This is a genomic window from Brucella anthropi (assembly GCF_046630315.1).
GTDB lineage: Bacteria > Pseudomonadota > Alphaproteobacteria > Rhizobiales > Rhizobiaceae > Brucella > Brucella anthropi_A.
The window spans coordinates 1-56,328 of sequence record NZ_LQBD01000018.1; the positions used below are offsets into that span (position 1 = coordinate 1).

A 56,328-nucleotide genomic window follows, 5' to 3' on the forward strand; every position below is an offset into this window, starting at 1 on the left:
CGACTACATCGAGATGTTCTACAACCCCAAGCGCAAGCACGTCAGGAACGGGATGCTGTCACCCGTCGAGTTCGAACGGCAGCAGGAAATGTAACCCGAGGGCGTCCACGAAACTCGGGGCTATTCAAACTTCATTTCCTGTTCTTGGCCTGCTAAGGACTGCATGATCGTTTTCGGCGGTGCTATGAGGTTGAGTTTATGGAGGGTGGGGTCCAATGAACGCTGTCGAGATTGAAGAGGCTATAACTGCGCTCGCTGAGCAGCCGTTCGACGCGACAGAGTTTCCCTTCGCCTTTCTTGAAGCATTCGGCAACAAAGCAACAACCATCCGGAAGTTGCGAGCAGGAGCATCGAACAGCTCAGACGTTGGCGGAGTGCTGCAACGTAACCATATTCACATCGCCACTGCCAACGTCGGCAGTACGACGGAAATCCTGTCGTGCCTCGCGAATGGTTCCTTGTGCCACGTTTCATCGTGGACGACGCAGTAGAGCGGATCAAGGACGGCACGATCACAGATTACAGCTACGACCCGGCAGCGGCGCGGCTGGTGCGAATGGGGAATTTGGCATGACATTTTTCGCTATTCGGGGAAGCCGACAGCTAACGTCCGAGGAATTCTTGTCCCACCTAGCCCTTGCGATCCGGCTCGAAAATGTCGGCGTTTTGCTCGGTGCTGGTGCTTCTAAAGGCGTCGGCGGCATGGTGACGGCCGATGTCTGGGCGCTCGTAGAGAATGAATATCCCGATCAGGTTCAATTTCTTCGAGATAATAAGTTTCTCCCGGATGGTGAACAGGGCAATGTCGAGTTGTTGCTCGATAAGCTAGAAATCGCCTGTGTGGACGGCGAACGGATTGGCATTGATCTTGCTGGCCTCAAGGCAGCGCGGCACGCCTTGCGAAAGGCTGTTTTGCGAGCGGCCATTCTTGACGAAAAGTTATGGTCGGAACCGGATCAAGCGATTCTGCATCCCAAGCTGTCGAGCCACATAAGGCTTGTCTCTCGCCTTGCCGGGAATCGTCAGCCGGGACAGGCTGCGCCGTGGGCATTTACGACCAACTATGATCTTGCGCTGGAATGGTCGGCAGAGGCGCTTGGCCTTCATTGTGTCAACGGGTTCTCAGGAACGCATGATCGCGCCTTTCGTCCAAGCAGCTTTGACCTCGGCCTTCGTAACGTGCAGGCGCGCGGTGAAGCGCGTTTCGGCACATACAATCTCTATCTCGGGAAACTGCACGGCTCGATTTCCTGGGCGGCGAGCAAGTCGGGCAGCGTGTGTGAATTACCCAGCGCCACGATAAAGCCGTTAGTGGATCAGTTTATCGCGTCGGACAAACCTGACGATTGGCCGGGTTTTATGATTTTCCCGGGCGCGTCGAAATTCGTTCAGACAACTGCGTTTGTCTATGGCGAGATCATCCGCCGTTTCACCGAATTTCTTTCGCGTCCGAACGCCTGCCTCATCGTCAACGGCTATGGTTTCACGGACGACCATATTAATCGTCTTGTCATTTCGGCGCTACAGAACCCCACGCTGCAACTTATCATCTACCTTCCCGAGATTGATCGCTTGGGCGTCTATGACTCGCTCGCTGCTACGGGTGATCCTATCAAACCTAACGAGCAGCTTAAGCGCCTGCTTCTGGCTCAACTTCCACAGGTGACGGTGCGTGGTTTTGGGCCGGGTGGCTTTTTCGATGCGTTAGCGAACGATCTGCCCGAACCCGCCATGCTGGACGAAGTTTCGGAGCGTGCGCGTCAGCTTGAAGTGTTGCTCAAGCAGGCAACGAACATTCAGGTGTCGAAAAATCCCACAGCAGCGGCGGACGTCGAAGAAATGATGGCCGCTCCCGAAGCTGCGCCCGCGCCCGGTGATGGTTTCGAGGATTTGCTTGGATGAGTTCGCGCCGCCCAATTGGATATGTGGTCGAGATTGACGGGCCGCAGCTTTTAGTCAATCTTTTTGAGGATTCCCGTGGCCACGTCGCGGGCCACCGTGACGGCCTATCGACCGTGGAGCAGCCGGGCGACTTGGTCGGGATTGACGCCGGAGCCGAAACGATCATCTTTCGGATCATGACGGTTGCCTTCGCCGAACCGCGCGAAGTCCATGCGGCTGGACGCGGTCGACCGTCGACTATCCTGCAGGAGCCATTGCGACAGCTTCGCGGTCGGGTTGTCGGTTTTCTTGTCAAGCGTGACGGCAAACTGGCCTTTTCGCCGCAGGAATGGCGATTGCCCGTTCTTGGAGCGAGTGTATACCCGCTTTCCTGCATCGACCCGGGCAGCGCGTTCTTCCTGTGACTTCACGAGCGAATAGAACAGGCTGAGGCCAAGTCCGACATATTTGTCGGCTGGTAATCTGGAGCGGGCGTCACGAATTGTTTTTTCGAGCTGTTCCGCGCCCGTGTCGTAACAGCACAGAATAATGCCATCGCAAGCGCGGACAGCTTCTTCCATATCGACACCGCCCAGCCAGCCATCCTTCAAATCAATCAGTACAATTCTGCTGGCCGGATCTGCCGCCGCATGAATTTCACCGATCAGGCTGGTTACGGGTTCGGTTCGCCATCGCAGGAAAGCATGGAGCGACGGCCATCTGGCAAAGGCGGAAATTCCTGCTTGCGGAAAATCCGCGAACTGCTTTTGCGGCACCTCCCGTTCGCAAGCTTGCGCGATGAACTGTTTCACGACCGCCTGAGCATTATCGATATCGACACCGGCCGCCTTTGCCCGCGCCCTGCAATGATCGCAGAAACACAGGGACATGAAGAAATCATCTTCGTCAGTAAGGCCGACGCCATCCTTCTCGTGATGATGCTCATGCGCAAACCCCATGAAATTGACGCTTTCCAGCTCGACCATATCCGGCTGATAGCGCGACGTGATATCCGCAACCAGCGTCACGACATAATCACGCGCTGCCGGGCTCGAAGGACAGAGATTATAATAATTCGCATTGCCGAAAGCATTGCGGGTAACATGGCCGGGATGGAGTTCTCCAAGGCGGCTATTGTGCAGCCCTACCGTCCAGCACGATACCCGCAATCCGTGTTCTCTTCGACGCTCGATCAGCTGCTGGAGCATGTCGCCGCGCTCGATGCAATTCTTTGCAACAAGCGGTCGTATTTCTTTTCCGCTCCACAGGGTTTCGTCCGGTAGGTAGTAGATGGTTCCGTCTTGCGGAAAATAGGCCTTCTGCTGAGGACTGCGCGGTTGGAAGAACCGTCCGGCATGATAGGACGTCGCAAGGCTGATCGTATTACCGCCCGCCTTCTCGCGCAGCTCGTGGCAAACCATATCCAGCCCCAGATCCCGTATGTCCCATGGATAAGTCCACATCGATAGTTGCATCTTTACTCCCTCTCTCCCTGAAGCGCTTTGTCATAGGCACGAACGAAGCCAATCAGGCTGAGCTGCAAGCCACCAACGCGCTGAAATTCATCGGAAACCGTTTCTGCCCACGAATGCCAGAATGACTCAAAGCAACCAGAATATGAACAGACCTGGAATCGTCCTACTCTAATCCTGATAAGCCAGGCTGTCGCTGAAATTGCTGGTGAAGTTAAGCCCTGCTTCGCGCGCGACATTGGCGACGAGGCTAATGAGCCGCGTAGCCCCGCTTTCCAGATAAACGGCGCTGTAGCCTGTCGCCGGGAAAGCTGCATTGGCATTCAGAACCTGCAACTCGCCGGTCCGAAGTTCTTTCTGGATCACCACCGGCGGAATGACGGAAATACCAACACCTGCCGAAATCATGTTGATCGTGGTGGTAAGCGAGTTGGAATAGTGCACGGTGGCATCCTTCAGCCGCTCTTCAGTGAAATAATTGATGATCTGCTGGTAATTATAAGAGCCACTTTCATAGGAAATGAGATTGCAGCCGAGCAGGTCATCGCGTGACAGCATGTCTTCTGCCCCGCCCGGAAACTGATTGCTGCGGGATATCCAGAACATGCCGAAAGTACATATATCCACGATACGCAGATTGGGCGTCGGCTCCGGTCGGATAGCGAAGACGATATCAAGCTCGCGCTGTTCCAGTTTCTGGATGACCGCTTTGGACGACGAGGTTGTGATCGAGATGCGGATCTTCGGATATCGTTGCCGGACGATATCAAGAATGCCCGGCAGAATGGTCATGGCCAGGCTCGGCACGATGCCGATCTTCAAGGTGCCTTCGAGCCCGTTATGCGGGCTCAGGCTTTCAACCAGATCGTGATAGCGGCGCACGACATCGCGCGCGCCCTCGACAAAAGCTTCGCCTTCCGCCGTCAAATTGACATCGCGGGCATCCCGATCGAAGAGCCGGAAACCCAATTCCTGCTCCATTGCCCCGATCCGATTGGATATCGCCGCCGGCGTCATGTTGAGGCGAGCCGCCGTCGCCCGGAAATTACGCAGTTCCGACAACCAGATCACCGTTTCCAGAAAACGGATATTCATGGACGGGCGTGTTCCTTCCCATTGCGATCACCCGCGCGCCTGTGTTTCTTGAAGTCCCTTTATTGCGCCTCGGACAACCAGATTCGTCCTTTCCTTTTAAGACACTTGCGGGATGAAAATAAGCAAATAGTCATATTCCATCTCACAAATGATTGGGCCGGTCGAAACCGGCCCGCATCGCATCAGTTTCCCGCATGGGCGAGAATTTTCTTGGTGGCGCCAGACACGTCACCGAGCTTGAGGCCGGTCTTCACCGAAGCCTCACGCACCTTGCCCTTGTCCTGTATGTCGAGCGCGCGCGAGGCAACCTCGTTCACCTCATCACGCGGCAGGACCAGAACCCCGCTCTCATCGGCCAGAATAGCATCGCCGGGATTGACGACGACGCCGCCGCAGGAAACCGGAATGTTGATGCCGCCGCCAAGATCATAGAGACGCGTCGTAATTGGCGAGATACCCTTCGCCCACATCGGAAAATCGGAATCCTCGATTTCCGTCAGGTCCGTGCAGGGACCATCCACAATGCCTGCGACTGCACCGGAAGCCTTCGCTGCAATGGTCACACCGCCGCCCCAGCACGCATAACGGTCGTCGCCCATCCGGTCCACCACGAGAATGTCGCCGGGGCGGAGCATTCCGGTTACGTGGTGAAGCAGGGTGGAATCCGGGCCCGGTATGGAGATGGTAACGGCGGTGCCGACCACGCGGCGCTTCGGGAGGAGCGGCTGGATGGAACGGTGCATGAAGCCGAAGAACCGCCAATGTCCGACGGTGGCCGTCTCGACGCCCGCCAGAAGCTTGAGATCGCTTTCAGACACCTGATCCGGCATGGGATTGATCTTGTACATGGGCATCTCCTATGCGCAGGCCCGCAACTGCCTGCCGATGCGGCGATGGCTGACCATGGGGATAAGCGCGCGCACGCGCTCGATCTGCGCCCGCTCGATGCGCGCCGTCACAAAGCCCACCCCGTCGGATGCACGCGCCACGACATGGCCCCACGGATCGCAGACCAGCGAATGGCCGTAGGTATGGCGGCGCTCGCCGTTCGATACCGTGCTTCCTGTCTGGCCGCAGGCGGCAAAATAGGTCTGGGTTTCGATGGCGCGGGCACGCGCCAGCACCTCCCAATGATCCTTGCCCGTTTGCAGCGTAAAGGCGGCGGGCAGAACGATAATATCGGCTCCGGCTTTTTCCAGTTCCAGGAAAAGCTCGGCAAAGCGGATGTCGTAGCAGATGGCGCAGCCGATCTTGAACCCGTCGAGGTCATAGACCACGATATTCTCGCCCGGCTTGACGGTAGCGGATTCCTTATAGGCTGTTCCGTCCGGCCCGACGATATCGAACATATGGATCTTGCGATAATGCGCGATCTCCTTGCCTTCGCGGTTGAAGACGAAGGTGGAGTTGTAGATGCGCTTTTCGTTCGGAACCTTTTCCATCAGGGTTCCCGCATGAACGAAGACCTTGTGCTCGCGAGCGAAATCCTGCGCCATCTTGTAGGCGGGACCGTCGGGAACGCTCTCCGCCGCCGCAAGCTTTTCTTCCGGAGTACCGCCGTAATATTCGAAATATTCGGGCAGCACGATCAGGTCTGGTGAATCCGTGCGCACGGCATCTTCCATCAATCCCCGCGTCATGCGCAGGTTCTCCGCCTTGTCGGTCTGCGGACTTGTTTGGATCAGGCTAATTTTCATCGTTTCCTCCAGCGGATGAATGGGTATTCAGTTCAATCAGGCAACCAGCGCTTCGCTTTTCAGCATGTTCACGGTCGAAACCATGCCTTGGCGAAGCGTCATATTCTGGGTGGCGACGACCAGCATCGCGGCCCCCTCTTCCTGTGCGAAGCGCCGTTCGGCCTCCGTCCAGGCGGGCATGATCCACGGCTTTCCGGCAGCGCGCGCTGCCGCCGCACAGCGGCGGAGGTCCGCCTTGTCGTCATCATTGAAAGCATAGGCTCCGCGACCACGTGCAAGCGCCAGATCCGATGGGCCGGGAAACAGACCGTCAACCGTATCGAGCGCTATGATCTTCTCGACATCGGCAAGGCTTTCCGCCGTCTCGATCATGGCGAAGCATCTGGTGCGCCTGTTCTCTTTTTCGAAGGCATCGGTCGCCGGACGGGCATAGCCGAAAATACGGCCGCCCGTATAAGAGCGCGTGCCGACCAGCGGATATTTTGCGGCTTTTGTCACCTGACGCGCATGGTCCACGCCAAGAATATGCGGAACGATGACACCATCCGATCCGAAGTCCAGCGCCTGCTGGATGGCCTCCGGCGTCGGGGCCAGAACCTTGGTCAGGGTGGCGAGACCCTGCGCCTTGGTGAAAGCCAGAAACTGGTCCAGCGTCGACAGGTCGAAGGTGCCGTGTTCGAGTTCGAGAACGAAGGATGAGAAGCCGCAGGTCCGGGCAATTTCCAGATAGCTGAAATGCGGTTGCGACATCCAGAGGGCGATATTTTCCATGCTTGCAGTCACTTTCAGTTGGGAGGTTATTTACCGATTGTGCGCGACAATCCGAGCGTGCGTTCGATGACGAAAATGATGAGGAGCGTCGCCGCGATCAGCACGACCGAGATGGAAGCCGTCATCGGGTCGGTGCGGCTTTCGACATAGTTGAAGATTTCCACCGGCAGCGTCGTCATGCGCGGTCCGGTGATGAAAAGCGAGATCACCACCTCATCGAAGGACAGGAGGAAGGACAAAGCGGCACTTGCCACCAGACCCGGCATCATCAACGGCAGGGTGATGCGGCGAAACACGGTGAACGGCGACGCGCCCAACATCGTGGCGGCCTCCTCGACCGATGGCGGCAGGGTCGAGAACGCCGTTATCATGATGCGGATGACGTAAGGGGTCGTCACAATCAGATGGGCGATCACCAGACCGGTGAACGTGCCGAGCAGTTCCAGCCGCACGAACACCAGCAGAATGGCGAGGCCAAGCACGATGGACGGCAGAAGCAGCGGCGCGGTGAAGAGGTTCAGCACCGCTTCGCGTCCACGGAACTGATAACGGCGGATCGCATAGGCCGCCGGGATACCCGCCAGAAGCGACAGGACGGTGACGACCGATGCAATGCCGAGGCTGATCCAGAACGCCTGAATGAGCGTTTCATGATGCAGCATTTCCGCATACCAGCGCACACCCCAGCTCTGCGGCGGGAAAGTGAGATAGTTGTCGTTGCTGAACGACAGCGGCACGACCACCAGAATGGGGGCCAGCAGGAACAGATAGAGCAGGCCGACCAGAACCCGGAATGGCAATGAAGTTGAACCAATCATCTCATTTCTCCTTTGCCAATCAGTCGATACGACGTGCGATGCGGGAATAGACCATCAGGGCCAACCCGAAGATGATCAGGACAATGACAGAGGTTGCGGCGGCGCGCGGCCATTCAAGCTGGATCACGGCCTGATCATAGATTTCCGTCGCCAGCAAGAACACGCGCCCGCCGCCAAGCAATTTCGGCGTGATGAAGGAGCTGATCGCCAGCACGAAGCAAAGCAGGCAGCCAAGCGCGATACCCGGCAAGGTGAGCGGCAGGATGATCCGGCGAAACCGTGTGAAGGCATTGGCGCCAAGCGATGCAGCGGCTTCCTCCAACGAGGCGTTCAGGCGCCCAAAACCGGCAATCAGCGACAGCGCCATATAGGGGATCAGGATTTCCACCATGCCGATGAAAACGCCGAGCGTATTGTTGACGAGCCTGATGGGGGATGAAATGAGGCCGAGATTCATCAAGGCTCCATTGACGAGTCCCTGGTCCCCCAGAAGCACCATCCAGCCATAGGTGCGCACCACGCTGCTGACAAGCAGCGGCGAGACCGTCACCACGAAAAGGAAGTTGCGCCAGACCGACGAAACACGGTGCAGGAAAAGCGCGATCGGATAGGCGCAGATAAGCGTTGCCAGCGTGATGACCGCACTCAACCAGAGCGAATTGAACACCAGCCCCCAATTGAAACTGTCGGTGAAGAAATTGATGTAGTTTTCGAACGTATAGCGATCGGTCAGGACGCCGCCGCTTTCGCTTTGCAGGAAGGATATCTGCGCCAGATGCGCAACCGGAACAATGAAGGCGATGAGATTTATCAGCGCCATCGGCAGGAGAAGCACAATCGCGACAAGACTGTAACGTCTGCGCCGGGACGGTTTTGTCGGGATGATGTCGGTCGATGTGATCGCTGTCATGACATCAGCTCCCGAAAACCAGCATGTCTTCCGGCTTCCATTCGCACAGCAGCCGGTCACCGGTGCGGAAGGCGTGGCCAGCACTCGCGGTTGGCACTTCCACTTTCAGGCAAGCGCCCTCGATCTCGATGTCATATTGAACGATATCGCCGATATAGGTCGTGCGCTCGACCACGCCATGCGCGCTGTTGGTCATGACGCTGACCAGATTGCGATCGCGGTTGGGGGTCAGATTGATGCGATGCGGACGAATGGCGATCTGTCCTGCCCCACGCGACTTTCCATGCGTGTTGCAGCGATAGGTGGCGCTGCCCAGTCGGCAGACATTTTCGTCAACGATATCGCAATTGTGGACATTGGCGCGGCCCACGAATTTGGCCACGAACAGGGAGGACGGCTTTTCATAGATTTCTTCCGGCGAACCGAGCTGCGCCAGTTTGCCGCTATCCATCACGCCGACGACATCGCACATTGTAAGCGCTTCGACCTGGTCATGCGTAACGAAAACGGTGGTGATGTCGAGGCGCTTCTGAATCTCGCGGATTTCGATCCGCATGTCGTCGCGCAGCTTCGCATCCAGATTGGACAGGGGCTCATCGAGCAGCAGAATACGCGGACGGATGACCAGCGCGCGCGCCAGCGCCACGCGCTGCTGCTGGCCACCGGACATTTCTTTCGGCTTGCGCGAACCGTAGCCCGGAAGCCGCACCATTTCGAGCGCTTCTTCCACACGTTGCTTCGCTTCAGCCTTGCCGACCTTGCGCATATCGAGGCCGAAGGCGACGTTTTCGGCGACGGTCATGTGCGGGAACAAGGCGTAGTTCTGGAAAACCAGACCGATATCGCGCTGATGGGGTGGCCTGTGCGAAATATCGTTGCCGTCGATCAGGATATTGCCGTCAGAAATCGATGCGAGACCGGCAATCATGCGCAATGTCGTCGTCTTGCCGCAACCGGACGGACCGAGGAGGCCCAGCAGTTTTCCGCGCGGCAGATCGAGATGAAGATCGTCCACTGCCCGATAATTGTTACCGTAAAGCTTGGTCACGGCCTTCAGTTGGAGAAATGAGCTGTCTGCTACCATGTCGAAACCTGTGAAGGGTCGTTGCCGCCCGGCAAAACGGGGCGGAAGCGTGAATTTCAGGGTGAGGCAGGGTTTTAACGGCCGGCCGGAATGATCTGGCGGCGCCAGGGATTGAGCAGCTTGTCGCGCATATCGCCGATGGTCATCCAATTGACCGGGATCAGCTTTTCACGCTGGGCCGAGTCCATGAATGGAATACGCTTTTTTGTTTCATCGTTCACGTCCGCCTTCGTGTTCGATGGCGCATAGAACATGATCTCGGCGAACCGTGCCTGGGCTTCAGGGCTTATTGCGTAATCAATGAAGGTTTTCGTCGCATCCATGTTCTTGCCATTGGCGATGGCGCTGATGACATTGATCTGCGCCGCCGTGCCTTCCTTCGGCCCGACCGATTGAAGCTTTCCGCCGGTCTGGTCGAAATAGAACTGGGCGCGGGCATTATAGCCGATGGACAAGGTCGCTGTGCCGTTTGCAACCAGCGTATAGGCATCGGGCTTCGGTTCCCATGTCTGCACGGCGGGCGCCAGCTCCACCAGCTTGTCCACGCCCGGCTCCACGGTCTTCGTATAATCGTTTTCACCGGCAAGACGGTTCGCAATGATCGTCAGCAGGATGGCCTGAATGTCACCGCCGCCCTGCGCCGGGATGATGACCTCGCCGCTTTGCTGCTTGTCCCAGAGCGCCTCCCAGCTATCCGGTGGGCCATCCGCAAAGGCATCATGATTATAAAGAAGCGAAAGCGTGTCATATGTAATGGGAATTGCAGCCCCGGCCAGATCCTTGCCGAGATCGGCGACATCCGCATAATTTTTGAGCGACGCCGGATCGAGCTTTTCAACCAACCCCTCCTCATCGGCGATCTTGGCGACCGAAAGGTCGTAGATGACCGCATCCGTCTGGGGTGAGGATTTTTGGGCACGCATATTGCCAAGCGATGTCGCTGCATTCTGCACGCCATAGTAAGTCACCTTGATATCGGGATGTTCCTTCCGGAACGGTTCGATGACGGCCTTGACGTAATTGTCCTGGAATGCGCCGCGATAACCCATCACGGTGATTTCCGCAGCATTGGCCGCGAAAACAGTCATTGCCGAAACACCGAACGCTACAGTTGCGAGAAATACTGCTTTTCTGCTGATCGAACGTGCCATCAGTCACTCCCCTTTGTTTTGAGGATAAGGTGATGAATGATGGCGGAAGCGTCCAACGACTTATTCTGTCCGCCTGTTCGATTTTGCTTTATGCGATTGATTTTCCGGGCAAACAGTTTGCGATAGCCCATCCTGTGGAGTTCACATACATTCATCCAAGGGCTGGCATCGATCTTCGGATCGCATATTTGAAAACGCAAAGCATTATTCATGCACAGAAGACGATGCGCCTGAGAAAGCTGCGTGAGCACCGGAACTGGAGATAAGTTGCCATTTGCAGCCACAGAGGGCAACTTTCGGAACAGGCTCTTATCATCAAGAGCTTTAACAGCATGATTGTGTAAGTTCGGTCAGCTTCACTTACACGTCTGATGGACGTCGGCATGATCTCCATCGCCTTCACCGTAACCGGCGAAGGGGCGATGGAAAAGATTTCTATGAGGACGAAGTTGATAATGACGCGTAGAGAGCAAGAAAGGAGTAGCCATGCAGATCGACCGTTTGGATCATTTTGTTCTAACCGTTAAAGACATCGAGGCGACGTGCCGTTTTTACAGCGATATATGCGCCATGGAGGTCGTTACTTTCGGCGAAGGCCGTAAAGCCCTCTCCTTTGGTCGACAGAAGATCAATCTTCATCAGGCAGGCGCTGAACTTCAGCCCAATGCTGCCCGACCAACCTGCGGCAGCGCTGATTTCTGTCTCATCGCCGCAGTCCCCCTGGAGGACGTCATTGCGCGTCTGAACCAATATGGCATCACAATCGAGAATGGCCCAATCACACGGACGGGCGCTACCGGCCCAATCCGCTCGGTTTATTTCCGTGATCCGGACGAAAATCTTGTCGAGATTTCCGTTTATATAGCAGAATGATCGAAGGTGAATACCGGGATTATTCACGCCAAACTACGTTATTGAGGACATACCGTTCAGGTTCATAAATTTACCGTGTTACTGGTATTGGAGCATTATATGCTGCTCCCGCAGGTGGGAATAAAATAAAATCAATGAAACCTGCTTGGCTCTGCCCCAGCGGGACAGGGAAAATCATCGCAGCCTATGTCTATCCCGTAACCGGACGCCGGACGGAATGAAGCATGCAGGATATCAAAACCCGATTGACCAATGAGGAAACGCAGCTGGTTTTAGCTCTCTGAAACGTATTTCTTCACGAAGGCTGTATCGCAAAGTTTTGTGGTGCGCAGAATCGGATTGCAACCGTTCATGAGGAAGCTGATCTGTCTTTCATTTTTCGCTCGATGAGCGAGAGCGTCATTTTCTGGTGGCAATATAAAAGTTCCGTCGCCGCTTCGAGATCATTTTGACGATGCTTTTCAAGAAGCAGGCTATGCTCGTCATAGCTTCGCTTCAACTGCTCCTCATGCGCGTAAAGCGAAATGGCGACGAAAGGTTCGGCATATTCGAACAGCTGCTGGACGATCTCCGTCATACGCGAGGGATAGTCGATCCCGAGAAGCTTCATATGAAACGCATTGTTCAGCCTGGCCCAGACCATCAAATCCGTTTCGGCTCTCATTTTCTCATTGATGGCTTCGCAGTCCTCAAGGATTTCCGGCGTGATTCTTGCGAAATTGCGCTTTAACAATATGGGTTCCAGCGCCAAACGAGCCGTATAGATGTCTTCCGCATCCTGAAACGTCAGCCCGCGCGCAACACAGCCCGAACGCGCATCGAGGCGGACCAGTCCTTCTGCCGCAAGATCGCGCAGCGCTTCGCGAACCGGCGTCGAACTGACGCCCAGCATTTGCGCCAGATGATTCTGCTTCAGCCGATCGCCCGCGCGTATCTCGCCCGACAACATCCGCTTGCGCAGATAATCGGCGACGTATTGCGCAGTCGTGAGCGGCTTTTCCGGACGGCTGCGAAAACTTGGCTCGTTTACCATGGATGCGGAATCTCGATCGGGAGTTATGGGTTATAGAGCAGGAAATCAGCTCTTGTTTCTTCCAGATTTTTACCCGCTGCCAGTAGTGCCCACAGCAACAACCTCGCCTTGCGGGGGGATAACCAGCCTGCGAGCATAGCGCCTTTCGTTTGAAGATCAATCTCGGAACCGGGGAACCCATATGTCTTGGTCGCGGTCCTTCCACCATAGGTCCGGCTGGCTACAACGACCGGAATGCGGGAGGCATAGCGCTCAATAATATCGACTTCGTCCCCCGACACATGGCCTGCTCCAAAGCCGGCAACGACCATGCCATCATATTTGCCGCTCTCAAACATGCTTTGCAGCATATCCGCATCGCCATCCAGCAGCGATTCGTAGAAGCCGATCTTCACATCGGCGTTGAACTGCGTGCGGTCGATTTTTGGAAGCCGCGAGAGGGTGTTGATGTAAACCGGCGTCTCCTCACACACATATCCCAACGGGCCGCTGTCCGACGATACGAATGTCTGGACACTCAGCGCGTGGGATTTCATTATCCAACGTGCGGCGTGGATTGTATCGTTCATTGCAACCAGGGCACCGCGTTCCCGGCTGAGCCTGCTCGCCGCGGTCAACACGGACGCAACCAGATTGGCCGGACCGTCAGCACCCGGCGCGCGCGGCGAACGCATGGCACCGGTCAGCACGAGCGGTTGCGGATGCTCCCACAGCAAATCCAGAAGGAACGCCATTTCCTCAAGCGTATCGGTTCCCTGCGTCAGCACTATGCCGTCCGCTCCCGATTTCACCTCGTTTTCAGCCCAGGCGATCGCGTTAAGGCCATGCTGGAACTTCAACGACGGGCTGGGAAGCTGGAAAAGAGATTGGGCCTTGATCTGCGCATAATTCCTGATCTGCGGGACGGCGGCAATGAGTGCGTCCGCGGTCAAGGTCGGCACAACGCCGCCTCCGCTTTCCCCCTCGACCATCGCAATCGTGCCCCCGAGGGTGCCGACAGAAATTAAAGGCATTTCCAACTCCCTAAAATTATGCATAATGCATTATACATACTCTAACTTCGTATAGGAATCAACACGGGGAGGTCTTTGTGAATCCGCTTTTGAAGCCCGAGGGGCCGACATCCTATCGGTACGTTATCTTTGCAATCGTCACCATTCTGGCACTGGTGAATTATATCGACCGCGGCGCAATCTCTTATGCGTCGGAGCAGATCATCGGGGAATACGGCTTCAGCCGGGCTGACTGGGGCAGCATGCTCGGCTATTTCGGCTATGGTTATATGTTTGGCGCAATCCTCGGCGGCACGCTGTCCGACAGGCTGGGTGCGCGCAAGTTGTGGATCATCGCAGGCACGGCATGGTCGATTGTTGCTGTCTCGATGATCTGGGCGGGAGAGCTGGGCATTCTGATGTTCGGTGGCTCGGCGCTGGCGGGCTTTGCCGTCGTCCGCATTCTTTTCGGTTTCAGTGAAGGCCCGGCCTATTCCATCATCAACAAGACCATGGGTAACTGGGCACCCCGTTCGGAACGCGGCTTTGCCGTTGCGCTTGGCCTTTTGAGTACGCCGCTTGGCGCCATGTTGACTGCGCCGGTCGCTGTCGGTCTCCTTCTGGTGACTGGTTCCTGGCGCAGCATGTATATTGTTCTGGGCGCTCTCGGTCTGATCTTGATCGTGATCTTTTCCAGGATTTATACCAATCGTCCAGAGGACCATCCCAAGGTATCTGACGAGGAAGTCCGGTTGATCCGCGAAGGGAGCGAAGCGCAAAGCGGCACCGCAAAATCACACGGATTTGACCTGAAGGGCTTCGTCTCCAACAAGACGCTCGTTCTCAACTCCATCGGCTATTTCGCGTTTCAGTATGTGAACTTCATGATCCTGACCTGGACACCGAAATATCTTTCGGACGAGTTTGGCCTCACGCTTTCCTCGCTTTGGTACATGGGCATGGTCCCCTGGGTAGGCGCGTGTGTCACCATTCTTCTGGGCGGAAAAATCAGCGACTGGCTCTTCCTCAAGACAGGCAAGCTTCGACTGGCACGCGGTGGACTGGCTGCGGTTTCGCTTGCCGTTACGACGGCCGTTCTTCTGATGATTCCACATGCGGGCTCGGCATGGGGAGTGATTGGTCTCATGACCCTGGCGAATGCCTGCAACTCCCTGCCGAATTCAGTTTACTGGGCGGTGATTATCGATAGTTCGCCGGCTGATAAAATGGGCACCTATAGCGGCATCACCCACTTCATCGCCAATATCGCGACGATCCTGTCGCCGACACTGGCGGGTATTCTCGCAATGTCATATGGCTACAACGCCATGTTCATTGCCACGGCTGTCGCCACTGCCGTCGGCATGGTCGCGATGCTGTCCGTCAAACCGGGCCAGCGGGCCTGATGGCTTCGCTTCACGCTTTTGATGGATATCATCCATATAAGCCATAAGCACGAACAAGCCCCACCGGGTTTGCCGGTGGGGCTTGTTTCGATCTGCCTAGAGCATTTTCGAGTCAAAAGTGCGAAGCGCCTACGCGGGGAAATCAGTCCACTGGACTGATTTCCGATCCCGCTTCGATGCGTCGGATAATGCGTGAAAACAAATAGATAGAGCGGTTCCGACGATTCCATTTAAACCGGAACCGCTCTGGTGGCAGTGGTCACCGCCGGTCCAAATTCACAAGAAACCGGATCATCCTGGCAGTGCGCAGCCGGCGAAAGTCGGCAGTTGGGACTTCGATATTATTCACTCCGTCGCGGCAACAAGGCGTTTGCAAGCACTGACCAGATCCGGTTCCGACAATAAAGCGCCGCCGACAAGATACATGACATCATTGCCATAGGCATCGCGCATTTGCGGGATGCGGGCGAAGGTCATGCCGCCGCCGGGTGCCGCGACGATGGCTTTCGGCCCGCCTATATCCGCAGCACAGGCTTTCGCGATCGACTGGCATTCTTCTCGGGTAAAGCCGAAGCGACCACCGAAATTCGGATAGACGACGGCGTCGGCTCCCATCAAGCGGTGCAGCGTGCCGAAAAAGGCGCGGTGCGAGAAGCCACAATCGGGTGAGACGACATTGGCACCTGAAAAGGCCGGGTGTGAGATGATAGGCAAGGAAAAGTCCGGATCTGCAGCAAGTGTACGCACGACATCATAGCCGGTGAGTGCCGGAGCGATCATGACCCCTCCCGCACCGTATTCCTGGGCCTGTTTTGCTCGCTCCATGATCGCGGTTGCAGGCCCTGTGACGTTGGGAACGAAACTTGTGCGACCGCCGGTCTTTACATTCGCTTCGCCTACGGCTTCGACACAGGCCTTCAGCCGTTCCTCGAAGGGTGCTGCCTTCTGGTCGACGAGGCCGTGATCATCCTTCACAAAATGCATGCCGCCCAGTGCAAAATCATGTGCAAGACGAGCGAGAGCCGCAGTCGACAGTCCAACCGGCTTGATAGCCGACATCAGCAATGGCTTTTGACCGATACTGGCCCGAGCCCGCAATCCATCGATGCCATGGCGCGGTCCCTTGCACAGATCAAGCAGGCCCGGTGACAAGCCAATGTCTTCCACCTTGATACCGGGTTTGATGGAACTGTTGCCAAAGACGATGTTGAGGAATTGCAGGAAATCCCCACCGACATCATCCTCGGAATAGGATATCGCGGCAAGGAACCCCGGCCTGCCTTCGGGGGCCGCGTACAGGCTTTCCAGCCGACCGAGTATTTCGTCTTCGACATAGCCTTTCGGTACGACGTTGCGCGGGATTTCCACGGTCTGTTCCAGCGCGATGTCCAGCGCGCGCGCCTGGGCATCGGTTTCGTCGGCAGCGCGCACGAAATAGGTGACAATAAAGCGTGCCGCCATCAGAGCGCCTCGGCCTTCTGTGCGGAATGCACATGATCGAAGCGAACCGCCGACAGCTCCTCCTCACCGATGGCAAGGTTCTCGCCCACAAGTTCTTCAATTGCCGAAACCAGCGCGCCTGCATCAAGCCCGTATTTCTTCATGAGATATGGCTTGGAAGCGCCGTGCGCGAAAGTATCCTTGAGACCAAGGCGCTTGAGACGAATGCCCAGTCCTTCTTCCGCCAGAATTTCCGCGACCAGGGATCCAAGACCGCCGATGATGGTGTGGTTTTCCAGCGTGACGATGCCTTTCTTGCCACGCGCTGCTTTCAGGAGGCCATCCCTGTCGAACGGTTTCAGTGTCGAGGCATGAAGATGATAGATGCCAACGCCACGCGCGGCGAGTGGACCGGTGGCCCGCAGGGCTTCTTCGGTACAGACCCCGGAAGAGACGACGAGAATGTCTTCACCTTCCGAAAGCGTGCGCAGCTTGTTGAATTCAAAGGGTGTCGAAAACAGACGGGGCACTTCGCCGCGCAGAATGCGCACATAGACCGGGCCGTCGATGCTGTCGGCAACTTCCAGCACGGTCTCGACTTCCGTCGCATCGCCCGTTTCGAGGATTGTCATGTTCGGCGCGGCGCGCAGTACCGCAATATCCTCGATCGCCTGATGCGTAATGCCGCCCGGTGTGGTGATGCCAGGAAGGAACCCCATCAGCCGCACCTTGCGATTGGAATAGGCAATCGAGTTGATGAGCTGGTCATAGGGGCGGCGATAGAGGAAAACCGAAAAGGTATGGATAAACGGTCGGTAGCCCTGCATGGCAAGACCGCCCGCAAAGGACAGCATGTTCTGTTCGGCCATGCCGAGAGAGATAAACTGCTCTGGATGCCGGTCGCGAAAACCGTCAACCTCGCAGGACGAAGTGAGATCAGCCGAAAGGCAGAGAACTTCCGGGCGCGCTGTTGCAAAGGCTTCGAAAGCCTTGGCATAAGGGCGGTTGACGATTTCCACCATGGTCAGGCCCCTTTCATCGCGGTGAGATCAATGCCGAGTTCGGCGGCAAGTGCCGTTTGCATTTCCAGCCTCTCTTCCGCGCTCTTGAATCGGACATAATGCAAGCGCGGGAAACGCTTCTTCAGGAAATCCATGCCTTGGTAAGGCGAGGTATTGGCGAGGATGATGAGCGGTTTACCATCTTCTGCACTCTCAGCAGCCGCACGCAGCGCACCGAGATCATGGCCATCCACCGAACGGCAGGTGACGCCAAAGGACGCGACACGCGACGCAAGATCGCCAAGGTCAAGGACGGAGGCCATGGCACCGTCGCATTGCTGTCGGTTCACGTCGACGATCACGCGGATATTGTCGATCTTGTGGTAGCTCATAGCCGCGAGACATTCCCAGGTCTGGCCTTCCTGGAATTCACCGTCAGACATATAGACCCAAACCTTGCCGGGCTCCTTTTTCCGCAGTCGCGCCCAGGCAACGCCTGACGCCATGGATAGCCCCTGCGCCAGCGAGCCCGTGGTCACTTCCATGCCGGGGCTATGCTCGGCGCCGATCATCTCGACCGAGCCGCCGTCCTTGTTGAAATGATCGAGCGCATGTTCGTCCATCCGTTGCATTTCGATCAGCGCGGAATAGATGACGAGTGCGTAATGAGCGGGCGAAATGAAGAAGCGATCGAAATTCGGGCCGATGGGACCATGATATCCAGCGCCGGTGAAGGCATCCGGATTATGGGCCGAAGGCACGCCACGGAAAGGCAAGGGCACTTTCGGCAGGGTCGGTTCGCCGAGCGTCAACAACTCATTATAGAGCAGCGCAAGGCTCTCGGCGGCGGAGCAGGCCTGACTGAGATAGCCGCCATTGTTCTTCATCGTATGGAAAAAGACCCGCCGACGGATGCCAAGTGCAATATCCTCAGTGGATTTTTGGTTTGTCAGAACCATCGTCTCAGCCCCTTTCCGGGAAGAGCGCTTTCAGACCTTCAGGCGAAGGCGTTGCGATACCGCGCTCCGTAATAAGACCTGTAATAAGGCGCGCGGGCGTGACATCGAAAGCGGGGTTGGCGGCAGGGCTGCCTTCTGGCGAGATGCGGACGCTTGCAATGGAGCCGTCGGCGGCGCGGCCCTGGACGAAGCTCACTTCGTCGGCGGTCCGCTCCTCGATGGGGATTTCCATGACGCCGTCATGCACTGTCCAGTCGATGGTCGGCGAGGGAAGCGCCACATAGAAGGGCACATCGTTGTCCCGTGCTGCAAGTGCCTTGAGGTAGGTGCCGATCTTGTTACAAACATCGCCGTTTGCCGTGGTGCGATCAGTGCCGACGATCACCATGTCGATATCGCCATGCTGCATCAGATGTCCGCCGGCATTGTCGACGATCAGCGTGTGCGGCACGCCATGGCCGTTCATTTCCCACGCCGTCAGATAGGCGCCCTGGTTGCGCGGTCGCGTTTCGTCAACATAGACGTGGACCGGGATTCCTTCCTCGACGGCCATATAGATCGGGGCGGTCGCGGTGCCATAATCGACGGTAGCAAGCCAGCCGGCGTTGCAATGGGTAAGGATGCGCACAGGCTCGCCCGGCTTCTTCTTTGCAGCGATCTTGCGAATGACATCGAGACCGTTCGTGCCAATTGCGCGATTGAGCTCTACATCTTCTTCGGCGATCTCGGCGGCGCGCTTGTAAGCGGCATCCGCACGTTCGGTTTCCGGCAGGGGGCGCAGATATTCGCGCATTGCATCCAGCGCCCAGCGCAGGTTGATGGCGGTCGGGCGCGTCTCGTTCAGCTCTTCCCATACGGCATCGAGATACGCATCGGACGCATCCTTCGCCATGGCGATAGCGACCCCATAGGCCGCCGTAACACCGATCAGCGGCGCACCGCGCACCCACATGTCGCGGATTGCAGCAGCAATATCGGCGACTGTTTTCAGCGTCACGACACGGAATTCATGCGGTAACCAGCGCTGGTCGATGATGTCGACGGAGCGTCCGTCTTCGTTCAGCCAGATCGTATGGTAATGGCGTTCTCCGACTTTCACGCGAGAATCTCCTTTTCAAGTCGCTCCACTATCTCGCGGATATCCCGGAGGCTATGGATGCGCTGCCGGTTGACGGCGAGGTGACGCCCGAACTTCAGCGCCTTGCTCTCGCAAGAGGCACGGCGGTCGGGGTCAGTGATGGTTTCAAAATCGGCATTATGGGCAAGGCCCAGAATGCGACGGTGGGTTTCGATGCCGGCAAAGCCCAGCATTTCGTGCCAGATCTCATTGATGACGATGTTGAGCGCCTGTTCGGCGGCAAGCGGGTCCTGGCGATCTTCGAAGAGACTGGCCTGATAGAGGATGCCCTTGCGCTCCGTACGCCAAAGACGGGCGAACTCCGCCCGGAACGTCTCCCAAATGGCGTCAATCGTATCGAGCAGATAGGCACGCATGCTGTCGCGTGCGCCCGGAGCCGTCTCGTGACCGGCCTGCGAGAAATAGCTCATCCAGAAATTGGCGATCAGCATGCCGACGTCGAAGCTGATTGGACCGTAAAAGGCAAATTCTGGATCGATGACACGCGTCTCGTCGTCAGTCACCATCACCGAGCCCGTGTGCAGATCGCCATGGCAGAGTGTCTCGGACTTGGCGGAGAAAAGATGCTTCAACCGCTGTGCTTCCACCTTCAGCTCACGGTCTGCGCGCAGTTCCGCCACGATTGGATCGAGCTGCGGCGTGGTGTGGCGATTGAGCTTTGCCTCGAAATAGGGATCGGAAAAGACAAGATTTTCCGTAATGTCGCAAAGCTCGACATTATCGGAGAACAGGGCGACATCCGCCTTTTTTTCTCGTGTCGCCATGGAAAGATCGGACCCGCGAAAAAGGGTGCGGGCGACGAAGAGGCCGAGGTCACGACCGATCTTTGGAAGTTCGCGGCCGTCAATCAGCGCACGGCGCAGAATGATATGCGGCGTCAAATACTCCATGACGATGATGGCTTGCGCTTCGTCAAAGAACAGGACTTCCGGCACCATGCCCGGATCGCGCGCGCTCTGGCGCTTGAGTGCGTGATATTCGAAGAATGAGCGCTTGAGCGGAAGCGGCCAGCTTTCACCGACGAGGCGCACATAAGGCAGCGCCTGCTTGACGATGACGGCGCCGGTCTCGCCCGTCACGATGAAGACGAGATTGAGATTGCCGTCGCCGACTTCCCTGATCGCCCAGCGTGACGAATCACTTCCGATCTTTTCTTTCACAGCGGCATTGCCGCCAAGCCGAACCGGCAATGTCTCAGTGCTCAGCGCCTCGAAGACGTGGCTGTCCATAATGTTCTCCTCCTGTGCATGGGCCGCCTCCACCATGCGCCGCCATGCCGTCTTTCGCACAGCTAAGGCATCATTCTGTCAAATGTCAATGACCTTGACATTTGATGGCAGCCTATCTTAACGTGGCTTCAATGGGAGGAATTCATGAGCGAACAGCCAGTGTTTCGCATTGAGGGCGTGCGCAAATCCTTTGGGCCGGTGACGGTGCTGCAAGGTGTGGATCTCGACCTCAAAGCAGGCGCAGTAACGGTATTGATGGGGGCCAATGGCGCCGGAAAATCGACGCTCGTGCGCATCCTCTCCGGCGTCTATACGCGCGGCGCCGGCACCATGACGCTGGCGGATGCAGCCTTTGACCCGGCAACCCCCGCGGAAGCGATCCGGGCTGGCGTGGTCACGGTGCACCAGAATATCAATGACGGTGTCGTCGCCGATCTCAATGTTGCGACCAATCTCACGCTCGACCGGTTGAACGGGCACGGAGCGCGGCTGTTTTTCAATCCGCACCGGGTGCATCGCGAAGCGGCAGCGGTCGCCTCGCGCATGGGCCTTGCCATCGACCTTTCGGCCAGCATCAATGACCTGACGCTTGCGGACCGCCAGATGGTGGCGATTGCGCGCGCCATGGCGCATGAGCCGAAAGTGCTGATCCTCGACGAACCGACATCGTCGCTTTCCAGTGCCGAGGCGGATCGTCTGTTCGACCTCGTTGATCGGTTGCGGGCGCGAGGCGTCGCCATTCTCTACATCTCGCACCGCATGTCGGATATCCGCCGCCTTGCCGACAGCATCGTGTCACTGCGCGATGGCCGCATTACCGGGCGTTTCGAGGGACCGGAACTTGATTACGAGGGTGCGGTCAACGCCATGCTGGGACGCAAGGTGTCTGCGGGTGCCGTCACCGTGCGCAATGCCGGTCGCCCGGTCTTCAGCGTGCGGGGTCTCAAGCTTTCCGAGCAGGCGCGGCCCTTCGATTTTGATCTCGGCGATGGCGAGATCGTTGCCGTCACGGGCCTGGTCGGTGTCGGCAAGACGGCGCTTGCCGAAACGCTGTTTGGCGCGCGGACCCCGAAATCGGGCAAAATGACCCTGGACGGTGTGAATTATGCACCAAAGACGACGGGGCAGGCGATCGCCAGAGGCGTTTTCCTTGTCGCCAAGGATCGTTCGATTAGCGGCATCGTGCCGGACTTCAATATCTATGAGAATATCAGCCTGCCGTTCCTGCGCCGGCTTTCGACTTTCGGTATTGCCAATCGCCGGGCAGAGAAAGCCGCCGCCCGCCAGCAGATTTCGTCGCTCGGTGTCGTTTGCCGCAGCGAGCGTGATGAAATGCAGACCTTGTCGGGCGGAAACCAGCAGAAGGTTATGGTCGGCCGCTGGCTTTCGGAGCCGTCGCGGCTGCTCATCCTGGACGAGCCCTTCCAGGGCGTCGATATTGCTGCGCGTCGCGACATAGGCGGGAAGCTGCGTGCTTCTGCAGCAGGGCGCACCACAATTCTTTTCCTGACGGAACTCGATGAAGCCTTCGAAGTTGCCGACCGCATCCTCGTAATGTCGGAACACACCATCGTGGGTGAGCACCGCAATGTCGACATCGATGTCGAGCGGCTGCTCTGCGAGATTGCCGGACAATCCCATCAACAGGTCAGTGCATGATGATAAGTGAAGAGAGCAAATCCACCGCCACCGGCGCAGTTCCGCTTGCGGCCCTCAATATCCGGGAAGCCGCAATCAAATATGGCTTCCTCGCGCTGCTTGCGGGCATGGTGCTCTATTTCTCGGCCGTGACCGGCGGCTTCGCTTCACCGCAGAGCGCTGTCTTCATCCTGCAATCCGTGTCCATCACGGGTATTCTGGCACTGGGCGTCACGGCGACGCTCGTTGTGGGCGGTTTCGATCTTTCCATCGGCTCCGTTGCCACCACGGCGATGATGGCCTCGTCCTATGTGATGGTGGTCATGGGCGGTGATGCTCTGACGGCAACGCTCGTCTGTCTGGCTGTCGGCGTGATTGTCGGCCTGATCAACGGGATCATCATCGTCTATATGCGTGTTCCCGATCTTCTGGCGACGCTTGGAATGATGTTCCTGCTGCTCGGCCTGCAACGCATCCCGACCGAGGGGCGCTCCATCGCAACAGGTATGACGCTTCCCGATGGCACCACTGCAACCGGCACTTTCAGCCCCGCCTTTCTGGCGCTCGGTCGCCACCGCTTTGATTTCATCCTGCCCAATCTGGTGCCGGTTTCGGTGGTGGTGCTGATCTTGCTGGCCATCCTTATCTGGTTTTTCCTGGAATATACCCGCTTCGGCCGCATGATGTATGCTGTCGGCTCCAACGAGCGTGCGGCAAGCCTCGCAGGCGCGCCGGTCAATGCCTACAAGATCTCGGCCTATATCATTTCGGGCGTCTTCGCCTCTATCGGCGGCATCCTGCTTGCCGCCCGCCTCGGGCGCGGTGATATAGCCTCGGGCAACAATCTGCTTCTCGATGCCGTTGCCGCTGCCCTCATTGGTTTCGCAGTGCTCGGCGCCGCCAAGCCGAATGCGTTCGGCACAGCCGTTGGCGCTCTGTTCGTCGGCATTCTCTTGCAGGGCCTGACGATGATGAATGCGCCTTACTACACTCAGGATTTCGTCAAGGGAGCGGTACTCGTCATCGCCTTGATCTTCACCTTTGCGCTCTCGAAAAGAGGCAAACGCTGAGGCGGGAACCTTCAGCGGGCTACCAATATTGATCAGTGGAGGAGACTGACATGAATTTCACGCGTAGAACCCTGGGCAAGCTGACGCTCGGGCTGATGGCTGCGGCAGCATTTGCCGCGCCATCCCTTGCGGCTGATATGCCGAAACCCTTCGACAAGCCCGGTGACGTTAAGATCGCGCTCGTGCGCTATCTGTCGACCGGCGACTTCTTCCAGTCCTACCTTGCAGGCGTTGAAGCACAGGCCAAGGCGCTGGGCGTTCAGCTTCAGGTGTTCGACAGCCGCCAGGATGCGGCCCTGCAAGCCGATATGGTCGATCAGGCCATTGCACTTGGTGTCCAGGGCATCATCATCCAGCACGGCCTGACGGAATCCATGAAGGAAGCCGCAAAGCGCGCGGTCGATGCGGGCATCAAGGTGGTCGCTTTCGACGTAAATGTCGAGAATGAGAAGATTCCGCAAGTCGAGCAGTCCGATCATGATCTCGCTCGCCTGGCACTCGAGCAGGCGATCAAGGATAATGGCGAGAGCTTCAAGGCGGGCTATGTCTATGTCGCCGGCATCGCGCCGCTCGACCGCCGCGACGAGAAATGGAAAGAGTTCAAGGCGAAATATCCCGGTATCAAGGAAGCGGCCCAGTTTGGTACGATGGATAATCCCATCGCCAATTCGGTCGCCAATCAGGCGCGCTCGGTGATCTCCGCCAACCCCGACATCACTGTGATGTTTGCGCCCTATGATGAATTCGCCAAAGGCGTGAAGATTGCGGTCGACGAAGCCGGCATGTCCTCCGACGTGAAAATTTACTCGGCCGATATCTCGACCTCCGACATCGCCGCCATGCGTGAATCCGGTTCTGCATGGGTTGCGACCGCAGCGACCAATCCGGCTGTGGTCGGCCAGGTTTCCGTGCGCTCGCTCGCTATGCTGCTGGCCGGTGAAGATCCGGGCAAGCAGGTCATCGTGCCGCCGACCCTGATTACGCAGAAAGACCTCAACGATCAGGACATCAAGAACATGGAAGAGCTTGGCACGAAGCTGCCGCAGTTCGCCCATGCCGATGTCGCCATGCCCGCATGGATGCCGAAGCCCTGAATTCAGGCATGGTCGAATGAAGAAGGGGCGGTCCATCGGGCCGCCCCTTTCCGCAGCTCTGGAAGGCTGGGGACGTTGTCGTCCCCAGCCCGGAAGATCAGCGCATTGCTGCTGCGATATTGCCACCATCGACGGTGGTTACGTCCGCTGTCGTGCGTTCTGCAAGCGCATGATGCACAAAGGCTCGCGCGACGTCTTCAGCTGTCACTTCAAGGCCGAGCAAATTGCCGCCCATATAGTCTTTCACGGAGAGGCCGCGAGCCGCAGCCCGATTGGCAATCATCTCGTCGTTCAGCAGGCCGGAACGTATACGATCCGCATTGACCGCATTGACGCGGATATTGTCGGCACCGTGTTCCAGCGCATACTGGCGCGACAGAAAGAGCGTTGCCGCCTTGGGCAGGCCGTAGGCACCGAAACTCGCTCCCGGATTGACCGCCTGCTTGGACGCATTGAACAGCAGCACACCGCCGGTTTTCTGCGCCTTCATAATGCGCACGGCATTTTGCGCGACGGTCTGATGCGCGAAGAAATTGAGCTCGAAACTCTTGCGCAGCAGGGCGTCGTCCATCGTGGCGATAGGGCTTTCCCAGGCCGCGCCGGCATTCGATACCACAATATCGACGCCACCAAATGTTGCGACTGCCTGGTCGAAGGCGGCGCGTACGGAGGCGGGATCAGTGATATCGCAGGCAATGCCGATGGAGTTGTTTCCTGCGGCCTTGGCAATGGCTGCAGCCTTCTCGCCGTCGAGATCGAGCGCAATGACATGGGCCCCTTCGGCAGCAAAGGCCCTGACGACCGCAGCCCCGATGGCACCCGCGCCGCCGGTGACGACAGCGACGTGCCCGGTGAAGGGCTTCGGCTTGGCACCTGCAAGCTTCGCCTGCTCCAGCGACCAGTATTCAAGATCGAAGAGATCGGGGCGGCTGACCGGCTCAAAGCGCCCAATGGACTCGGCATCGCGCACGGCTTCGATCCACATCTCGCCGACATCGGCGGCGATGGTCGCATCCTTGAAGGTTCGTCCATGGCCAAACATGCCAAGGCCGGGCACCAGCGTCAGGCGCGGCATGGGATCGAGCATGGTGCGCTTTACGTCGTCACGGGCATCATTGCTGGCGAAATATTCGGTGTAATCGGCGACAAAGGCTGCAACGTGCTGGTCGATCACCGTGCGATAGCCCGCCAGATCATCCGTAGCCGGCGCGGGCAACACCATCGGGCCGGTCTTTATGCGGATCGAAAGATCGGGTGTCGAGACACCGCGCGCCGCCATGTCCGCGACCTCGCGAGCATTGACGAAATCGAGAATAGCAGGAGACGTGCGAAATACGCTGACCATCCGGTCATAGCGGCCTTCTCCCTTGTCGACGGCAACGGCGCCTCGCAACATGGAAGCAATATCGCCGGGCCTTGCCAGCGAAGCGGGCAAGGCCGCAGGCGTGAACGGGTTACGACCGTTGTTTCTGACGTGATCCTCTGCAACCGTGACATAGTGGATCATCCGGTCATAGGCTTCTTTCGCGGTATCGCCGAAGGTGAAAATCCCGTGTTTGTCGAGGATCAGCCCTTCAACTGTCGGGTCCTGTTCAAACACTTCGGCGGCGGCCCTGGCGAGAGCGAAACCGGGCATGATATAGGGCACAAAGCCCATTTTCCTGCCGAAGAGTTCCGTACTCATCTTACGGCTCTCTGCCTGATCTGCAACGGCGAGAATAGCCGTCGAATGCGTGTGGTCAATGAATTTGTGCGGGAGGAAGGCGTGCAGTAGAGCCTCTACCGAGGGGTTGGGAGCGGCGGGATCGATGAGATTGGCGCGCAGCAGCGTCACCATGTCTTCGTCCGAAAGCTTGTCGAGCTTGCGACTTTTGAGGAGCGCGTCGATTTTCACTGCGGGCAGCCCCGCAGGTTCGATAGTGCCCATATCCCAACCGCTGCCTTTGACGCAGAGCACCGCATGGGTGTCGCCGACGAGGTCCGTCACCTCGGTTTTTACTGACGTGTTGCCGCCGCCATGCAGCACCAGCCGCGGTTCGCCGCCAAGAAGCCGCGTTGTATAGGTGCGCAGCGCCAGATCACGGTTGACGCCTTTCGCGGCGTATTCGGCAACGACCTTTTCCGCTTCGTCATCGCGCCAGAGATTTTCCATGGTATTCAGCCTCCCGATAAACCGGCCCGGCCGGCAGCGGCGGACCCCACTTTCCTGATTCAAGCCTTGCTTGAACCACCCTTGCCAAGCCCATCCTTGCTCCACCGATCCACAATCCGGCGCGCCATGGAGGCCGTAATGACGAGATGCGAAGCAAAGCCGCCCTTCAAAGCCGCCACCAGCGGCTCGAACTTGTTGTCTTCCTGCACGACGAGCATGCGTTTCTTGATGGAGCGAATGGAATCGAGATCGGCGGAAATGCAGCGCCTGTTGTGATTGCAATCCAGCCACTGGCCATCACGGTCAATGAGCTGTCCGGCAATGACCCCGGCAGCGCCCTTTTGGCCCATGGCATGCATGTCGGCGGCTGAAAGCGCGCCGCATTTGACGAGATGGCTGTCATCCTCGATACCGCCAACGGAATAGAGCGCCAGATTACAGTCCGGGATCGTGGCGAGCTGTTCCTTGATAACGGGCTCGCCGCGCAGTTCGTCGGCAAGACGCTCGGACGAAAGCACGAGCGGCGCATAGAAGTTGATGCCTTCCGCATTGAGGCGGCGGGCGATTTCCGTCGTGCACTGGTCCGGCCGGTAGGAATAAGGTGCACCGAGATTGCCGCAAAGCTGCACAACGGTAACGCCGCTCAAATCTGCAAAGGGCATTACATCGGCAATATGATATACGGTGCGGCCCCAGGCGACGCCAACCCGGTCGCCCTTGTTGAGGAGTTCAAGGAAAACAGAAGCGGCGACGACCGGCATTTCGGCAGCCGGGTCCATTGCCTGGCGGTCTTCCGGCACCAGCCAGGCAGTCGTCAGGCCCGTTGCATCTTCCAGTTCGCGTGCCAGCACATCGTCTGAAAACAGTTCCGAAGAGGTCGAGATTGTGACGATGCCCATCTCGCGGGCCTTGCGCAGATACATCGCAATCGAGGCACGGGAAATTTCGAGTCGCTGGGCTACTTCGTCCTGGCGCAGGCCGTGGGTATAATAGAGCCAAGCGGCCTTGTGGATGATCTGGTCATTCGGTCGGACGGGCATGGATGTCCTTTCAGTAGCTGGACTGACATTAGTCATCTATGCTGACAAAAGTCAACGTTCAGATATTTGATCCCGACATTTGATGGTGCCTTATTTTTATTGGAATGGAGGGAAGCGCTATGGGACCAATCAGAAAACGGTCGCCAAATGGAAGAGCCGAACCATCGGGGAAGTCACCGTCGAGCGCTTTCGCTACGGCGATCATGCCCAAAGGAAAAAGCATCCAAAGCATGTCGCATTTTATCCTAATCATACGACACGCTTTAAGTTTTTGTTTTCATGCATGTCTTTACCCCATCGGAGTGGTTTTGCGTAGGATAATGCGACGAAACAAATAGTTAGAGCGGTTCCAGCGATTCCGCTTTAACCGGAACCGCTCTAGAACAGCAGGGTGGGCATATCCCTCTTGGTTATGCCCGGATAGGGTGTTAGTCGGAATCCGTGAAACTATCACGCATGGCACGCAAAATGATGATTGCGGAAGCAGCGCCGGGATCGACATGCCCAAGCGAACGTTCTCCCAAGCGCGTGGCGCGCCCCCGCGTCGCGATCATGGACCGCGTTGAATCCGCCCCCGTTTCAGCGGCTTCAATGATTGCGTTCCACATCTCCGGACTGCTCAGGGCATGCGTCCGCGCATCGATCGCCACCTCCATCGCCGGTATCCAGGCATCCAGCATGGTCTTGTCGCCGCGTTGTCCCTTTCCACGATCCTGAATGCCTCTGGTCATCGCCTCGACGAGGACGGCTTGCCCTTCGACATCAAGTGATTCACGAGCTTTCAATGCCTTGGAAGCGTGACGGAACGCTGTTGCGTAAAGAGGTCCGGTCGACGCACCCACGGCGTCAAGGAAAGCGGCTGCAGCTATAGCGAAAATCTCTGAAGGCAGTATCTGCTCCAGATCGACTTTGGCAAGCGCGCTGTTCACAGCCGAAAAGCCCAACACCATGGTGATGCCATGATCCGCGTCACCGATTGCGCCGTCGAGATCGGAAAGTCGTTCTTTTTCCTCCTTCATCGAAAAGGCAATGAGCTGAAACATTCGGCTTAGACGACGCGGTGCAGTTTCCTGCATTTTTACCTCCCAGATAATCTGGAATTCATGAGACCGCCCGAGGCGGCATTAATCAGTTGACCCGAAGAAAAGCCGTATCGCAAGGGTGCGACAAGAGGTCGGACAATTCCTGATCGAGGTGCATGACGGATATGGATGCTCCGTTCATGTCCAGCGATGTACAGTAATGGCCGATCCAGTTAGCCTCGATTGTTATTTGCTTGGCGCTCAGGCGTTGCTCGACGCGCCTGAACAGGATGTAGAGTTCCATCAGGGGCGTTGAACCGAATGAATTTACGAGTACCGCCACCCGGTCACCGGGCGATGCGTTCATCTCACTGAAAATCCGGTCCATGATGTGATCGACGATCGCGTCCGCAGGCATCATTTTTTCCCGGATGACACCGCGTTCGCCGTGGATACCCATGCCGATTTCCATTTCTTCAGCCCCGATTTCGAAATTGTGGCGCCGGGTCTGGGGCAGCGAACAGGGTTCCAGCGCAACGCCCATCGTAAAGGTGCGCCGATTGGCCTTGCGTGTCACCGCTTCGCATGCCTCAAGCGACATGCCGCGATCGCAGGCTGCGCCAGCCGCCTTGAAAATGAAGAAGTTGCCAGCGACCCCGCGGCGGCCGTCGCGATCCTCTATGGGGGAAGAAGATATGTCGTCCGTCGTCAGGACGGTACGAGTGGGAATGTCGGCTTCCTGTGCCATTTCAGCCGCCATCTCGAAATTCATGACGTCCCCGACATAATTTCCGTAAACAAAGAGAACGCCTTCTCCGCCGGAAGCGGCCTTGGCGCATTCAAGTATGGGAGCAGGAGGAGGCGAGGAAAAGACATTGCCGATGGCCACGGCATCGGCAAGTCCCTTGCCGATATAGCCCAGAAAACAGGGTTCATGCCCCGACCCGCCACCGATCACCAATCCCACTTTCCCCGCGCGGGGGCCATTGCGTGCAACGAGCGCGCGTTTCGATCCGTTGATCGGAGCAAGATAGGATCGGTGCGCTTTGGCGGCACCATCCAGCATTTCCTCGACGACATCGTCTGGGCTGTTCAGAAATTTCTTGATATGCGTGCGATAATGGCTGGGGGCATTGGCTGCCGGTTCCGCACGCAGTTTCTGGGAAAGCTTGCTGTCGATTTCCGTCACACCGTCCGCGTTGAGAATACCGCGTCCTGTCGCGGCATCGGTAATCAGGACATTGATATAACCGCCGCGCAAGGCGGCGAGGATTGCCGGTACCTTGTCGAAGCCGCCCGCAACGGCGATGCGCATGTCGATGTTCCGCAGCCTGTCGAGCGTGATGCCGATTGTCCTGTCGTCAAGCGGACCGGACACGGACTGTCCATAAGAATCGAGGAAACGCCCGGCTACGACACCGACGGCATTCTTGGCCAGATAATCCTGTATCGAGACATTCTCAAAAAAGCCGCTGGTATGGATTGTCGAATTCGGTCTTAACGAAGAAATACCAAACAGCGCCTTGTTGGCGTTATTCAGCGCCTGAAACTGCTCCACGATAATCGGTTCCCCGATAATCGCTGTCTTCACATCCGGGCTGGATACGATGGCCGGTGCCGTGATGTTGACGAGGTGCGCATTCGTCGCCCGCGCCATGGCCGCCGCACACAGTTCGGGCGTGTAAGCGAAACTGGCGCGCGTCCCGCCGGTTGCCTGTACCACGGTCACGTCCTGCAAATTGGATATCCGGGTATTTTCGGCGATGGCGAGGACTGTTCGTCCCCAGGCAACGGCGAGCGTATCTCCCGATTTCAAAAGCTTGGCGATTGCTTGTGCCGCCGCCGTTCCGAGCCGGTCGATCAGCGTCTGCGCGCCGTCGTCATTGGGTACGACCAGACAGTCGCTCAACCCGAAATGCCGTTTGAGTTCCTGGGCGATCGCGAGAGAACCGAGGCGTGCGGGTTCGATCGAGATATTGACGATGCCGCGGCTGCGGGCATCTGCCAGATAGCTGTTCACGGTCGCCCGCGAAATTCCCATGATTTCGGCGATTTCGCCCTGCGTGCGTCCGTCTTCGTAATAAAGCCAGCACGCCCAGACATAAGGATCGTCACCATAGCGCAGCGGAATGCCGTTAGCTGGTTCCACCTGCCTGATTTTGCTTGCGGTTGTTTTTCCGTTTGACGTCATCTTGTCTGCACTGATCCCCGTGTTTCTTCCTTCTATCTGCCGGGTTGCCTTGCAATACAATATTTTTGTTCGCGGTCTGTCGAAGAACGATCGGCCCGGCTTGGTGACGGCGCACCGGGCCTGCCTGAATGGCGATGCCGGTTACTGCAATCGTGCCCGCGCGCCGTCGGAAAGTTCCTTGAGAATAATGGCGCATGATGTCGCTCCGGCATCCAGAACACCCAGCGATCTTTCGCCAAGACGGCTGGCACGGCCGATCTTTGCCACCAGATCAATCGTGGAATCGCGGCCTTTCTCAGCGGCTGCAACCAGCGCTTCGAGTGCCTCGGCAAAGGTCTTTCCGGCAGCTGTGGCTTCGTCGAAGGCATCGACAGCGGGAACGAGCGTGTCCAGCAGGGTTTTGTCACCGACTTTGGCAGAGCCAATGGACTGAATGCCTTCCAGTCCTGCGTGAAGCATGCGGCTGAACGCAGCCGCATCGATATTGTCTATCCCGTCAATTTTCTCGGCGAATTCGGTGAACATCACGCCATAAAGCGGTCCCATCGAGCCGCCGATCTCGGTCATGAGCACGGTGCCAAGCGTATCGAGCGAAGCTGCCAGAGTCTCGTTCTTTCCCTTCAGGCGCTCGGCGGCCATGTTGAACCCCTTGGCCATGTTGACGCCGTGATCGCCGTCGCCGATTTTCCCGTCGATTTCGCTGAGATAGGCGCGGTTCTCGACAATCCGGTCGGCCATTGCGAGCACAATGTCCCCGGCTTTTGCATTATTGAGTGTTTGCACAGGTCTGGTCCTTTACAGAATGGTGGTGCACCGCACTTCGACGTCGAGCAATTCCTTCAACTCGCTGTCCAGCGCCATGACCGTCAGCGTTGCCCCGACCATTTCGAGTGACGTGAAGTAATTGCCGATATAAGTGCGATGGATCGTCAATCCGCGTGCCCGAATTTCGGATTCGATCGTATCGTTGAGGATATAGAGCTCGTTGAGCGGCGTTGCGCCAAGCCCCGAAACAAGGACGGCGACTTCGGTCCCTTCCGCCAGCCCATGATCGTCGAGCACGATCTGGCACATATCCTTTGCCACCTCGGACGCTGTCTTGAGCGGCTCCACCCGCACGCCCGGCTCGCCGTGATGGCCGATACCGACTTCCATCGTTCCTGGCGCGATTTCGAAATTCGGATGGCCCACCGCAGGCAGCGTGCAAGGTCCCAGCCCAACGCCGATCGAACGGCAATTGTCGATGGCCTTCTGCGCCGTTGCGCGAACGTCCTGAAGCGTGGCTCCGGTCGCCGCTTTTGCGCCGCCAACCTTCCACATGAATATCTCGCCGGCAACACCGCGCCGCTTCTCGCGTTCATCGGCAGGAGCTGAACAGACATCGTCATTTGCAACAACTGTCACAACGTCGATCCCGTCCTTGGCTGCCAGCTTGGTCGCGATCTTCACATTCATGTTGTCACCGGCATAGTTGCCATAGAGGACAACCACGCCCTTGCCGCCATTTGCTTCGCGTATGGCGTCATGAAAACTCTTGGCGGTTGGCGAGGAAAACAGTTCACCGACGGCCACCGCGTCGAGCATGTTCTTGCCGGTATAGCCGATGAAGGCCGGTTCATGGCCGGACCCGCCGCCTGTAACAACACCCACCTTGCCGGCAACGGGGGCGTTTTTCGCCACGATGACGCGCGGGTTTTCCGCAACCCGGACGATGTCGGAATGAGCTTTGACAAAGCCCTTCACGGTATCCTCGACGACTTCGTCCGGATTGTTGATGAAGCGCTGCATGATATCTCCTGTAAGATGAATGAGCGCTGGGCTCAAAGAATGGTATAGCCGCCATCGATCAGAAGATCGGCGCCTGTAATCATGTCGGCTCCCGCAGATGCGAGGAACACGGCCGCAGCGGCGATCTCTTCCGGATAGGCGAAACGCCCGGCCGGAATGCGCTTCTTTGCGGCTTCGCCCTTTTCGCCGGCCCAGGCCTTCTTGCCGAGTTCCGTGAGCACGATGGTCGGGGAAAGCGTGTTGACGCAAATGCCATGCTTGCCCCATTCGGCTGCGAACGTCTTCGACATGCCAATGACGCCGAACTTGGACGCGCAATAGGCGACGTGTTCTTCAATAGCCACGGTTCCGGCCTGCGAGGCGAGATTGATGATCTTGCCGCCCTTGCCCGCCGCGATCATGGCACGGCCCACGGCCTGTGTGACCAGAAAGCTTCCCGTGAGGTTGATGGCGATTGTCTTGTCCCAGTCATTGACCGAAATTTCTTCCGCAGGCGCCAGATAGACGACACCGGCGCTGTTGACTGCGATATCGATCGTACCGAACTGATCTTGGACCGCCGCGATTGCGTCATTGACCGACTGCTGGCTGGACACATCGCAAACGAACGGTTTGGCATTTTCGCCGAGTTCCTCGGCCTTGGCTTTGGCAATGTCGGCGCTGATGTCGAGCACGGCGACTTTGGCGCCTTTGGCGATGAAAGCCTTGGAAATTGCGGCACCGATGCCGGAAGCGCCTCCAGTCACGATGGCGACTTTTCCGGAGAGCGGGAAGTTCAGGTCAATTTGGGGAGCTTGTTCGGACATTTTTGCCTCGGGTGTCTGGATTGTGAACCCGGCGGCCCGACACACCATGATGATCTTCATCAAAGGTGGCGGGCCGCCAGGGCGACTTTATTTGCGGCTTTCCAGGAGCTTGTCGACATTCTGAGCGGTCACGGGCGTCCAGGGAACATTGTAGTTCTTGTCCTTGCCATCATTGAACGGCATATCCGGATATTGGGCCCAGATATCGGACTGTGGCTTGTAGTCGCCTTTCCTGGCGTGGAAGATCGCAAGATCGAGGGCGCCCTGCGCCTGCGCATTGGCATCTTGCAGAATGGAGGTCATCGTCCCTTCCTTGACGGCATGAAGCGCATCGGTAATGCCATCGATACCGGCAATTGCAAAATCACCAACCTTGAGGTTGGCCGCCTTGATCGCTTCGATCGCACCAAGCGCCATCTCGTCGTTCTGGCCGATCACGCCATTGATCTGGCCGGGATGCGCCGTCAGCCAGTTTTCCATCAGGGTCTGGGCTTCCGCGCGAGACCAGTTCGCGGTCTGGTCTTCGAGAACCTTCACGTCCGGGCATTCGGCCAGGGCCTTCTTGTTGCCTTCCAGGCGGGAGATCTGCGCGGACTGACCGATGGGACCTTCGAGGATGACGACATTGCCCTTACAACCGATCTTGTCGAGCACTGCCTTGGCTTCCATATAGCCTGAAACCGTATCGTCGGAGCCGACATAGGCCGCGAGCAGATCGGAATTGACGCGGGTGTTCGAGCCCACAACCGGGATGCCGGCATCGCTGGCGGCCTGAACCGCAGTCGCCCCTGCCTCGATGTCGATGGGAACGAAGATGATCGCATCGAATTTCTGCGTGATCATCGTGTTGAACTGTTCCTGCTGAACCAGCGCGTCATAACGTCCGTCGAAGACGGTCAGTTCAATCTCGCCATTCTTGACTGCCGGGTGCTTCTTCAGGGCTTCGGACCAGACCTGCATGAACTCGGCGTTCAATCCGTAAGGTGCCGCCCCGATCTTCAGTTTCTTGTCCTGGGCGAGCGACGGGGTAGCGATCAGTGCGGACGCCGCAGCGAGCGCGATCAATAGTTTTTTCATTGCAATCTCCTCCGTGTTGATTTGGCTACCGATAGGTAGGCCATTTCTGAAAATTGGGGTGGGGGCGGCTAGGCGCCCTGGTTACGTTTCTGATCGAGCATGACCGCGCCTACGATGAGTGCTCCCTTCAAAACCTGCTGGTAGTAGGATTGGATGCCCATCAGATCGAGACCGTTGTTCATGACGCCGATGATGAGCGCGCCGATGAGCGTTCCGGTGATGCGCCCGACGCCGCCGGACAGGCTGGTGCCGCCAATGACGACGGCTGCGATAGCGTCGAGTTCGTAGCTGATACCCGCTTGCGGGAGGGCAGAGCCGGTGCGGGCAGACAGGATCATACCTGCAAGACCCGCCAGACCGCCGGAGATGACATAGACCGAGAAACGCACCCGTGAGATATTGATGCCCGAGGTATTCGCAGCATGGGGATTGCCGCCGACAGCATAGATATAGCGCCCGAACCGCGAGCGGTTCAGAACCCACCACGATACCAGGAACACGATTGCGAGCAGGATGACTGGAACCGGAACACCCAGAATGTTGCCGGTTCCGATCCAGCGGAAATCCGGAACAAGAGCGGGCACCGGCTTGCCGCCGCCATAGATGAGCGTCAGTCCGCGCGCGGCGGAAAGCATGCCCAGCGTCGCCACGAAGGCTGGAACCGCAAAGCGCGAGACAATCGTGCCGACCAGCGCGCCGCAACCAATGCCCACGAGCAGGCCGACGGGAATGGCTATGAATGGCGTGTATGGGGCGCCAGCGATGCCAGCTGTCGCTGATGTGGTTGCAAAGCTGGCGCTGACGATGCCCGCCAATGCGACCACAGAGCCAACGGAAAGATCAATGCCGCGCGTCAGAATGACGAAGGTCATGCCGATGGCGAGAATGCCGTTGATCGAGGTCTGCAACAGGACGTTGGAAATATTGCCTGCTGTCAGAAAGTATTCGTTGGAGAACGAGAGGATCGTGGCCAAAAGCAGGAAGGCGATGAATATGCCGTACTCCTGGATGACCAGTTTGTGGCGTTCGGAGCTAAACCAGCTCGGCGATGAATTGTTTTTGGTGGTGGACACTGTTCTACCTCTCCAGAACCGGCCGCAACTGCTGTCACAGGCGACCGTTCTATCTCCTTGGTCCCAAACGAAACGCGATGCTTTTCCGGTCAGTCTTCATGTCGAAAGATGCACCAGCGACTGCGCGTCCGTTTCCGTCCTGCGATAAATGCCGACCGATTGTCCGCCGCGCATGACCATGATGCGGTCGGACATGCCGAGAACCTCATCGATTTCGGAAGAGACCATGACGACGGTCCCGCCTTCGGCGGCAAATTCGCAAATGATGCGGTAAATTTCCTGCTTTGCGCCGACATCGACGCCGCGCGTTGGTTCATCAAGCAGCAGAACGCGCGGCTTCCGCAGGAACCATTTTCCAAGTACGACCTTCTGCTGGTTGCCACCTGAAAGCCCGGAAACGGCCATCGTGTCATAGGCGACCTTGATCCTGAAGCGCTCTATCATTTCTCTGCTGGCAGACGATTCCTTGCGTCGGTTCATAGCAAAATGCGGACTCATCTCGGGAAGACTGGCAAGGCAGATATTGTTGCGAACGCTGTCGCCGAGATTGAGGCCGGTGAGCTTGCGATCTTCCGTCACGAAGGCCAGTCCGAGCGCCATGGCATCAGAGGGACGCCGGATGGTGATCGGCTGCCCATCAAGCCGAATTGCGCCTTGGGAGGCCTTGTCCAGTCCGAAAAGACAGTTGAATATTTCGGAACGGCCCGACCCCATCAACCCGTAAATGCCGAAAATCTCGCCCTTGTGCGCGGTAAAGGAAATGTCGGTTATCTTGCCGGGCGCGCTGAGGCCTGAGACTTCAATGCCCGGCATTTCTGTCGGCGCATTCGTCTTGATATATTCCTCGCCCAGTTCCCGTCCCACAATCATGCGGATCAACTCCGCGCGCGTGATGCCATCGAGGTTGCCGCTGTCGATATAGCTGCCGTCGCGAAATACGGTATAGCTATCAGCGATCTGAAAAATTTCCGACAGGCGATGCGAGACATAGACGATGCCTTTACCGCTCGCTTTCAGACGTTCAATAGCTGCAAAAAGCTGCTGGGCTTCCTTTTCACCAATAGCCGAGGTCGGCTCGTCCATAAAGATGACCTCTGCGTCGTGACTGAGCGCCTTGGCGATTTCCACCAGCTGAATCTGAGCAACAGACAGGTTCATCATGAATTGATTGGCGCGGATATTGAACTCCAGCTGGTCCAGCAGCCTTTGGGCGTTCCGGTTCATGGTCTTGAAGTCGATGCCGCCGAAACGGCGGAGCGGTTCTCTGCCGAGATAAATGTTCTCTGCCACCGTCATGTGGGGAACGGGGCTCAGCTCCTGTTCAATGATCGCGATCCCCGCCTGCAAGGCTTCGGCAGGACTGGAATATGTCACTTCTTTTCCGCGCCGCCGGATGTGTCCGTCGTCGCGGGCATGGATGCCCATCAGGATTTTCAGAAACGTGGATTTGCCCGCGCCATTGCCGCCGCAAAGTGCATGCACCGAACCGGCACGCAACTGCAGCCGTCCGTTCCGCAAGGCAGCAACGCCGCCAAAGGACTTCCTGAGCCCCTCCACATCCAGCAGAAATTCCAATGCATTTCCTCCGCTGGCGACAATCAGCGCTGCCGCCGGTTTCGACGATCAAGCCGTCGTTTTGACAATATTCGATAAATGATCGACAAATGTCAACATTTCATATAAGAAGGATAAAAAGGAAAGTGACATCAGTGATGATGGTAGTTGGGAGGCACCAATGACGCTTCCATTCAGTGGGTTAGTGTACTCAGGCCGGTCGGCAGGTTTTCAAAAGCGGGGCAGCGCCCATCAGGTAAATTTGGTAATCATGCCGTATGAGCAGATTGTCTAAAATTTTGATCTTGGCTTCAATGCTTGGAAAGATTGCAGTTCTAGAGCTGAGTCAATCGACGTTATAGTGGAACGTGTGAAGGCGTTGCGCGACCAAGGGGCAGGATAATGGCAACGATCAGCCCTGTCGATCCCGACCAGTATATCGGCACAGTCATATTCGATAGTGCCAGTCAGGTTCATGCCAATCTGCCGTTGGCAAGTACGCACCCGGAGCGCCGTCCGCTTGCCCGTGGCGCGGTTGGCGACTTCGTCTTCGTTGATTGTGAACGCATAAAGATCTTGGAACGGATTACTGAGGTTCGGATTCCTGATGGCGAACGCCTGTCGGTTGAACCCCGTTTGGGGGCTACGTTGTCTCCGAACCCAATAGGCCGTATCCAGTTGTTGGCTAGCGTGGCTAATGGCGACACTGGGCTCGCTCGCGGAGTTAATACCTATCCCAAGATTGGCGACGGAATATTTTTGGCGAGCGCTGAAGTATTAGCGAATATGATAAACAACGCCACCAAAGCGGATGAGATCAACATTCCGATAGGGCGATTGAGGCCGGTAACAGTAGCGTCACAGTTGACTTGACGCCCGAAAAACTCTTTGGCCGTCACTGTGGCATCTTTGGTGCCACCGGCGCGGTTCAGAGCATGATTGAGAACATACATCAGAAGGAAGTTACAGCGAAAAAAGATCATGCCAGCACTTCCGCTTCCGTATAGCCGCGTGCGACCTGCGTGATAGCTGCAATCTGCTTCGCGGTAAGCTGAGGAAGTAGCCGAACCAGTTCGTCGGCATCGTGGCGTACAACATTGGCTCGAATGTCGTCGAAGGCGGCAAGCTGTTCGTCGATATTGAGCCTTGCATAGTAATGATCGGTTGTTGTCACATGTTCATGGCCGAGGTTCTGGCTCCATGCCTTTCTGAGTTTCGCTGTATTGCAGAGATTGTTGCCTAAAAGCGCCAAAGTTCTACGGATGGCATGTGGATTAAAATAAGGAAGCTCCACGGTCGCACATGCGCGCTTGATAATCTTGCGCACCGTACCCTGATCCAGAAGGGGTGGGATTTCATCAGGAGACCTCTCACGTCGAATGGGATCGGTGGCTCTTGGAAAAAGAGGCGTCGAGTGATTTTTATGAATGGTTTGAAGTCCTGCAATCCAGTTTATGAATATTGCTTCAATGTCATCGCCGACAGGGAACCAAGCCGTTTGCATGGCCTTAGAGTTTTTCGTTTTTACGACACGAGGATCTTGGCGAATGCTGCGCCTTTCCAGATCGATGTGCTGGAGCTGAAGCGTCAGAAGCGCGCTAATGCGAACGCCACTGATGAGCATGAATGCCAGCAGCGCCTGATCTCGCTTTTGCACGAAGTTTTCAGCCGGCATCGCAAGGATCATCGTGCGAACCTGTTCAAGGGATGGAGTCGTCCGGTCTTCCTCACGGACAGCCGCGAGGGCACTTAATTCTCGTGAAGGCGCGAAATATATCGATAGCCCCTTAGGCATCGGCTTGGCTGGGGCGACTGTTTCAAGCCAATGGAAGAATTTTTTCAGATCGAGCAGTGTGTGCACAATGGTTGAAGCCGCGCACTGGTCGGAAGTTCCGGCAGATCGCTTTGCTTCAAGCGCTCTCTTGAAGGCAATGACGGTGTCACGCGTAATTGCACTATAGTTGTGATGAGCGGTGAAATTATCGAACTGGGCGATATGGCGAAGGGCGGCGATCACGGTTTTTTGGGAAAACCCTTCAGCGCCCATCAGGTAGATTTGGTAATCACGCCGTATGAGAAAATTGTCGGAATTTTTAGTCTTGGCGTCAACGCTCGGAAAAATCGCAGTTTTAGAGCCGAGTCGATCAACGTTATAGTGGGCTTCCTGATTTCTGGAATTGAGATCGGCTTCCCGCTGAATCAGGTCAATTTCACCCGGCGAAATGAATTTATACGCATCACCGCCGGTAATTGGGCATTCCATTATCAGGCGGGGACTATCAGCCTCATTTCGTTCAATTCGATATGAATTGATCTGGAGCTGGTGCGATTGCTTGCAATGGACGCAATAAACTTCCGTCAAGGTCAGAGGACGTGACTTCTGACGCCTGTACCAAGTATGAAAGGCATTCAGATCCTGGCCCAGATAAAGGTCGGTTACGCCCCGGATTGCCGGAAGCCCCTGCTTCTTCCAGGCTGTTAGGGTGTTGGGCGTGATGCCATACAGCTCCAGCACCTCATCGGTGGCATAAATCCAGTGAGATTTTGCTGCTCGGCTGTTATGACGTCGGCTGTTACGAGCGATCGAACGGAGGCTGGGCATGTCAGCATTCCTTCGAACGGTTTTCAAAGGCAAGTAGCTGGCTCAGACGCCAGCGCGTCGTGCCTTGCCGCAAAATACAAGGTTTGGGAAACGACTGATCTTCTTTGGACCAGCGCCAGATAGTTGCAACGCTGACGCCATACCGGCGGGCTACCGCGCGAACCGATAAGTACTTTTCGTCTTCGGTAGACGGCGCATCGTATCCGGCAGGCACGGCAATTTGCTTATCAGGGGCCTTGGATTTTACTGTTCGTACGGGCTGAGTGGGTTGAGGGACAGGAGCGCGACCTTTGATATCCCCATAAGTGAAGGGCGTGTCCGGTAGGGGGACGATATCGGGAACACGGTCTGGAGATGGGTGCCCTTCAACCGGAGCAGGCTGTGCGTGATTTTGACCGTCGTCGCGGCGCTCATCGGTATTGAGGAGCGAAAGCTGCGTAATCGTATTCATGACGAACTCCAACTCACCGCTTAAGCAGCAAGTTTCGATCTGAAGCACGTCATGCGCGAATGTTGATGTTCAGCGATTCTCTCAATTAATCGCTATGCAAACGAATCTCTCTCATCGTATTCTATTTGGCAATAGCTAATTCTCCACAGGCGTGCGCGATTGCTAAACGCCTAGCACAGGTTTGCCTTGATGGGCTAAATGATGGGCCGATAAACAAAAGCAAAAGATTAGTGTAGGAAAATCAAAAATTTAAGTGGGAATTATGGCGGAGAGGGAGGGATTCGAACCCCCGATGGAGTTGCCCCCATGCCGCATTTCGAGTGCGGTGCTTTCAACCACTCAGCCACCTCTCCGCGTTATGCAGCACTGTAAAACGACCCTTGAAGAATCGCACAGTAACGAGCATCAAAAGCGAATGCCGAGCGTGCAGCGGCTCAATAACGGCCCTGCGCCGATTAGACAAGAGCTAATTTGCATTCCGGTGTGAAAATTCTTGACTTTTTTGCCGCTTCAAACCTATAAGCACCAGACCTTGGGCGTGGGGTGATCCGCGCCTATTGTTTTGATTGCAGATTCCGGGCTTTTCCGGGCTGCCATCAAGGGCCGGAAGCCCGCTCATCAACCGACTGATAAAAAGACGGCCCATCGCTCCGACGCCAATGTCGTAGATCGTGAGAGCCGGACCGAACAACCGAAAGGACAACAAATGTTCGCAGTCATCAAGACCGGTGGCAAGCAGTACCGCGTTGCCGCAAACGACCTCATCAAGGTCGAAAAAGTTGCTGGCGAAGCCGGTGACATCGTAGAATTCGCAGAAGTCCTGATGGTCGGCTCGACCATTGGCGCCCCGACCGTCGCCGGTGCTCTCGTCACCGCCGAAGTCGTCGAACAGGGCCGTGGCCGCAAGGTCATCGCGTTCAAGAAGCGTCGCCGTCAGAACTCCAAGCGCACCCGCGGCCATCGTCAGGAACTGACGACCATCCGCATCTCGGAGATCCTCACCGACGGTGCAAAGCCTTCCAAGAAGGCCGCCGAGAAGAAGGCTCCGAAGGCAGACGCCGCTGAAGGCGAAGCCGCAAAGCCGAAGAAGGCAGCGCCCAAGAAGGCCGCAGCCAAGGCCGCAACGGCTGAGTAAACAGAGAGATTAAAGGAGAACACCAATGGCACACAAAAAAGCTGGCGGTTCCTCGCGTAACGGTCGCGATTCAGAATCCAAACGCCTTGGCGTGAAGAAGTTCGGCGGCGAAGCTGTGCTCGCCGGCAACATCATCGTGCGCCAACGCGGCACGAAGTGGCATCCGGGCGCCAATGTCGGCCTCGGCAAGGACCACACGATTTTTGCAACCGTAAACGGCTCCGTGTCTTTCCGTACGAAAGCCAACGGCCGCACGTATGTATCGGTTAACCCGATCGCGGAAGCAGCAGAGTAAGCCGGGCACTCTCATAAAGCACCGGCGTCCCATCGGACCCGGTGCAAATGGCAGCCTCGCCAAAAGATCGAAGGGAAGATGGGATCACCATCTTCCCTTTTTGCATTTGGGCGCATCCCGAACGGTGCCAAGCGATTTTCGGGGAGGATGCGTAAAAATGAAACGCTCTGGAGGAACGAAAAATGGTTGTCGAAGTTCTGGAAGAAGATTGTTACGGCGCAGGCAGTAGCGAAAGAAGAGACAGTTATACCGATCTGTCGCCCGGTCCGGCCGATGCAATGGCCCAGGATCTGGCTTATGAGCTGGACTGTCCCGTTCTCGTCACTGAAAGGCTGGTCCTGCGCCCGCCGCATGTCGAAGACGTGGATGCGATTTCCTATCTTGCCAACAACGCCCGCGTCTCCGGCATGCTTGCCCGCATGCCGCATCCCTACACGCGTGAAAATGCGGTCGATTTTGTCGAGCGCGTGCGAAAAGGCGAGATGGGCAATTGCATCTACGCCATCACGCAAGCCGAAACCGGCATCTTCATGGGCTGTTGCGGCATCCATGCGCATAAACATGGCGAGGGGCTGGAAATCGGCTACTGGCTGGGTGAACCCTATTGGGGGCATGGCTTTGCCACCGAGGCCGCGCACGCGCTGATTGATCTGGCTTTCCGGGCGACGGCCATCGAGCGGCTGCATGTCTCGTGCCGCGCCAGCAATGGCGGCTCGCGCCGGGTGATCCACAAATGCGGGTTCCAGTTCAGCGGCATGGGCATGGCCGACTCGCTTGCCGCGGGCAATGTGCCGGTCGAGCGCTATGTTCTTGATCGGCGCACCTGGATCGGGCTGAGAAGCTGGCAGTCGTAACATCAACAAGGGGCCTGCGGTGTCGAGATGGGCCGCAGGTCCTCAAATAATGGGGAATGGAATGATGGATACTCACGCAATCGCTCGCGACAGGATCGTGGTGCGTGCCCTCGAAAAGGGCGATCTGCATCGCTTTCGGGCCATAAGATTGAGCGCCTTGCAGCGTGCGCCGATGGCTTTCGGTTCGAGTTTCGACGAAGAAAACGCCTATTCGGACAGTGTGTTCGCGCGCCGTCTGGAACAGGTGAACGGCAATGTGGTTTTCGGCGCTTTCGATGGTGAAAACCTGTTGGGAACCGCCGGCATGTTCCGCCATGATCGCAAGTCCGAGCGCCATCGCGGCACGCTCTGGGGTGTCTATGTGGCACCCGAAGCGCGCGGGCTGGAACTGGGCAAGGCGCTTGTCGCCAAGGTCATCGAACATGCCGCAAGGCAGGTCGTCGTCCTGGATGCCAAGGTGGTGGCCACGAACGAAGCCGCCAAGCGCGTCTATTATGCGCTTGGCTTCAAGACTTACGGCATCGAGCCCAAGTCGCTTTATGTGCAGGGCCAGTATCTGGATCAGGAATTGATCTATATCGATTTCACCGATCCTGAATGGAACTCGAAATAGGCGAAAACCGGCTTCCTCGACTGTTTGCAGGAAGCCGGTTTTGCTGTAATTGCAACACACCACAGGCGGGCGCGCGCCCGCATGTCACGATATTCAGGGCGCGCGCCGCCCAAGGCCTGCCGCGGTGCGGGCATCCAAGAAGGTTACGCTCAGATGAAGTTTCTCGATCAGGCCAAGATCTATATCCGCTCCGGCAATGGCGGGGCGGGGGCCGTTTCGTTTCGCCGCGAGAAATTTCTTGAATTCGGCGGCCCGGATGGCGGCGATGGCGGGCGCGGCGGCGATGTCTGGGTGGAGGCCGTGGACGGTCTCAATACGCTGATCGATTATCGCTATCAGCAGCATTTCCGCGCCAAGACCGGCATGCATGGCATGGGCCGCAACATGACCGGCGGCAAGGGCGACGATGTCGTGCTGAAAGTGCCGGTTGGCACGCAGATCTTCGAGGAAGACGACGAAACGCTGATCTGCGACATCACCGAAATCGGCCAGCGCTACCGGCTGGCCAAGGGCGGCAATGGCGGCTTCGGCAATCTGCATTTCACCACCTCGACCAACCGCGCGCCGCGCCGCGCCAATCCGGGACAGGAAGGCATAGAGCGCACCATCTGGCTGCGCCTGAAGCTGATCGCCGATGCCGGTCTGGTCGGCCTGCCCAATGCGGGAAAATCCACCTTCCTTGCAAGCGTGACAGCTGCCAAGCCGAAGATTGCCGATTATCCCTTCACCACGCTGCATCCCAATCTGGGTGTCGCGCGCGTGGATGGCCGCGAATTCGTCATTGCCGATATTCCGGGCCTGATCGAGGGGGCGAGCGAAGGCGTCGGTCTTGGCGACCGTTTCCTCGGCCATGTCGAGCGCACGCGCGTGCTGCTGCATCTGGTTTCAGCGCAGGAAGAGGATGTGGCCAAGGCCTATCAGGTCATTCGCGGCGAATTGGAAGCCTATGAGCATGGGCTTGCCGACAAGCCGGAAATCGTGGCGCTGTCGCAGGTGGATACGCTCGACCCGGAAGCGCGCAAGGCCAAGGTCAAGGCGCTGAAAAAAGCCTGCGGGCGCGAGCCGCTGCTGCTTTCAGCCGTCAGCCATGAAGGTTTGAACGATGCGTTGCGCCAGCTCGCGGCCGTGATCGACCAGAGCCGCGCCGCAGAGGCCGGTACGGCGCGAGCCGAAGAATAAGCGTCGGATTTTGTTTGGGTGCGGCGAGGGGAATGAAGCATGCTGAAGAAACTGAAAGATTATCGCCGCATCGTTGTGAAAATCGGCTCCGCCCTTCTGGTGGATCGCGCAACCGGCCTCAAGCGCGACTGGCTGGAAAGTCTGGGCCAGGATATTGCCGCGCTTCATCATGCGGGCGTTGAGGTGCTGGTGGTCTCGTCCGGCGCCATTGCGCTGGGGCGCACGGTTCTGGGCCTGCCGAAAAAGGCGCTGAAGCTTGAGGAAAGTCAGGCCGCCGCCGCCGCAGGCCAGATCGCGCTCGCCAAGGCCTATGCCGATGTGCTGGGCGGTCATTCCATCCGTTCCGGCCAGATTCTGGTCACTCTTTCCGACACCGAGGAGCGCCGCCGCTATCTCAATGCGCGCGCAACCATCGAGACGCTGTTGAAGCTGAAGGCCGTGCCGGTCATCAACGAGAACGACACGGTGGCAACCACCGAAATCCGCTATGGCGACAATGATCGCCTGGCCGCCCGCGTGGCGACCATGATGGGCGCGGACCTGCTGGTCCTGCTGTCCGATATTGACGGGCTTTACACGGCCCCGCCGCACAAGAACCCGGATGCGGAATTTCTGCCTCTGGTCGAAACCATCACGCCGCAGATCGAAGCCATGGCAGGTGCTGCGGCGTCGGAGCTGTCGCGCGGCGGCATGAAGACCAAGCTCGACGCAGGCAAGATCGCCAATGCGGCAGGGACCGCGATGATTATCACCTCGGGCACGCGCTTCGGCCCGCTTTCGGCCATCGACCGCGGCGAGCGCGCGACATTGTTCGAGGCGGCCCATGCGCCGGTCAATGCATGGAAGACGTGGATTTCCGGCAATCTGGAGCCGGCTGGCCGGTTGACGGTGGATGCCGGTGCGGCAAGGGCGCTCAAATCCGGCAAGTCGCTTCTGCCTGCGGGCGTGAAGGAGATCGACGGGGATTTCGAGCGCGGCGACACGGTTGCCGTCATGAACGAGGACGGGCGGGAGATCGCACGCGGCCTGATCGCCTACGATGCCGGGGATGCGCGCAAAATCGCAGGCCACAAAAGCGATGAGATCAGCGCAATTCTTGGCTATGATGCCCGCGCGGCGATGATCCATCGCAATGATCTGGTTGTGCGCGCTGCCAGCAATGCAGACGTCGGATAGGGGATAGCATGTTGACCAAGGCAGATATGGCAAATGATATTGCTGCCGTGATGGCGGAGGTGGGCCGCAAGGCGCGCGCTGCCGCAGCGCCCCTTTCCATTGCCACCACCGAACAGAAGAACAAGGCGCTGATGGCCGCCGCCGATGCGCTGCTTGAAGCGCGCGGCGATATTCTGGAAGCCAACAGGCTTGATCTCGGCCATGCGGAAAAGAACGGCATGGCACCATCATTCATTGACCGGCTGACGCTCGATGACAGCCGGATCAATGCCATTGCCGAGGGCATCCGCGCCATCGCGGCGCTCAGCGATCCGGTCGGCGAGGTGATCGCCGCATGGGATCGTCCGAACGGGCTTCATATCGAGCGCGTGCGCACGCCGCTCGGTGTCATCGGGGTCATTTACGAAAGCCGTCCCAATGTGACCGCCGATGCCGGTGCGCTGTGCCTCAAGGCGGGCAATGCCGTCATCCTGCGCGGCGGCTCGGACTCGGCGCATTCGTCGGCCGCCATTCACAAGGCGCTGGTCAGGGGGCTTGAAGCCGCCAACCTGCCAGCCGATGCGATCCAGATCGTGCCGGTGACGGACCGCGCCGCTGTCGGCGAAATGCTGAAAGGTCTTGGCGGCGCAATTGACGTGATCGTGCCGCGCGGCGGCAAAAGCCTCGTCGCGCGCGTCCAGTCGGAAGCGCGGGTGCCGGTCTTCGCGCATCTGGAAGGCATCTGCCATCTTTATATCGACAAGTCGGCCGATCTCGACATGGCGCGCCGGATTGCACTCGACGCCAAGATGCGGCGCACCGGCATTTGCGGCGCCGCGGAAACGCTGCTGGTGGATCGCGCCGCGGCTTCGACGCATCTGGCGCCGATCCTCGACGATCTCGCCGCCAGGGGCTGCGAAATTCGCGGAAGCGCGGATGTGCTGGCGCTCTGCCCGGCGGCAAAGCCAGCCACGCAAGAAGACTGGTCGACCGAATATCTCGATGCGATCATTTCCGTGGCGCTGGTTGACGGCATTTCGGGCGCGATTGACCATATCAACCGCTATTCCTCGCACCACACCGAAGCCATCGTGGCTGAGGATGCGGCAGCCGTGGCGCGGTTCTTCAACGAGATCGACTCGGCCATTCTCCTGCACAATGCCTCGACACAATTTGCCGATGGCGGCGAGTTCGGCATGGGCGCGGAAATCGGCATCGCCACCGGCAAGATGCATGCACGCGGGCCGGTCGGCGTGGAGCAGCTGACCTCGTTCAAATATCGCGTTCGCGGTGATGGCCAGATTCGTGGTTAGTTTCGGATGAAATTCGGCTTCGGGCTTTCGGCGCTCAAGAAACAATATCCCGGCGTCGATGCGCATTATCTGCGCATGCCGCATGTCGAAAAGGGCATGGTGGTGGGCTTGTTCGGCGGCTCGTTCAACCCGCCGCATGACGGGCACGCGCTGGTGGCGGAAATCGCGATCCGGCGGCTGAAGCTCGACCAGCTCTGGTGGATGGTGACGCCCGGCAACCCGCTGAAGGACAGCCGCGAACTGGCGCCGCTCGCCGACCGGCTTCGGCTGAGCGAGGCGGTGGCGGAAGACCCGCGCATCAAGGTGACGGCGCTCGAAGCCGCCTTCAATGTGCGCTATACGGCCGATACGCTGGCGCTCATCCGCGATGCCAATCCGGGCGTCCATTTCGTCTGGGTGATGGGCGCGGACAATCTCGCCTCTTTCCACCGCTGGCAGCGCTGGCGCGAGATTGCGCAGAATTTTCCGATCGCGGTCATCGACAGGCCGGGTTCGACGCTGGCCTATCTGTCGTCGCGCATGGCGCAGACATTTTCCGACAGCCGCGTGGACGAACATTATGCGTCGATACTGGCGCGGCGCACGCCGCCGGCCTGGACCTTCATCCACGGGCCGCGTTCGTCGCTCTCTTCGACGGCGCTTCGCAAGGCAAAGTCAAAAAAGTGAACGGGCGAACAAGCCGGGAACACTTGAAACAAGACAGGGACTCTGCCTATTTTAGGGCGTGTGGTGCTTATAACTGCCACACTGCGTTGTTCTGTCGAGAAAGGGAAGACACTGAGAACAGCAATTGAGAAGAAGGCTCATCACGCGCCTTCAACGGTCAGGATGGACGAGTCCAATCTCGTGTCCCAGACCTTCGACGCGGCCTTGGCCAGTCTCGAAAACTCCAAGGCGGAATCCATCGTACCCATCGACATTCGCGGAAGATCAACGATCGGCGATTTCATGATCGTCGCGTCGGGCCGTTCGCATCGCCATGTGACGGCAGTTGCCGACCATCTCCTGCAAGCCCTGCGCGAGGCAGGCTGCAAGGACATGCGGGTCGAAGGTCTTGAGAGTGGCGACTGGGTTCTCATCGATACCGGCGATATCATCGTCCACATCTTCCGGCCGGAAGTCCGTGACTTCTATAATCTCGAGAAGATTTGGCTCGATGAGGGGTTCGACGACGAAAGAGCGCTGGAAACGGTGCATTGAACAGACCGTAAGAGAGCGTCATGCGTGTGAGTGTTTTTGCCGTGGGCCGGATGAAAGCCGGCCCCGAACGGGAACTGGTCGAGCGTTATTTCGACCGATTTTCGAAGGCTGGTCCGCCTTTGGGACTTGAATTCGCCGGTGTGAGCGAAATTCCCGAAAGCCGGGGCCAGACGGCGGATTTGCGCAAGGCCGAGGAAGCCCAGCGCATCCACGAAGCGCTTGATAATGGTGCGGCTCTGATCCTGCTGGACGAGCGCGGCAAGGCGCTCGGATCGGAAGCTTTTGCGGATCGCATCGGGCGGATGCGGGACGATGGCAAGCGCCAGCTCATCGTGGCCATTGGCGGGCCGGACGGTCACGATCCGGCCTTGCGGTCACGCGCCGATCTCGTTCTGGCGCTGGGCGAACTCACCTGGCCGCACCAGATCGCCCGCATTCTGATTGCCGAACAGCTTTACCGCGCCGCCACCATTCTGGCAGGCCATCCCTATCATCGATCCTGAAATGCGTAATGCAGGCGCACGCAGCCGCGGTCAAGCGTCTTGGCGCTGAGAAGAACGGGGCTCGCCTTGAAGCCGACAGCCGGAAATAGCGGTATGCCGCCGCCGATGAGTTCAGGAATGACGTAAATCTCGATCTCATCCAGCGCGCCGCGTTCCAGAAATGCCATCTGCAATCGTCCGCCGCCGAGCATCCACACATCGCCGTCCTCCAGCGCACGCAGTTCCGCGATCAGCGCATCAATGTCGTGGCGGGTTTCAAGCGGACCTTTGGGACCTTCGACAGGCCGTGAGGTGACGACGATGCACCTTTGGTCGCCATAGGCCCAGGGCGCATCGCTTGCCGCGATGAAGTCATAGGTGTCCCTGCCCATCACCACGGTGCGTATACCCTTGATAAAAAGGCGGTAATCATGCTCCCCCATATCTCCGCCGTCATATTTGAACAGCCAGTCGAGGTTTCCGTTTTCGGCGGCAATGAAACCGTCGAGACTGGCGGCGATGTAGCCAACAATTTTCGCCATGATGCACTTCCTTGTTGATTTATAAATGAACATACGTTTATATATTGTCCATGGCAAGAACGAAATCCATATCGGATGAGGCGGTGCTCGACCGGCTGATGGCTGTCGTGGCTGAAACCGGCCCCGATGGGCTGACCTTTGCGCGGGCGGCGAAGGCTGCCGGGCTTTCGGCGGCCACGCTCGTCCAGCGTTATGGCAACCGGGAAGCCATGCTTGAGGCGGCGCTGCTGCGGGCGTGGGACAGGCTCGATGCGGCAACGCACGCAGCCGATGCACATGCGGCGCTCACACCGCAAGGGGCGGTTGATCTTCTGATGGCGCTCATGCCATCCGATGCCGCTGAATATAATGCGACGGACGGGCTTCTGCTGCTGCGCGAGGATATTCGCAACCCGGTGCTGCGTGCGCGCGGCGCGGCATGGGGCGTCGATCTGGCCCATGCACTGGGGCGCAGGCTTTCAGGCGATGCGGAAAAAGCCGAACGGCTCGGCTGGCAGATGGCGAGCGTCTGGCAGGGGGCTCATATATGGTGGGGTTTTACGCGTTCCGAGCCACCGGAGATCGCGATCCGGCGCGTGCTGATGGAATGGCTGGAGACGGTTCGGTATAACGTTTCGCCCGATCACCGCTCGTAGCGCCGTTCATTTCCTTGACAATAGGTTGAAATCTTAGGATTGCTCACGGCATGCAATGCATTTGATTGGGCATAATGCATTGTTTTATTAGAATGAACTAAAGTGCTTGGGGGGGGAATTGAACAGGCCTACCATTATAACGCTATCAAGCATCCCGCCGCGTTTTGATCTTTTGAAGCCAACGCTGCTGTCGCTTCTGTCGCAAAGACTGAAAGCCGAGGAAATCCGCCTTTATATACCGCGCAAGTACAGGCGGTTTCCCGATTGGGATGGACGTTTGCCGGAAGTGCCTGCGGGCATAACAATCGTCCGCTGCGAGGAAGATCTCGGACCTGCGACCAAGGTGCTGCCAGCGGCCCGCGACCTCAAGGGGCGGGACGTGGATATTCTGTTTTGCGACGACGACAAGATTTACGACGCCAATTGGCATCGGCGTTTCAAGACGGAAGCCGCGCGCAAGCCGGGCCATTGCATCATCGAGGATGGCGAAACATTCCCCGATATTGCTGATGCGGGCAGACCCGCTGACCGGCTTCCCCGCAGCCGCTGGAAGCCGAAGGATTTCAAATACAGAATGAAGCGCGTCGCTTCCCTGTTTCTGTATAAGCCAGACCGCAGCATGCCCGGCTATGTCGATCGGATTTCCGGTTTTGCCGGGGTTCTCGTTCGCCCCGAATGGTTCGACGAGCTGTTCTACGATATTCCCGACATCATGTGGACGGTGGATGATCCCTGGATTTCCGGCCATCTGGAAAGACGCGGCATTCCGATCTGGATGATCGGCCGGAACAGCCGTCGCGCCGAGGGCAAGGCAAGCAGCGTCAGCGCTCTTCTGAACCATGTCGAGGACGGGCAGGACCGTGTGGATGCCGACCTGTTGGTGATCGATTATTTCCGGCAGCATTACGGCATCTGGCAGAAAACCGATATGATCGACGAAAAGGCGGCGCTACGCACGACATCGATGCGTGAAATGATGCGGCGCAGAAAAGCCGAGCTTGGTCTGATCGATTCATAGGGAGAGGTCTGAAAGGGCTTTCTGACTGTAATTGGCAGTTTGAGCGGCACCGGGTTCGGCATTGCGGTCGACGGATTTATGGTTGATGGTTCGTTAACGGGTTCGGGCTAGTTTCGGCTCTGAATTTGGCCTTGTTTCGTCCTGATAGAACACGCATGTACCCTGTACGCCTTTTTAAAAGACCACGACTGCCTGCATGCGCGAAGGCTGGCCCGTTTTGGGCCGGGCTTGCCCTTGTTGGCGCGCTTTGCTGCGCGCAGCCGGTCTTCGCGCAGGATGCCCTCCAGCAGCAGCGTGATCAGGCGGCAAGCGAATATGAAAAGCTCAGCAACGAACTGACCGTTACCGGCGATACGCTGAAAAAGCTTGAAGACGAGGTGGCCGCGCTTAAAAAAGATCAGGCCACCATCACCGCGGCGCTGATCCAGTCGGCCAAGACCGACAAGAAGCTGCAGCAGGATATTGCCGATATTGCCGACAAGCTCACCGCGCTGCGTGAGCAGGAAGACGGCATCCGCGCATCGCTCAGCGCAAGGCGCGGCGTTCTGGCGGAAGTCCTGGCCGCCTTGCAGCGCATGGGGTTGAACCCGCCGCCCGCCATTCTGGTGCGGCCCGACGATGCGCTTGCCTCGGTGCGCAGCGCCGTGCTTCTGGGCGCTGTCGTGCCTGAAATGCGTGAGCAGGTGGAAGAGCTGACCGGCGATCTGAAGGATATGCAGAAGGTGACGGCCTCCATCGGCCAGGAGCAGGAAAAGCTGAAGGAAACGCGCACGGTCCAGGCGGAAGAGCAGAAACGGCAATCACTTCTTCTTGAGGAGAAGAAGAAATTGCAGTCGCAATCGGAGCAGGAAATCGAGGCGCAGCGCGCACGTTCGGAAGAACTGGCGGCGAAGGCGGGCAGCCTGAAAGACCTGATCGACGGGCTCGACAAGCAGATGGCGGGCGTGCGCGATGCAGCCGAGGCCGCCCGCAAGGCAGAGGCCGATCGCCTTGCCGCCGCGCGGGAAAAGGCCGGAGAATCAACGCCGGACGATACGCATTTGCGGGCCCAGATCGATTTTGCGTCGCTGCGGGGCAAGCTCGCTTTGCCCGCGGCGGGCAAGATGCTGCGCCGCTTCGGCGAGAAGGATGGCATCGGCGGCTCCATGATGGGACAGGTGGTCGAAACCCTGCCTTCCGCCACGATTACGTCACCTTCCGATGGCGTGGTCCTTTATGCGGGCACTTTCCGCTCCTATGGGCAGCTCTTGATACTCGATGCGGGCAATGGATATCATGTCGTGATGGCTGGCATGGGGCGAATCGACGTATCGCAAGGTCAATTTGTCCTTGCGGGAGAGCCGGTCGGCGCGATGGGAGAAAAACTTCTCGCAAGTCTTGCACCGATAGAGGTGGGCAATGGCGCGCCATTGCTTTACATTGAATTTCGAAAGGATGGAAAACCCGTCGATCCCGCCCCGTGGTGGACCGAACGGCTTTCTGGAAGGACGTGAAAATGATACGTAAACTGTCGCTGCTGTTCGCCGGAGCCCTTCTGGGGGCATCAGCCATGGTGATGGTCCAGGGCGCGCCGGCTTCCACCGCTTTTGCGGCAGGCAAAGACAGCGATGTCTACAAGGAACTGGCCCTTTTCGGCGATATTTTCGAACGGGTGCGCGCGCAATATGTGACGCCGCCGGACGACAAGAAGCTGACCGAGAGCGCCATCAACGGCATGTTGTCCTCGCTCGATCCCCATTCTTCCTATCTCAACCCCGAAGCCGCGCAGGACATGCGCGTGCAGACCAAGGGTGAATTTGGCGGCCTCGGCATCGAAGTCACCATGGACAACGATCTGGTGAAGGTCATCGCGCCGATCGACGATACGCCCGCCTCCAAGGCCGGTGTGCTGGCAGGCGATCTCATCACCAAGATCGACGGACAGGAAGTGCGCGGGCTTTCGCTGACCGATGCGGTCGACAAGATGCGCGGTGAAATCGGTTCGCCGATCGAATTGACCATCCAGCGCCAGGGCGTCGACAAGCCGATCACGCTCAAGATCAACCGCGCCGTCATCAAGGTGAAGGCCGTTCGCTATCGCGTCGAAAACGATGTCGGTTATCTGCGCGTCATCTCGTTCACCGAACAGACGTCTGAAGACCTCAAGAAGGCAATCAAGGATATTCAGGACAAGATTCCCGCCGACAAGCTCAAGGGCTATGTGCTGGATCTACGCCTCAATCCGGGCGGCTTGCTCGATCAGGCGGTTGCCGTTTCCGATGCCTTCCTCGACAAGGGGGAAGTCGTCTCGACCCGTGGCCGCGATCCGCAGGATGTGACGCGCTTCGACGCGCGCAAGGGCGACCTGACCGACGGCAAGCCGGTCATCGTTCTCATCAATGGCGGCTCGGCCAGCGCGTCGGAAATCGTTGCCGGTGCGCTTCAGGATCACCGCCGCGCCACCGTGCTCGGCACGCAGTCCTTCGGCAAGGGCTCGGTGCAGACGATCATTCCGCTCGGCGAAAACGGTTCGCTGCGTCTGACCACGGCGCTTTATTACACGCCGTCGGGCAAGTCGATCCAGGGCAAGGGCATCACGCCCGACATCAAGGTCGACCAGCCCTTGCCGCCGGAACTGAAGGGGGAGGACGTCGTGCGCGGCGAATCCGAACTCAAGGGCCACATCAAGGGCAATGCCGAGGATGATAACGGCTCCGGTTCTTCGGCCTATGTCCCGGCTGATCCAAAGGACGACATCCAGCTCAACGAAGCCTTGAAGCTCCTGCGTGGCGAGGTGGCCAATGCCGCATTCCCGCCGGACCCGAAGAAGGGCGTGTTGAACTGATCGCTCCATGCTGGATCTGAACAGCCCGTTAGGACTGGATAAGAAACCGCAAAAGCGCGGGGGCTTACGCTCCCGCGCTTTGCGTTCGGCCCTGTTGGGCCTTGCCATTTCGGGCGGGCTTTGCCTTGCCGGTGGCGCGGTGTTCGCCATCTGGCAGAATAATCACGCGGCTTTCCGCAAGACCGAAACCGCCGCCGTGGAGGCGCCGCAAGTCGAGTTGCCCGCCGCCAAGGCTGAGATAAAGCCCGCCACCGGCAATACGCCGCCGCCCGGCAGCGCATCGCGCGGGACGGGTGGTCTGCCGGGGCCTGCCATCATCAAGGTTATGCCCGATATGGCGCAAGGCAATGGGGTCGCGGAGCAGAACGCCCATCAGGCCGGGCAGGATCAGCGCGTTGCGCATCTGCCGGAAAAGGCGCTGGTCGAGCAGAGCCCGACCGGGCCGCTTCCGGTGCGTGGCGCGGACGGCCTGCGCCCGATGGATGCCTATGCGGCCGGATGGTCCGGCGCGCGCGGGGCGCGGATTGCGCTTGTCATCGGCGGTCTTGGGCTGTCGCAGACCGGCAGCATGGAGGCGGTCGACAAGCTTCCGCCGGAAATCACGCTCGGATTTGCGCCGCAGGGCAACAGTTTGCAGCGCTGGATGCAGGCAGCACGGCAAAACGGTCATGAACTTGTGCTGCAATTGCCGATGGAGCCGTTCGACTATCCGCGTGTCAATCCCGGCCGCAATACGCTGACGGTGGATGATGGCTTTGAGAAAAATCGGGCTTCGCTGCTGTGGGCGCTGTCGCGGATGACCAATTATGCCGGTGTGATGAACTATATGGGTGCGCGTTTCACATCCGAGACGGAGGCCTTTTCGCCGGTGCTGGGCGAGATCGGCAGGCGCGGCCTTTATTATCTCGACGATGGTACCTCGGCGCGCAGCCAGGCCGACCGGATTGCCGAAAGCGATGCGGTGCCTTTCGCGGCAGCCGATGTGCTGATCGATGCGGCGCAGGAGCGCGGTGCGATCCTCGATCGTCTTGATGAGCTGGAGCGGACCGCGCGTGCCAATGGCAGCGCCATCGGCACGGGTTCGGCCTTTGCGGTGACGGTTGATGCGGTTGCCGAATGGGCCAATGAGGTCAGGGAGCGCGGCATTGAAATCGTGCCGGTTTCGGCGCTGGTGCGCGATCCCGAACGGCAATAACCTATCATGGAGAATGTCATGTCGAAGCATAAAGGCCCTGTCGATCCGGAAAGCCTGCCCTACCGTCCCTGCGTCGGGCTGATGGTGCTGAACCGGGCCGGGCTGGTCTGGGCTGGCCGCCGGATCGTCATTCCGGGTGACGAGATGGATGGCGCGACGCAGCTCTGGCAGATGCCGCAGGGCGGCATCGACAAGGGCGAGGAGCCGGTCGAGGCGGCTATCCGCGAGCTTTACGAGGAAACCGGCATGAAGTCGGTATCGCTGCTTGAGGAAGCATCGGACTGGATCAATTACGACCTGCCGCCGCATCTGGTGGGGCTGGCGCTCAAGGGCAAATATCGCGGCCAGACGCAAAAATGGTTTGCCTATCGTTTCGAGGGCGACGAGAGCGAAATCGCCATCAACCCGCCGCCCGGCGGACACACCGCCGAGTTCGACCGCTGGGAATGGAAGCCGATGGTTGAGCTGCCGGAGCTGATCGTGCCCTTCAAGCGCAAGGTCTATGAGGAGGTCGTCGCGGCTTTCCGGCATCTGGCGCCCTGATTTAACGGGGGAGGCGCTTCCGCCCCCCTTGTGCCGCCGCCCAACATATAGTCAACTTGCTCCATGCGCGCCGGACGGCTGCGTTCTGAGAGGGAGAAAAACGCATGGATGTTGGAAGTCTTCTCGTATTTCTTTTCGTCGGTCTAATTGCCGGCTGGCTGGCGGGCAAGGTCGTGCAGGGCGGCGGTTTCGGCCTGATCGGCAATATCATCGTCGGCGTGATCGGCGCATTCTTTGCGGGCTGGCTGCTGCCGCGCCTTGGATTTTCCGTCGGCGGCGGGATCATCGCCTCGATTGTCAACGCCTTTATCGGTGCTGCCATTCTCCTGATTATCCTGCGCATCATAAAACGCGCCTGAGTTTTTGCTGTTGTTCTGAACAGGCCCGGCTTCCCGCAAGCCGGGTTGCTTCATTTCGAAGTTCAATCCCATGACACCGAATTCCAAACTGTCGCTCGGTCTTGTTCTCACCGCATCGGCCGGTTTCGTCGATGCGATCGCCTTCCTGCAGCTGGGCGGTTTCTTCGCGTCCTTCATGAGCGGCAACACCACGCAGCTTGGCACGGCGCTGGCCGGACAGCCCGGCCCGCAGGGTCTGGTCCTGGTCTGGTTTCCCGCGATCCTGATCGTGCTGTTCTTTTCCGGCGCCTTCTTCGGCACGCTTGCGGTGCGGGCCTATGGCCGCTGGGGCAGCCTTTATGTGATGGCGAGCGTGGTGGCGATCCTGCTGTTGGTCAGCATGCTGCGGCGTGAGGGGGCGATGCTCATCCAGCCGGTGCTGCTGCTTGCCGCGGCCATGGGCGCGCAGAATGCCGCGGTGCAGCCCATCGGGGCCGCG

At 58.1% G+C, this 56,328-nt stretch carries 55 protein-coding genes, 1 tRNA gene and 3 pseudogenes (1 of these 59 only partly in view); 29 read left to right on the forward strand and 30 right to left on the reverse strand.

Features of this window, described 5'->3' with window-relative positions; translation table 11 throughout:
• The 4 genes and pseudogenes from AVM02_RS11295 to AVM02_RS11310 form a co-directional block, all read left to right on the forward strand.
• The coding region (locus AVM02_RS11295) for an IS3 family transposase (RefSeq protein ID WP_297564976.1) at positions 1-94 on the forward strand (94 nt) is incomplete at its 5' end.
• A gap of 121 nt (positions 95-215) precedes the next feature.
• Positions 216-446 (forward strand): annotated as a pseudogene (locus AVM02_RS11300) (type IIL restriction-modification enzyme MmeI); the annotation flags it as partial.
• Positions 428-574 (forward strand): annotated as a pseudogene (locus AVM02_RS11305) (GIY-YIG nuclease family protein); the annotation flags it as partial. The pseudogenes AVM02_RS11300 and AVM02_RS11305, both read left to right, overlap by 19 nt.
• Positions 571-1,902 carry an SIR2 family anti-phage-associated protein gene (locus AVM02_RS11310; RefSeq protein WP_411507065.1) on the forward strand — a complete coding sequence of 444 codons (1,332 nt, stop codon included), beginning with the start codon at positions 571-573 and terminating at the stop codon, positions 1,900-1,902. The pseudogene AVM02_RS11305 and the gene AVM02_RS11310, both read left to right, overlap by 4 nt.
• A gap of 362 nt (positions 1,903-2,264) precedes the next feature.
• Here AVM02_RS11310 and AVM02_RS11315 read toward each other — a convergent pair.
• The 9 genes and pseudogenes from AVM02_RS11315 to AVM02_RS11355 form a co-directional block, all read right to left on the reverse strand.
• Positions 2,265-3,356 (reverse strand): annotated as a pseudogene (locus AVM02_RS11315) (hypothetical protein); the annotation flags it as partial.
• Between the two features lie 168 nt (positions 3,357-3,524).
• Complete coding sequence (locus tag AVM02_RS11320) at positions 3,525-4,448, reverse strand: LysR family transcriptional regulator (protein WP_411507066.1); 924 nt, start codon at positions 4,446-4,448, stop codon at positions 3,525-3,527.
• Positions 4,449-4,630: 182 nt separating this feature from the next.
• Entirely contained in the window at positions 4,631-5,296 is a 666-nt protein-coding gene (locus AVM02_RS11325) for an RraA family protein (protein WP_411507067.1), read from the reverse strand.
• A gap of 9 nt (positions 5,297-5,305) precedes the next feature.
• Entirely contained in the window at positions 5,306-6,145 is an 840-nt protein-coding gene (locus AVM02_RS11330; protein WP_411507068.1) for a carbon-nitrogen hydrolase family protein, read from the reverse strand.
• A 36-nt stretch (positions 6,146-6,181) separates the two neighbouring features.
• Positions 6,182-6,916: an HpcH/HpaI aldolase family protein gene (locus AVM02_RS11335; protein WP_411507069.1), complete on the reverse strand. Its 735-nt coding sequence runs from the start codon at positions 6,914-6,916 to the stop codon at positions 6,182-6,184.
• A gap of 26 nt (positions 6,917-6,942) precedes the next feature.
• The gene (locus tag AVM02_RS11340) at positions 6,943-7,734 is read right to left on the reverse strand and encodes an ABC transporter permease (RefSeq protein ID WP_411507070.1); all 792 of its coding nucleotides are present in this window, start codon (positions 7,732-7,734) and stop codon (positions 6,943-6,945) included.
• 19 nt (positions 7,735-7,753) lie between these two features.
• On the reverse strand, positions 7,754-8,644 hold the full coding sequence (locus tag AVM02_RS11345) for an ABC transporter permease (RefSeq protein ID WP_411507071.1): 891 nt from the start codon (positions 8,642-8,644) through the stop codon (positions 7,754-7,756).
• Between the two features lie 4 nt (positions 8,645-8,648).
• The gene (locus AVM02_RS11350; RefSeq protein ID WP_411507072.1) at positions 8,649-9,728 is read right to left on the reverse strand and encodes an ABC transporter ATP-binding protein; all 1,080 of its coding nucleotides are present in this window, start codon (positions 9,726-9,728) and stop codon (positions 8,649-8,651) included.
• Positions 9,729-9,802: 74 nt separating this feature from the next.
• The gene (locus AVM02_RS11355; RefSeq protein ID WP_411507073.1) at positions 9,803-10,879 is read right to left on the reverse strand and encodes an extracellular solute-binding protein; all 1,077 of its coding nucleotides are present in this window, start codon (positions 10,877-10,879) and stop codon (positions 9,803-9,805) included.
• A gap of 32 nt (positions 10,880-10,911) precedes the next feature.
• On the opposite strand from AVM02_RS11355, the gene AVM02_RS11360 reads away from it, so the two are divergent.
• The gene (locus tag AVM02_RS11360; protein WP_411507074.1) at positions 10,912-11,145 is read left to right on the forward strand and encodes a hypothetical protein; all 234 of its coding nucleotides are present in this window, start codon (positions 10,912-10,914) and stop codon (positions 11,143-11,145) included.
• A 220-nt stretch (positions 11,146-11,365) separates the two neighbouring features.
• Positions 11,366-11,752: a VOC family protein gene (locus AVM02_RS11365; protein ID WP_411507075.1), complete on the forward strand. Its 387-nt coding sequence runs from the start codon at positions 11,366-11,368 to the stop codon at positions 11,750-11,752.
• Between the two features lie 349 nt (positions 11,753-12,101).
• Here AVM02_RS11365 and AVM02_RS11370 read toward each other — a convergent pair whose 3' ends face one another.
• Both AVM02_RS11370 and AVM02_RS11375 read right to left on the reverse strand, forming a co-directional pair.
• The gene (locus tag AVM02_RS11370; RefSeq protein ID WP_411507076.1) at positions 12,102-12,785 is read right to left on the reverse strand and encodes a GntR family transcriptional regulator; all 684 of its coding nucleotides are present in this window, start codon (positions 12,783-12,785) and stop codon (positions 12,102-12,104) included.
• Positions 12,786-12,808: 23 nt separating this feature from the next.
• Positions 12,809-13,798: an asparaginase gene (locus AVM02_RS11375; protein WP_411507077.1), complete on the reverse strand. Its 990-nt coding sequence runs from the start codon at positions 13,796-13,798 to the stop codon at positions 12,809-12,811.
• Between the two features lie 77 nt (positions 13,799-13,875).
• Between AVM02_RS11375 and AVM02_RS11380 the strand changes: the two genes are divergently transcribed.
• Complete coding sequence (locus AVM02_RS11380) at positions 13,876-15,183, forward strand: MFS transporter (protein ID WP_411507078.1); 1,308 nt, start codon at positions 13,876-13,878, stop codon at positions 15,181-15,183.
• A 345-nt stretch (positions 15,184-15,528) separates the two neighbouring features.
• Here the strand turns inward: AVM02_RS11380 and AVM02_RS11385 are convergent, their stop codons facing one another.
• From AVM02_RS11385 to mtnK, 5 genes are read right to left on the reverse strand one after another with little or no spacing between them, the layout of a single operon-like run.
• Positions 15,529-16,644, reverse strand: a complete 1,116-nt coding sequence (locus AVM02_RS11385; protein ID WP_411507079.1) for a RuBisCO large subunit C-terminal-like domain-containing protein — start codon at positions 16,642-16,644, stop codon at positions 15,529-15,531.
• Positions 16,644-17,645, reverse strand: coding sequence for a transketolase family protein (locus AVM02_RS11390; RefSeq protein WP_411507080.1), 1,002 nt, complete (start codon positions 17,643-17,645; stop codon positions 16,644-16,646). Before AVM02_RS11390 ends, AVM02_RS11385 begins: the two co-directional genes overlap by 1 nt.
• Before the next feature lie 2 nt (positions 17,646-17,647).
• Positions 17,648-18,583, reverse strand: a complete 936-nt coding sequence (locus tag AVM02_RS11395; protein WP_411507081.1) for a transketolase — start codon at positions 18,581-18,583, stop codon at positions 17,648-17,650.
• Between the two features lie 4 nt (positions 18,584-18,587).
• Positions 18,588-19,682 (reverse strand): S-methyl-5-thioribose-1-phosphate isomerase, encoded by a 1,095-nt coding sequence (gene mtnA, locus AVM02_RS11400; protein ID WP_411507082.1) that lies wholly within the window; start codon positions 19,680-19,682, stop codon positions 18,588-18,590.
• A complete protein-coding gene (gene mtnK / locus AVM02_RS11405; protein ID WP_411507083.1) occupies positions 19,679-20,950 on the reverse strand; it encodes an S-methyl-5-thioribose kinase in 1,272 nt (423 codons plus the stop codon). Before mtnK ends, mtnA begins: the two co-directional genes overlap by 4 nt.
• A gap of 144 nt (positions 20,951-21,094) precedes the next feature.
• Here mtnK and AVM02_RS11410 point away from each other — a divergent pair, with 144 nt between their 5' ends.
• From AVM02_RS11410 to AVM02_RS11420, 3 genes are read left to right on the forward strand one after another with little or no spacing between them, the layout of a single operon-like run.
• Positions 21,095-22,609 carry a sugar ABC transporter ATP-binding protein gene (locus AVM02_RS11410; protein ID WP_411507084.1) on the forward strand — a complete coding sequence of 505 codons (1,515 nt, stop codon included), beginning with the start codon at positions 21,095-21,097 and terminating at the stop codon, positions 22,607-22,609.
• The gene (locus AVM02_RS11415) at positions 22,609-23,658 is read left to right on the forward strand and encodes an ABC transporter permease (protein ID WP_411507127.1); all 1,050 of its coding nucleotides are present in this window, start codon (positions 22,609-22,611) and stop codon (positions 23,656-23,658) included. The genes AVM02_RS11410 and AVM02_RS11415 overlap by 1 nt, the downstream gene beginning before the upstream one ends.
• A gap of 50 nt (positions 23,659-23,708) precedes the next feature.
• Complete coding sequence (locus AVM02_RS11420) at positions 23,709-24,752, forward strand: substrate-binding domain-containing protein (protein WP_411507085.1); 1,044 nt, start codon at positions 23,709-23,711, stop codon at positions 24,750-24,752.
• Between the two features lie 97 nt (positions 24,753-24,849).
• Here AVM02_RS11420 and AVM02_RS11425 read toward each other — a convergent pair whose 3' ends face one another.
• From AVM02_RS11425 to AVM02_RS11470, 10 genes are all read right to left on the reverse strand, one after another.
• Entirely contained in the window at positions 24,850-26,904 is a 2,055-nt protein-coding gene (locus AVM02_RS11425) for a bifunctional aldolase/short-chain dehydrogenase (protein WP_411507086.1), read from the reverse strand.
• Between the two features lie 59 nt (positions 26,905-26,963).
• Positions 26,964-27,944: a sugar-binding transcriptional regulator gene (locus AVM02_RS11430; RefSeq protein WP_411507087.1), complete on the reverse strand. Its 981-nt coding sequence runs from the start codon at positions 27,942-27,944 to the stop codon at positions 26,964-26,966.
• A 428-nt stretch (positions 27,945-28,372) separates the two neighbouring features.
• The gene (gene dhaL / locus AVM02_RS11435) at positions 28,373-29,020 is read right to left on the reverse strand and encodes a dihydroxyacetone kinase subunit DhaL (RefSeq protein WP_411507088.1); all 648 of its coding nucleotides are present in this window, start codon (positions 29,018-29,020) and stop codon (positions 28,373-28,375) included.
• A gap of 52 nt (positions 29,021-29,072) precedes the next feature.
• Positions 29,073-31,157 carry a bifunctional sugar-binding transcriptional regulator/dihydroxyacetone kinase subunit DhaK gene (locus AVM02_RS11440; protein WP_411507089.1) on the reverse strand — a complete coding sequence of 695 codons (2,085 nt, stop codon included), beginning with the start codon at positions 31,155-31,157 and terminating at the stop codon, positions 29,073-29,075.
• 141 nt (positions 31,158-31,298) lie between these two features.
• Positions 31,299-31,940, reverse strand: coding sequence for a dihydroxyacetone kinase subunit DhaL (gene dhaL / locus AVM02_RS11445; RefSeq protein WP_411507090.1), 642 nt, complete (start codon positions 31,938-31,940; stop codon positions 31,299-31,301).
• Positions 31,941-31,952: 12 nt separating this feature from the next.
• Complete coding sequence (locus AVM02_RS11450) at positions 31,953-32,945, reverse strand: dihydroxyacetone kinase subunit DhaK (protein WP_411507091.1); 993 nt, start codon at positions 32,943-32,945, stop codon at positions 31,953-31,955.
• A 32-nt stretch (positions 32,946-32,977) separates the two neighbouring features.
• Positions 32,978-33,751, reverse strand: a complete 774-nt coding sequence (locus AVM02_RS11455) for an SDR family oxidoreductase (RefSeq protein WP_411507092.1) — start codon at positions 33,749-33,751, stop codon at positions 32,978-32,980.
• A gap of 87 nt (positions 33,752-33,838) precedes the next feature.
• On the reverse strand, positions 33,839-34,828 hold the full coding sequence (locus AVM02_RS11460; protein ID WP_411507093.1) for a substrate-binding domain-containing protein: 990 nt from the start codon (positions 34,826-34,828) through the stop codon (positions 33,839-33,841).
• Positions 34,829-34,896: 68 nt separating this feature from the next.
• Positions 34,897-35,901 carry an ABC transporter permease gene (locus tag AVM02_RS11465; RefSeq protein ID WP_411507094.1) on the reverse strand — a complete coding sequence of 335 codons (1,005 nt, stop codon included), beginning with the start codon at positions 35,899-35,901 and terminating at the stop codon, positions 34,897-34,899.
• Positions 35,902-35,997: 96 nt separating this feature from the next.
• Positions 35,998-37,476 carry a sugar ABC transporter ATP-binding protein gene (locus AVM02_RS11470; RefSeq protein WP_411507095.1) on the reverse strand — a complete coding sequence of 493 codons (1,479 nt, stop codon included), beginning with the start codon at positions 37,474-37,476 and terminating at the stop codon, positions 35,998-36,000.
• A gap of 381 nt (positions 37,477-37,857) precedes the next feature.
• On the opposite strand from AVM02_RS11470, the gene AVM02_RS11475 reads away from it, so the two are divergent.
• Complete coding sequence (locus AVM02_RS11475) at positions 37,858-38,328, forward strand: hypothetical protein (protein WP_411507096.1); 471 nt, start codon at positions 37,858-37,860, stop codon at positions 38,326-38,328.
• Positions 38,329-38,434: 106 nt separating this feature from the next.
• Here the strand turns inward: AVM02_RS11475 and AVM02_RS11480 are convergent, their stop codons facing one another.
• From AVM02_RS11480 to AVM02_RS11490, 3 genes are all read right to left on the reverse strand, one after another.
• A complete protein-coding gene (locus AVM02_RS11480) occupies positions 38,435-40,057 on the reverse strand; it encodes a tyrosine-type recombinase/integrase (RefSeq protein WP_411507097.1) in 1,623 nt (540 codons plus the stop codon).
• A gap of 1 nt (position 40,058) precedes the next feature.
• Positions 40,059-40,508 carry a helix-turn-helix transcriptional regulator gene (locus tag AVM02_RS11485; protein ID WP_208623499.1) on the reverse strand — a complete coding sequence of 150 codons (450 nt, stop codon included), beginning with the start codon at positions 40,506-40,508 and terminating at the stop codon, positions 40,059-40,061.
• Between the two features lie 263 nt (positions 40,509-40,771).
• Positions 40,772-40,861, reverse strand: a tRNA-Ser gene (locus AVM02_RS11490).
• 353 nt (positions 40,862-41,214) lie between these two features.
• Here AVM02_RS11490 and rplU point away from each other — a divergent pair.
• The 10 genes from rplU to rlmH all read left to right on the forward strand — a co-directional run bounded on the left by rplU (position 41,215) and on the right by rlmH (position 48,755).
• Entirely contained in the window at positions 41,215-41,643 is a 429-nt protein-coding gene (gene rplU, locus AVM02_RS11495; RefSeq protein ID WP_411507098.1) for a 50S ribosomal protein L21, read from the forward strand.
• Between the two features lie 25 nt (positions 41,644-41,668).
• Complete coding sequence (gene rpmA, locus AVM02_RS11500) at positions 41,669-41,938, forward strand: 50S ribosomal protein L27 (RefSeq protein ID WP_002964927.1); 270 nt, start codon at positions 41,669-41,671, stop codon at positions 41,936-41,938.
• Between the two features lie 182 nt (positions 41,939-42,120).
• Positions 42,121-42,792, forward strand: a complete 672-nt coding sequence (locus tag AVM02_RS11505) for a GNAT family N-acetyltransferase (RefSeq protein ID WP_411507099.1) — start codon at positions 42,121-42,123, stop codon at positions 42,790-42,792.
• 61 nt (positions 42,793-42,853) lie between these two features.
• Positions 42,854-43,405 (forward strand): GNAT family N-acetyltransferase, encoded by a 552-nt coding sequence (locus tag AVM02_RS11510; protein ID WP_411507100.1) that lies wholly within the window; start codon positions 42,854-42,856, stop codon positions 43,403-43,405.
• 153 nt (positions 43,406-43,558) lie between these two features.
• On the forward strand, positions 43,559-44,584 hold the full coding sequence (gene obgE / locus AVM02_RS11515) for a GTPase ObgE (RefSeq protein ID WP_411507101.1): 1,026 nt from the start codon (positions 43,559-43,561) through the stop codon (positions 44,582-44,584).
• A gap of 39 nt (positions 44,585-44,623) precedes the next feature.
• Positions 44,624-45,760, forward strand: a complete 1,137-nt coding sequence (gene proB, locus AVM02_RS11520; protein ID WP_411507102.1) for a glutamate 5-kinase — start codon at positions 44,624-44,626, stop codon at positions 45,758-45,760.
• Between the two features lie 8 nt (positions 45,761-45,768).
• On the forward strand, positions 45,769-47,052 hold the full coding sequence (locus tag AVM02_RS11525) for a glutamate-5-semialdehyde dehydrogenase (RefSeq protein ID WP_411507103.1): 1,284 nt from the start codon (positions 45,769-45,771) through the stop codon (positions 47,050-47,052).
• Positions 47,053-47,058: 6 nt separating this feature from the next.
• Positions 47,059-47,718: a nicotinate-nucleotide adenylyltransferase gene (locus tag AVM02_RS11530; protein ID WP_411507104.1), complete on the forward strand. Its 660-nt coding sequence runs from the start codon at positions 47,059-47,061 to the stop codon at positions 47,716-47,718.
• Between the two features lie 162 nt (positions 47,719-47,880).
• Positions 47,881-48,252: a ribosome silencing factor gene (gene rsfS / locus AVM02_RS11535; RefSeq protein ID WP_411507105.1), complete on the forward strand. Its 372-nt coding sequence runs from the start codon at positions 47,881-47,883 to the stop codon at positions 48,250-48,252.
• 20 nt (positions 48,253-48,272) lie between these two features.
• Positions 48,273-48,755 (forward strand): 23S rRNA (pseudouridine(1915)-N(3))-methyltransferase RlmH, encoded by a 483-nt coding sequence (gene rlmH / locus AVM02_RS11540; RefSeq protein WP_122001576.1) that lies wholly within the window; start codon positions 48,273-48,275, stop codon positions 48,753-48,755.
• Here the strand turns inward: rlmH and AVM02_RS11545 are convergent.
• Positions 48,743-49,276 (reverse strand): dihydrofolate reductase family protein, encoded by a 534-nt coding sequence (locus tag AVM02_RS11545; RefSeq protein ID WP_411507106.1) that lies wholly within the window; start codon positions 49,274-49,276, stop codon positions 48,743-48,745. The two genes, rlmH and AVM02_RS11545, sit on opposite strands and share 13 nt — an antisense overlap.
• 50 nt (positions 49,277-49,326) lie before the next feature.
• Between AVM02_RS11545 and AVM02_RS11550 the strand changes: the two genes are divergently transcribed.
• From AVM02_RS11550 to AVM02_RS11585, 8 genes are all read left to right on the forward strand, one after another.
• The gene (locus tag AVM02_RS11550) at positions 49,327-49,911 is read left to right on the forward strand and encodes a TetR family transcriptional regulator (protein WP_411507107.1); all 585 of its coding nucleotides are present in this window, start codon (positions 49,327-49,329) and stop codon (positions 49,909-49,911) included.
• 118 nt (positions 49,912-50,029) lie between these two features.
• A complete protein-coding gene (locus AVM02_RS11555; protein ID WP_411507108.1) occupies positions 50,030-50,929 on the forward strand; it encodes a glycosyltransferase family 2 protein in 900 nt (299 codons plus the stop codon).
• Between the two features lie 155 nt (positions 50,930-51,084).
• Positions 51,085-52,422, forward strand: a complete 1,338-nt coding sequence (locus AVM02_RS11560) for a murein hydrolase activator EnvC family protein (RefSeq protein WP_411507109.1) — start codon at positions 51,085-51,087, stop codon at positions 52,420-52,422.
• 2 nt (positions 52,423-52,424) lie between these two features.
• Complete coding sequence (locus tag AVM02_RS11565) at positions 52,425-53,753, forward strand: S41 family peptidase (RefSeq protein WP_411507110.1); 1,329 nt, start codon at positions 52,425-52,427, stop codon at positions 53,751-53,753.
• Between the two features lie 7 nt (positions 53,754-53,760).
• Positions 53,761-54,948 (forward strand): divergent polysaccharide deacetylase family protein, encoded by a 1,188-nt coding sequence (locus tag AVM02_RS11570; protein WP_411507111.1) that lies wholly within the window; start codon positions 53,761-53,763, stop codon positions 54,946-54,948.
• Positions 54,949-54,966: 18 nt separating this feature from the next.
• The gene (locus AVM02_RS11575) at positions 54,967-55,491 is read left to right on the forward strand and encodes an RNA pyrophosphohydrolase (protein ID WP_411507112.1); all 525 of its coding nucleotides are present in this window, start codon (positions 54,967-54,969) and stop codon (positions 55,489-55,491) included.
• Positions 55,492-55,595: 104 nt separating this feature from the next.
• On the forward strand, positions 55,596-55,850 hold the full coding sequence (locus AVM02_RS11580; protein WP_411507113.1) for a GlsB/YeaQ/YmgE family stress response membrane protein: 255 nt from the start codon (positions 55,596-55,598) through the stop codon (positions 55,848-55,850).
• 70 nt (positions 55,851-55,920) lie between these two features.
• Positions 55,921-56,328 carry the 5' portion of a YoaK family protein gene (locus AVM02_RS11585; protein ID WP_411507114.1) on the forward strand. 237 nt of this gene lie beyond the right edge of the window, so only the first 408 of its 645 coding nucleotides appear in the window; the start codon lies at positions 55,921-55,923; its stop codon lies beyond the right edge, outside the window.

What these genes read in the sequence shown, in the direction of transcription:
- AVM02_RS11580 (WP_411507113.1), top strand. Translation starts at nt 55,596, where the DNA reads ATGGATGTTGGAAGTCTTCTCGTATTTCTTTTCGTCGGTCTAATTGCC.
- AVM02_RS11430 (WP_411507087.1), bottom strand. Translation starts at nt 27,944, where the DNA reads ATGCCCGTCCGACCGAATGACCAGATCATCCACAAGGCCGCTTGGCTC.
- AVM02_RS11450 (WP_411507091.1), bottom strand. Translation starts at nt 32,945, where the DNA reads ATGCAGCGCTTCATCAACAATCCGGACGAAGTCGTCGAGGATACCGTG.
- obgE (WP_411507101.1), top strand. Translation starts at nt 43,559, where the DNA reads ATGAAGTTTCTCGATCAGGCCAAGATCTATATCCGCTCCGGCAATGGC.
- AVM02_RS11565 (WP_411507110.1), top strand. Translation starts at nt 52,425, where the DNA reads ATGATACGTAAACTGTCGCTGCTGTTCGCCGGAGCCCTTCTGGGGGCA.
- AVM02_RS11350 (WP_411507072.1), bottom strand. Translation starts at nt 9,728, where the DNA reads ATGGTAGCAGACAGCTCATTTCTCCAACTGAAGGCCGTGACCAAGCTT.
- rlmH (WP_122001576.1), top strand. Translation starts at nt 48,273, where the DNA reads ATGCGTGTGAGTGTTTTTGCCGTGGGCCGGATGAAAGCCGGCCCCGAA.
- AVM02_RS11480 (WP_411507097.1), bottom strand. Translation starts at nt 40,057, where the DNA reads ATGCCCAGCCTCCGTTCGATCGCTCGTAACAGCCGACGTCATAACAGC.
- AVM02_RS11310 (WP_411507065.1), top strand. Translation starts at nt 571, where the DNA reads ATGACATTTTTCGCTATTCGGGGAAGCCGACAGCTAACGTCCGAGGAA.
- AVM02_RS11325 (WP_411507067.1), bottom strand. Translation starts at nt 5,296, where the DNA reads ATGTACAAGATCAATCCCATGCCGGATCAGGTGTCTGAAAGCGATCTC.
- AVM02_RS11455 (WP_411507092.1), bottom strand. Translation starts at nt 33,751, where the DNA reads ATGTCCGAACAAGCTCCCCAAATTGACCTGAACTTCCCGCTCTCCGGA.
- AVM02_RS11340 (WP_411507070.1), bottom strand. Translation starts at nt 7,734, where the DNA reads ATGATTGGTTCAACTTCATTGCCATTCCGGGTTCTGGTCGGCCTGCTC.
- AVM02_RS11505 (WP_411507099.1), top strand. Translation starts at nt 42,121, where the DNA reads ATGGTTGTCGAAGTTCTGGAAGAAGATTGTTACGGCGCAGGCAGTAGC.
- AVM02_RS11320 (WP_411507066.1), bottom strand. Translation starts at nt 4,448, where the DNA reads ATGAATATCCGTTTTCTGGAAACGGTGATCTGGTTGTCGGAACTGCGT.
- AVM02_RS11525 (WP_411507103.1), top strand. Translation starts at nt 45,769, where the DNA reads ATGTTGACCAAGGCAGATATGGCAAATGATATTGCTGCCGTGATGGCG.
- AVM02_RS11370 (WP_411507076.1), bottom strand. Translation starts at nt 12,785, where the DNA reads ATGGTAAACGAGCCAAGTTTTCGCAGCCGTCCGGAAAAGCCGCTCACG.
- AVM02_RS11530 (WP_411507104.1), top strand. Translation starts at nt 47,059, where the DNA reads ATGAAATTCGGCTTCGGGCTTTCGGCGCTCAAGAAACAATATCCCGGC.
- AVM02_RS11460 (WP_411507093.1), bottom strand. Translation starts at nt 34,828, where the DNA reads ATGAAAAAACTATTGATCGCGCTCGCTGCGGCGTCCGCACTGATCGCT.
- rplU (WP_411507098.1), top strand. Translation starts at nt 41,215, where the DNA reads ATGTTCGCAGTCATCAAGACCGGTGGCAAGCAGTACCGCGTTGCCGCA.
- AVM02_RS11360 (WP_411507074.1), top strand. Translation starts at nt 10,912, where the DNA reads ATGAATGATGGCGGAAGCGTCCAACGACTTATTCTGTCCGCCTGTTCG.
- AVM02_RS11335 (WP_411507069.1), bottom strand. Translation starts at nt 6,916, where the DNA reads ATGGAAAATATCGCCCTCTGGATGTCGCAACCGCATTTCAGCTATCTG.
- dhaL (WP_411507088.1), bottom strand. Translation starts at nt 29,020, where the DNA reads ATGCAGGAAACTGCACCGCGTCGTCTAAGCCGAATGTTTCAGCTCATT.
- AVM02_RS11420 (WP_411507085.1), top strand. Translation starts at nt 23,709, where the DNA reads ATGAATTTCACGCGTAGAACCCTGGGCAAGCTGACGCTCGGGCTGATG.
- AVM02_RS11330 (WP_411507068.1), bottom strand. Translation starts at nt 6,145, where the DNA reads ATGAAAATTAGCCTGATCCAAACAAGTCCGCAGACCGACAAGGCGGAG.
- AVM02_RS11510 (WP_411507100.1), top strand. Translation starts at nt 42,854, where the DNA reads ATGATGGATACTCACGCAATCGCTCGCGACAGGATCGTGGTGCGTGCC.
- rpmA (WP_002964927.1), top strand. Translation starts at nt 41,669, where the DNA reads ATGGCACACAAAAAAGCTGGCGGTTCCTCGCGTAACGGTCGCGATTCA.
- AVM02_RS11575 (WP_411507112.1), top strand. Translation starts at nt 54,967, where the DNA reads ATGTCGAAGCATAAAGGCCCTGTCGATCCGGAAAGCCTGCCCTACCGT.
- AVM02_RS11355 (WP_411507073.1), bottom strand. Translation starts at nt 10,879, where the DNA reads ATGGCACGTTCGATCAGCAGAAAAGCAGTATTTCTCGCAACTGTAGCG.
- AVM02_RS11425 (WP_411507086.1), bottom strand. Translation starts at nt 26,904, where the DNA reads ATGGAAAATCTCTGGCGCGATGACGAAGCGGAAAAGGTCGTTGCCGAA.
- AVM02_RS11545 (WP_411507106.1), bottom strand. Translation starts at nt 49,276, where the DNA reads ATGGCGAAAATTGTTGGCTACATCGCCGCCAGTCTCGACGGTTTCATT.
- AVM02_RS11395 (WP_411507081.1), bottom strand. Translation starts at nt 18,583, where the DNA reads ATGGTTCTGACAAACCAAAAATCCACTGAGGATATTGCACTTGGCATC.
- AVM02_RS11550 (WP_411507107.1), top strand. Translation starts at nt 49,327, where the DNA reads ATGGCAAGAACGAAATCCATATCGGATGAGGCGGTGCTCGACCGGCTG.
- AVM02_RS11560 (WP_411507109.1), top strand. Translation starts at nt 51,085, where the DNA reads ATGTACCCTGTACGCCTTTTTAAAAGACCACGACTGCCTGCATGCGCG.
- mtnK (WP_411507083.1), bottom strand. Translation starts at nt 20,950, where the DNA reads ATGGACAGCCACGTCTTCGAGGCGCTGAGCACTGAGACATTGCCGGTT.
- AVM02_RS11375 (WP_411507077.1), bottom strand. Translation starts at nt 13,798, where the DNA reads ATGCCTTTAATTTCTGTCGGCACCCTCGGGGGCACGATTGCGATGGTC.
- proB (WP_411507102.1), top strand. Translation starts at nt 44,624, where the DNA reads ATGCTGAAGAAACTGAAAGATTATCGCCGCATCGTTGTGAAAATCGGC.
- AVM02_RS11415 (WP_411507127.1), top strand. Translation starts at nt 22,609, where the DNA reads ATGATAAGTGAAGAGAGCAAATCCACCGCCACCGGCGCAGTTCCGCTT.
- AVM02_RS11475 (WP_411507096.1), top strand. Translation starts at nt 37,858, where the DNA reads ATGGCAACGATCAGCCCTGTCGATCCCGACCAGTATATCGGCACAGTC.
- AVM02_RS11365 (WP_411507075.1), top strand. Translation starts at nt 11,366, where the DNA reads ATGCAGATCGACCGTTTGGATCATTTTGTTCTAACCGTTAAAGACATC.
- AVM02_RS11570 (WP_411507111.1), top strand. Translation starts at nt 53,761, where the DNA reads ATGCTGGATCTGAACAGCCCGTTAGGACTGGATAAGAAACCGCAAAAG.
- AVM02_RS11410 (WP_411507084.1), top strand. Translation starts at nt 21,095, where the DNA reads ATGAGCGAACAGCCAGTGTTTCGCATTGAGGGCGTGCGCAAATCCTTT.
- AVM02_RS11345 (WP_411507071.1), bottom strand. Translation starts at nt 8,644, where the DNA reads ATGACAGCGATCACATCGACCGACATCATCCCGACAAAACCGTCCCGG.
- AVM02_RS11385 (WP_411507079.1), bottom strand. Translation starts at nt 16,644, where the DNA reads ATGGCGGCACGCTTTATTGTCACCTATTTCGTGCGCGCTGCCGACGAA.
- rsfS (WP_411507105.1), top strand. Translation starts at nt 47,881, where the DNA reads ATGGACGAGTCCAATCTCGTGTCCCAGACCTTCGACGCGGCCTTGGCC.
- AVM02_RS11390 (WP_411507080.1), bottom strand. Translation starts at nt 17,645, where the DNA reads ATGGTGGAAATCGTCAACCGCCCTTATGCCAAGGCTTTCGAAGCCTTT.
- AVM02_RS11440 (WP_411507089.1), bottom strand. Translation starts at nt 31,157, where the DNA reads ATGACGTCAAACGGAAAAACAACCGCAAGCAAAATCAGGCAGGTGGAA.
- AVM02_RS11485 (WP_208623499.1), bottom strand. Translation starts at nt 40,508, where the DNA reads ATGAATACGATTACGCAGCTTTCGCTCCTCAATACCGATGAGCGCCGC.